A 57,671-nucleotide genomic window follows, 5' to 3' on the forward strand; every position below is an offset into this window, starting at 1 on the left:
CGTGATGTGCACGACCGGGTCCGACACGCCGTACTCGAAGGACCACATCTCATCGGTGTCCCAGCCGACCATCGGATCGGCCAACGTGACGTTGTCCACCCGGACCGTGCCCGACCCGTCACGCAGCGCGACCTTGATCGACAGGCCAGCCCACGGCGTCGCGTCGAACATGTTCAGGCGCCACTCGCTGCAGTACGCGCAGCGGTGAACATCGACCTGAGTCTCCGCCGTGTACCCGTCCGCAGACGAATACACGTACGCCTTCACCTCGTTCTTCCTGTTACCCGTGAACTCCACGTCGAACAACACCGACGCGCCACCCGACGGGACCGCGATCGCAGAAGACTGGATCTTCGCCTCTGACAAGCGCACCATCGAATCCGCGCCCCGCGCCTCCACAGCCGGCGTCCCCTCCAGAGTCGCCCAACTTGTCAGGTCATTCGTCGCGAAGTCACCGTTGGACAACAGCGTCGTTGCGTCCGGGGGAACCATCTCCGAGTTCGCGTTCAGCTGCCCCAACGACACCGGCGCATCCTCGAAACCCGGGTTCGTCAACGTCGACAATCCCGGCGACGACGCCGGGTCCAGGCCGCCGTTGAACGGGAACGTCACCGGAGCGCCTGACGGCGACGGAGCCGGATTCGTCCCCTGCGCCAACGCCGGTACGACGTTCGGCGAACCGGCCCAGCGAGACACCGAATCGAACACCGGCGCAGTCACCACCACCTGCGCCGCTAGACCCAACACCACAGCGATCGAGATCCGGAGGATCCACGGACCCCACCAACGACGCGACATACCCGCCATGACACCGCCTCCTGCGCCCGTACCCGCCCCTACAGCAGCATCAGACCCCCGCACGCTAACCCCAGCACTCATACCCGCGCAAGAGATTCTCAGAGATACCTATCTAGGTCATCGGACCTAGATACGCAGCGCTAGGCCGCAGGGCGGGCGAGGCGCCCGAACCGCAGCGCCTCGCCCGACCCCGGGCTAGGGATCCGCTCCTACAACCCACTATCCGCCTCGGGACCGATCCGCTTACCGGCGGCACCCCCGCGTGCCGAATGACGACACCGTGGGCCCAGCCCCGTTAGCGTCTCGGGGATGTCCGACGTCGTGCGCTACGAGACCGAGGGCCGCGTGGCGGTCATCACCCTGGACCGACCCGAGGCCCGCAACGCCATCGACGGGCGCGTCGCCAGCGGCCTGGAAGCGGCCGTCGACCGCCTCGAGGCCGACCCCGACGTCTGGGTCGGCATCCTCGCCGCCGAGGGGCCGGTGTTCTGTGCCGGTGCCGACCTGAAAGCCATCTCGCAGGGCCGGATCGCCGAGCTGTCCACTCCCGGAGGCGGCTTCGCCGGCTTCGCCCGCAAGCCGCGCACCAAGCCCATCATCGCCGCGGTGCACGCCCTGGCCGTGGCCGGCGGGTTCGAACTCGTGCTGAGCTGCGACCTCGTGGTCGCCTCGCGATCCGCCGGATTCGCTCTGCCCGAGGTGAAGCGGGCGCTGATCGCCGGCGCCGGCGGACTCGTCCGACTCCCCCGCCGCCTCCCCCGCAACGTCGCCACCGAAATCGCCCTGACCGGTGACCCGATCACCGCCGAGCGTGCCCACGCGCTCGGTCTCGTCAACCGCCTGTGCGACGAGGGCGGCACCCTCGCGGCCGCGCACGAACTCGCCGCGGCGATCGTCGTCAACGCCCCCGTAGCGGTACGACTCTCGAAGCGGGTCATCGACTCAGCCGACGAACGCGCCGACGACGAGGGCTTCGCCACCTCCGGGCGGCTCCACGGCGAGCTCGAAGCGAGTGAGGATTTCAAAGAGGGCCCCCTGGCCTTCATCGAGAAGCGCCCACCGCGCTGGACCGGCCGCTGACGCCGGAATCCCTGCACCGTTGCGCCAGGGTGAGTAACGTTGCGCGGAATGCCTGCGGGCTGAACGAGGGAGCTCAACGATGAAGACTGCACGATTTGTGGCACTGACGGTGATGGCGGGGCTGTTTGCACTGCTGTGGGTCGCCCCTGCCGGCGCCCAGGACGAGTCGCCATTCTCACTGACCACCGACCCGGCGACGGTCCCCGAGGCGGGGACCTACGACGTCACCCTGACCGGCGAGGGTTTCACCGCCGATCAGATCTCCGCCTCGTTCTGTCCGGGGGCCGAAGGCGACATCGAGGCCATCACGCCCGAGAACTTCCTCAACCTGTGTGACCTCCCCTCGATCCAGGCCGACGACAACACCGACGGACTCGTCACGCTGACCTTCACCGGCGTCGAGATCCCCGAGGAGGGCCTCGTGTGGCTCGCCGGTGACATCGTCGGCCAGCAGGAGTTCGCCTCGGCGGTCATCACCGTCGGCGCGGATGACGGCGCTGCGGATGATGGAGCAGCCGACGACGGCGCTGCCGACGACGGTGCGGCGGATGACGGCGCCGCTGACGATGGGGCCGCCGACGACGGCGAAGATCTCCCCGAGACCGGGTCCGAGAGCAGCCTCATCGCCATCGTGGGCGTTGCGATCCTCGCAGCCGGCGTGATGATGGTCGGCTTCGGGCGGCGCCTCGGTCGCCTCTGACCCCACTCCCTGATCTGAACGACGGCCGGGTCTTCGGACCCGGCCGTTGCGCGTCCGCCTAGCCGCGCGGGATCTCGCTCCACGGGATGTCCCGGTCGACGCCCGGCTCCTTCGGCAGACCCAGTACCCGCTCGCCGAGGATGTTGCGCATGATCTCCGACGTGCCGCCCTCGATCGAGTTGGCCCGGGACCGCAGGAAACCGTGCGTGCCGAGATCGGAGCCGCCTGTCAGGTTCTCGGGTCTCGCCATCGGATAGCCCGGCTCGTGTACCGCGGCGTCGGCTCCGACCACGTCGAGGATGCAGTCGTAGATCTCCTGGTTCAGCTCGGCCGAGATCAACTTGCCGACCGAGCCCTCCGGCCCCGGAGTACCCGAACTCGCCGTTTCCGCCGCCCGATGATGCGTCAGGCGCAGAGCCTCCGCCCGAGCCCACAGGGACACCACACGGTCCCGCAGGACCGCACGGCGCTGCGGCGTCAGTGAGTCCCGTCGCTGCCGCCATGTGTCGACCAGCACGCCGATGGGGCCGGTGCCCCGTCGGCTCACGCCACCGCCGAGGGCGACCCGTTCGTTCATCAGCGTGGTCACGGCGACGGACCATCCCTGGCCACGATCGCCGAGACGGCTCGCGTCGGGGATCCTCACATCGGTGAGGAACACCTCGTTGAACTCGGCCTCACCGGTGATCTGGAACAGCGGCCGGACGTCGACGCCCGGCGCCGCCATGTCCAACAGGAAATAGGTGAGGCCCTTGTGCTTGGGCTGGTCGGGATCGCTGCGGGCGACCAACATCCCCCACCGTGCGACATGGGCGAGCGTGGTCCACACCTTCTGGCCGTTGACGACCCACTCGTCACCGTCGAGCACCGCCCGCGCCCCGAGCCCGGCCACATCGGAACCCGCCGACGGCTCCGAGAACAGCTGACACCAGATCTCCTCGCCCGTGAAGCACGGTCGGAACAGCGTCCGCTTCATCTCGTCGCTGCCGTAGGCGAGAACGGTGGGCATCCCCATCCCGATCCCGATCGCGTTCACCGAGATGTTCGAGTACGTCTTGGGCGCCTTCGCCAACTCGGCGTCAACCACCGTCTGGGCGCGGGGCTCGAGACCGAGACCACCGAGACCCTCGGGGAAGCTCACCACCGCGAGGCCCCTGTCGTACTGCTCGCCGCGGAAGGTCACCTGATCCACCTGGTCGGGTGGCACCTCCGCCAGCAGGTCCGCGACCATCCCGCGCAGTTGTTCGTCGTCGACGTCCCCCATGGCCCGCAAACCTACCGTCGTGCGACCACCCGAACCCGGTCGACGAACTGCCCAGCCGATCACCTAGCCTCGTCACGATGTCGAGGACCCCGCACACCTCCCGGTCACGTCTGGTCCTGCTCGCCGCGATCGTCACGATCGCTCTCGTGGCCGCTGCCTGCGGTGGCGGCGACGACGGGTCGCTGCCCGACGACTTCGACCTCGCAGCCGAAGGGCTCCCCGAGGCGTCCTCGGTGCCGGACCGGACGATCGACACGACCCCACTCGGCCCCTTCGACATCGGAGGGAACGTCAACGACGGCTTCGACCGCTGTGGTCTCTACAACCCGACCGAGCTGACTGAGCTCTTCGCAGGCGCATGGGAGCTGAGTGTCGTCCGTGGAGACGGGGCGGCCTGCGTCTGGAGGAACGTCGAAGGCGCCGACGTGCTCGAGTACCTGCGGGTCGCCGTGGTCGAGGCCCGGCCGAGCGAGATCGGCGGGTTCGACCCGACTCTCGGCGACGACGCATCGGACCTGAACACCGCCGTCGAGAGCGCCCTGGAGATCGGCGACGAGACGTTCGAGGTCCCCACCGGCACCTACGGCTCCGGCATCGCCTTCCGCAAGGGCGATGTGGCCGTGCAGGTCCACGCCATCTGGGGGGTCGACGACTTCGACGCGCAGGCCCGGATCGAGCGCCAGATCGAGTTCCGTGTGGCCGAGAACATCGCGTCGCGGCTCCCCTGACCGCGATGGACGAACAGTTCGCGATCTCGCCCAGGGATGTGTCCCGGGCCGCGGGCACGATCGCCGACGACGTCGTGGCGACGCCCACCCTGCCCTCCCGGACGCTCTCAGCGCTGACGGGCGCGGAGATCTTCGTGAAGTTCGAGAACCTCCAGTTCACGGCGTCGTTCAAGGACCGCGGCTCGGCGAACCGGCTCCACCACCTCGACCCCGATGAACGCCGGCGGGGCGTCATCGCCGTGTCCGCCGGGAACCACGCACAGGGCGTCGCCTACCACGCCGGACGGATGGGGGTTCCCGCGACGATCGTGATGCCCGAGTCGGCCCCGTACTCCAAGGTGGTCCAGACCCGACGCCTCGGCGCCGAGGTCCTCCAGCACGGCGCCACCTTCGCCGACGCCGCCGCCCACGCCCATTCGCTCATCGCCGAGCGGGGACTGGTCGAGATCCCCCCCTACGACGACCCCCTCGTCATGGCCGGCCAGGGAACCGTCGCGCTCGAGATGCTCGATGCCGTGCCCGACCTCGACGTGATCCTCGTGCCCGTCGGTGGCGGTGGACTCATCGCGGGGATGGCCACGGCTGTGGCCGGCTCCGGCTCCACGACCGAGGTCGTCGGCGTCCAGAGCGAGACCTACCCGTCGATGATCCGCGCCCTCGCCGGCGAGGAGTTCACCTCGTCATCGACCGGGACCATCGCCGACGGAATTGCCGTGAAGACCCCCGGCGCGCTGACGCTGCCCATCGTGGCGCGCCACGTCCACGACATGATCGCCGTGTCAGAAGAGGCCATCGAGGACGCGGTACGCCTGCTCATCGAGATCGAGAAGACCGTCGCCGAGGGTGCGGGCGCCATCGCGCTCGGCGCCGTCCTCGAGGACCGCTCGCGATTCGAAGGCCGTCGGGTCGGTCTCGTCCTGTCCGGCGGCAACATCGACACGCGCCTGCTCACGTCCGTGCTGATGCGGGGCCTCGGCCGGACGGGGCGGCTCACCCCGCTGCAGATCGACCTGGACGATCTCCCGGGGCGTCTCGCTGCGGTGGCCACCGTGATCGGTGACGCCGGAGCGAACATCGTGGAGGTGGAACACCGGCGGATGTTCGGGCCGCTGTCGGCACGGTCCACGACCCTCGACGTCGTCGTCGAGACTCGCGACGGGCACCACGCCGACGAGGTGGTCGAGAAACTCCGCGCCGCCGGGCTACCGGCCCGCCGACTCAGTCCTTGAGAGTCGGTCAGTCCTCGAGCGCCGTCTCAGTCCTCGAGACCCGACTCAGTCCTTGAGCGCCACCGCGTTCGGCGTGACGTTCATCTTCGGCTCGTAGGCCTCCGCCACGACCTCGGTCGCCTCGCCCGCCATCGACGCCCGCAGTTCCTCACGACATCCCGTGCAGGGACCCCAGTACTCCCCGGAAACGGTCGCCCCGCAGCGGGGGCACTCGAACGCGGCCAGGTCGATGGTGTCGCTCACCCTGTGGACACTACCGATCGACGGGTGCTCAGTCGGCGACGGGTGCCTTGTCCGCCAGTGCCCGCCTGAGATCCTCCGCGCTGTGGCGGCGGCGCGTGGACCCCGCCAGCGTGTAGTCGTCGGCGAAGTCTGCGCGGACCTCACCGTCGTCACCGGTGAGCCACGACATCGCGAGGCGGCGCGGGACCTTGACCGGACCGTCGCCCTCGGTCGTGCGCCCGACCATGTCCCAGACCGGACTCGTCACACCGAAGTTCCTCCGGGGCGTCGAGAAGTGGTGGCGGAAGTGGTTGCGCCACAGGACCCGGGTGACCGGGCCCGACGGTGGCCGGTGGTGCATGCGGTCGTGCAGCCACGTGTACCCGCAGTACCCGGCGGTGTAGCCGGTTGCGATCTTCGAGGCTCGACGGGTACCGGCGAAGGGGGCGGTGAGCGCCGCCACGAGAGCGAAGCCGGCACCCTTCCATCCGAGGGTCTCGGCATCGAGCGCGAGCGGATTCGTACGGTCGGGGTTCGCGTGGTGGTCGAGATGCTCCTCGGACAGCGGGTTCTTCCCGCCCTGGCCGTGCATGACCCAGCGGTGCACCGAGTACTCGGTCGCCGTCCACAGGACCCCGCCGGCGACGAGGCAGGCGAGGGTGCCCGTCCCCGCCGAGGGTGCCACGGTGCTTCGACCCATGCTTCGAGGTTACGCCCGCGGCTAGGTTCGCGCCGTGGCAGCGGACGCCGAGATCCTCGAGATCGCCGGACACGACGTCCGCATCTCCAATCCCGACAAGGTCTTCTTCAGCCGACGCGGGGAGACGAAACTCGACCTCGTCCGCTTCTACCTCGACCTCGGCGATGCGCTGATGTCCGCCGTGGGTGGCCGCCCCACGATGCTGCAGCGGTTCCCCGACGGAGCGGGCGGCAAGTCCTTCTACCAGAAGCGCGTCCCCGCGAACCCTCCCGAGTGGATGCAGACGACGACGGTCGCGACGGTGAACGGGACGACGTCGAACGCGCTGGTCCTCGCCGATCTCGCCCATGTGGCGTGGGCCGTGAACCTGGGGTGTCTCGGCTTCCACACCTGGCCCTACACAGTTGTCGACCCGGGCCACGCCGACGAACTGCGGATCGATCTCGACCCCCACGGCGGTGTCGCTTTCGGTGCGGTGCGGGACGCGGCGATGGAGGTCCGTGCGCTCCTCGACGAGGTCGGTGTCGTCGGGTGGCCGAAGACGACGGGGTCCAAGGGGATCCACGTGGTGATCCGGTTGCGGCCCCGCTGGACCTCCTACGAGGTCCGCTCGGCCGCTGTTGCCGTCGCCCGTGAACTCGAACGCCGACGCCCCGACCTGATCACCGCGGCGTGGTGGAAGGAGGAGCGCGGGAAGCGCGTGTTCGTCGACTTCAACCAGAACGCGCCGCACAAGACGGTCTTCGCGCCGTGGTCCGTGCGTGCGCGCGTCGGGGCACAGGTGTCGACGCCGCTGCGCTGGGACGAGGTCCCCGACGTGGACGCGGAGGAGTTGACGCTGCCCGTGGTGGCGGCGCTGTACGCCGAGCGGGGCGATCCGTGGGCGGGGATCGGCGATGGCCCGCAGTCGCTCGAGCCGCTGCTGGAGATGCACGAACGGGACCGGGCCGACGGGTTGATGGACGCCCCGTGGCCTCCCCAGTACCCCAAGATGCCCGACGAGCCGCCCCGGGTTGCGCCGTCTCGGGCGAAGACAGAGGAGTAGGGCGGCCGGTCCCTGTGACCGGTCCTGGAGGGCCCACAATCGCGCCCTGCCCGGCTCCGGCCTCCCCGATGCAGGGCCGACACCGACCCGGCTCGAGATAGTTCCGACTTCGGGTTGCGCAGTCGAACACCTGTTCGCTATAGTGATGCGACGTCGCCAACCCGGATACTTGGGTTGGCGGTCATCTTCCCCTTTCGACCCCTCAGGGTCCTCGAACCGGCCGGTCGCGAGTCGAAAGGAGCAGAGCCGTGTGCGTCGAAACCCCCGGTGACGTCTCGGACCTGTCCGATGGGGCGCTCGCCGACGTCGTCGACAGCTTCGAAACCGCCCGCCGCCGTGCTCTTGCAGTCGAAATGGACGTTCTGGCGGTCCGCCTGGGACGAATGGGTTCGGCCGTGCGTGCCGGCGACCTCGCCTCAGAACTCGTCGAACGCCAAGCCGTGTCACAACGCGACGCCCGGCGCCGCGAGAACGTCGCCACCCACTGGCACCAGATGGCCGCCACCGCAGCTGCGTTGCGTCACGGCGAGATCTCCTTCGACCACACCGTCGCCATGGCCCGCGCCGCCCAAGAACACCCCGAGCGCTTTCGCGTCGACGAGACCGAGTTGTTGAACGAGGCGACCCGACGCACCGCCGGAGGGTTCACGATCATCGTCGACCGGTGGGTCAAGGCCAACGACGCCGACGGCGGAGACGATCGTGCAGCCAGAGCCCGCCGGCGCGCCCGCGTGGACCGCTTCGACGCCGGACCGGACATGTTCGGCATGCGTATCGAGATGGCCGCCCTGGACGGTGCCCAGGTCTGGACCGCGATCCAGACCGAGGCCCGGCGCCTGTGGGCTGGCGACCACCCCCTCTTCGAAGAGACCGGCTTCGACCCGGGCGCCGACACGCCGTCCGCCGCCCGCTACCGCGCCGCCGCCACGTTCAACCTCATCTGCGGTAACCCCGCCACACGCACCGGCACCGGCACACAGCTCATCGTCACCGCCACAATCGACGACATCACCAACCGCGCCGGCGGTGAACTCCTCGACGGGACACAGATCAGCGGAGGACAACTCGAGATGCTGGCGTGCACCTCGCCGATCGCCGGTCTCGTCTTCGACGTACGCGGCGAAGTCCTCTGGCACGGCACCACCGTCAGACTCGCCACCCCCGCGCAACGTCGCGCCATCGCAGCCCGCGACAGACACTGCACCGTTGGCGCCTGCACCACGCCCGCCGACCAGTGCGAGATCCACCACCTCACCCCCTACGCCGCAGGCGGACCCACCGACATCGACAACATGGCCCTCACCTGCCGTCCCTGCCACCACGACAAGATCCACACCCGAGGCTGGACCCACACCGGCACGCCCGGCCACGACCTCACCTGGCACCCACCCGCCAACCACCCCAACCGGGCCCCACCCCACGCCGCCTGACACCCCCACCAGAGCCGATGCACCCCCCGGCGGTGCCACTCGGCCCGCAACCAACCCGGGTGGGTTCCACACCCCGTACCCACCCGCGCACCTTGACAACCGAATAGCCCACCCCGGCCGCACCCGTGCGACCGCGATCCCGGCGAGCCGAGCGGCTGACCTAGCGGAAGCTCGTGGCGAGGATCGAGAGCACCGCGATCCCGGCGAGCACCCGGTAGACGACGAACGGCGTGAACGACGACGTGCGCACGAGCTTCAGGGTCCCCCACACCGCGACCCACCCGGCGACGGCCGAGGTCACCATCCCCCAGATGAACCCGGCGCGGAGATCGGCCGGGATGCCGCCCGGACCACCGATGTCGATGAACTGGTAGAGCCCCGCGCCTGCGATGACGGGGAGGCTCATGAGGAAGGCGATCCGTGTCGCCGCCTCACGTTCGAAGCCGATGGCCCGGGCGACGGTGATCGTCACACCCGAGCGTGACACCCCCGGCTGCAGGGCGACGGCCTGACCGACGCCCATGGCGAGGGCGTCCCGCACCGAGAACTGTTCGATCGTGCGACGACCGAGGACCCGGTCGGCCGCGAACAGGACCAGTCCGAAGACGATCAGCATGACCGCGGTCAGCCAGATGCGGTCGTCGTTGGACTCGATCTGGGACTGGAGGCCGACACCGACGATCGCGGCAGGGACAGCGGACAGGACCAGCAGCCAGGCCTGGCGCCCCTGCTCGGTCCGGCGGCCGCGGAGCCAGTCGATTCCGCCGACGGTGAGGCCGGCCACATCGCGCCGGAAGTAGGCGAGCGCGCCCACGAGCGTGCCCATGTGCAGAGCCACGTCGAATGCGGTCTCGAGGCTCTTGTCGCCGCCGAAGTCGTCCCAGCCGAACAGCCACGGGACGAGTTGGAGGTGGCCGCTCGACGAGATCGGCAGGAACTCGGTGAGCCCCTGGACGATGCCGAGGACGATTGCGTGAAGAACCGGCACGAGGACTCAGTCTCCCCCGAGCGACACCCCGTCGATGACGATGGTGCAGGCACCGGTCCCGCTCGGCAACCAGGTGAGATCGGCACCCACCGCACGGATGTCGGTGAGCATCCGCTGGAGGCTCGAGGCGATCGTGGCCTCACGGACGGGCTCCGCCAGTTGGCCGTTCGTGATGCGCATGCCGTCCATGCCGACGGAGAAGTCGCCGCTCACGGGATTCACCCCGGAGTGGAGCCCCGCGAGCGTCTGCACGAAGATGCCGTCGTCCACAGCGGCGACCGGGTCTTCGTCATCGCCGGGGACCATCGCCAGACAGCGCGCCCCCACGCCGGGCGTGCCCTTCAGGCCCCGCACGGCCGACGCGGTCGGAACAGCGGCGAGGCGACGGGCGGTGTAGGCGTTGTGGAGGAAACCCTCGAGGACGCCGGCGGTCAGCAGCGGCGTGCGCCGGCAGGCGAGGCCCTCGCTGTCGACGTTCGAGGCACCGAGCGAGCGGACCTCGGTCGGATCCTCCACGAGGGTCAGTAGCGGTGACGCCACGAGATCACTGACTCTGTCGGCGAAGGGGGTCCGCCCCTTGAGGACACGCTCGCCCGAGAGCATGCCGCCCACGATCCCGAGGAACGTCGCCGCCAGGCGGGGTTCGAGCACGATCGTCGTGCGCTGCGATGCGGGCTTGCGGCCGTGGAGGATCCGGGTGGCCCGGTCGACCGCGACCGCGGCGGTGCCTGCGGGGTCGAGCCCGCCGGGGCCCCGGGCGGCCGAGGAGTGGTAGCCAACCGCGGTGTCATCGTCATCGTGCGCGATCGCCACTGCGCTGAGATACGCGGCAGTCGCGCTGTCAGCGACCCTCACCCCCGCAGTGGAGACGAGCGCAGCGGCCGACTGGGTGTCGGCGTACGCGACGGTTCGCGTGCGGCTGACCCGGGGGTCGGTGCCCACCACGAGCCGCTCGAGTTCGAAGGCGAGTTCCGCCTTCTGAGCGGGAGTCGTGGTGCGGACATCGTCGGAGACGAGGTCGTGGCCGGGGGCGACGACGCCGTCGGGCTCGGCCAGACCGGCATCGGGATCGGGCTCCGCGAACCGGCAGTTCTCGCGGGCGTCGGCCAGCACGGTCATCGCCTCGTCGACGTCGAGGGTCGAGGAATGGGAGAAGCCGGTCCGACCGTCGCGGATCACCCGGATGCCCACCCCCTGCGTGTCGGCATCGGTGAGCGACTCGATCTGCGCGCCGTGCACCTTGATCTCGGTGCCGCGCGAGCGGACCGCGTAGACCTCTACGGACTCACCGGGAAGCGCGGCCGAGATGGCGGCGTCCGCAATGGCCAGGAGCTCTTCGGTTCCGACCCGACCGCCTCCGGTCATGCCCCCGAGACCGTTACGCCGTCGACGACGAGGGAGACGCCGGCCGCGGACATCGGCAGCCAGTCGACATCGCCGCCCACCTCGATCACGTCGAGGAGCATGCGCTGCAGCGTGGACGCGATCGTGAACTCCCTCAGTGGTTCACCCAGCGAGCCGGACGAGATCCGCAGACCCTCGGCTCCGGTCGAGAAGTCTCCGCTGACCGGATTGACGCCGGAATGAAGACCGGAGACACCCTGCACGAGCACGCCGTCACTCACGTCGCTCACGAGTTCGGCCTGTTTGCGCATGCCCGGCACGAGCGACAACGCCATGCACCCGACGGCCGGGGTGCTCGAGAAGCCCCGGACGGCGTTGCCGGTGGAGGCCGTTCCGGTGCGGCGGGCCGTGTAGGAGTTGTGCACGAACCGCTGGAGGACACCGCCGTCGAACAGCACGTTGCGACGGGTTGCGAGCCCCTCCCCGTCGGCCCGGGTGGCAGTGAAGGCGTCGGGGTTCGTCGGGTCGTCGACGAGGGTGACACACGCGGCGGCCACCTCGTCTCCGAGCCGGTCGGCGAACAGTGAGCGTCCCTTGAGAACGGACTCGCCGGACAACGTGGAACCGACGATGGCCAGGAACTGGGCGGTGACGAACGGGTCGAAGACGATCGTCGTGCGGCCACTCGTCGGCTTCGTCGCGCCGAGCAGGCGGGTTGCCCGGTCGGCCGCGTCGGTGGCCGCCTTCGCGATGTCGAGGGCGGCGGGATCTCGTCCCACCGCGAAGCCGAAGCCGGTCTGCATCTCTTCGCCGTCTGCGGCGAGCGACGACGCGACGACGTAGCTGGAGGACTCGTGCGACGCCGTGCGGATACCCGACGTGGTCGCGATGGCAGCGACGGACTCGCCGTCGGCGTACTCCGCTGACTCGACGCCCACGATGCGGGTGTCGGCCGCCTTGACCGCCCGCTCCAATTCGAGGGCGAGTTCGATCTTGCGCTCGTTGGGGAAGGCGCTGACCGACGGGTCCCACGACTCGATCTCGGCGAAGGGGTGACCATCGGGCTCGGCCAGGGCAACGTGCTCGTCGACGGTGGCGAACCTGGCGTTGTCGCGGGCCTCGGCGAGCGCCTCGGCCACGGCGTCGGCGTCGAGGCTCCCGGCGTAGGCGAAACCCTGCCGATGGTCGACGATGACGCGCACACCGACTCCGGCGGAGGCCGATGACGTGTAGGACTCGACGTCGCCGTCGTAGGCGACCACCTCGGTGGCGGTCTCGTCGACAGCGACCGCCTCGACCTGCTCGCCGGGCAGAGCCCGGTCCACGATGCCGTCGACGACGGCGAGAAGCTCTTCGGCGTCCACGGTCAGCCGGCCGTGCCGCCGACGGTGAGCTCGGTCACCCTCAGCGTCGGGGTCCCGTCGCCGACGGGCACGCCCTGACCGTCCTTGCCACACGTTCCGGGGGAACCCATCTCGAAGTCGTTGCCGAGGGCGTCGATGTTCGTCAGGACCTTCGGGCCGTTGCCGATGAGATTGCCGTCCCGGATGGGGTCTGTGACCACACCGTCCTCGATCAGATACGCCTCCGTCATGCCGAAGACGAAGTCCCCGGTGGCCGTGTTGACCTGACCGCCGCCGAGCTGGGCCACGTAGACGCCCCGCTCGGTGTCGGCGATGATGGCATCCGGGTCGTCCTCACCGTTGGCGATGTAGGTGTTGGTCATCCGGACCATTGGCAGGTGCTGGTAGGACTCGCGGCGCCCGTTGCCTGAGCTGGCACGACCCGCCTTGCGGGAGCGCAGCCCGTCCCACATGTAGTCCACGAGACGACCCTCGGAGATGAGCACGTTGCGCTGCGCGGGTCGACCTTCGTCGTCGATCGCGAACGCGCCCCACTCGTGGGCCATGGAACCGTCGTCGATCAGCGTGATCATCGGAGAGGCGACGAGTTCGCCCACCCTGTCGCGGAACACCGAGGCGCCCTTGTTGACCAGGTCGGCCTCGAGACCGTGACCACAGGCCTCGTGGAACAGGACGCCTCCGCCGCCGCGGCCGATCACGACGGGCATCGTGCCGCTGGGCGCGGGCCGGGCGGCCAACTTGGTCAGCGCGCGATCGGCCGCCCGCCGGGCGACCTCGTCCACGTCGTGCTCGTCGAACAGTTCGAAGCCGACAGTGGCACCGAGCGTCTCGCGCCCGGTCTGCATGCCGGTGTCACCAACGGCCACGCACGAGACCGACATGAGGGTGCGCACCTGGTCATCCGATGCGAACACGCCGTCGCTGTTCGCCACGAGGATCCGGCGGCGGCTGTCCGCGTAGCGGGCGGCAACCTGGCTGATGGCCGAGCCGGCGGAGCGGGCGGCCTCGTCCGCACGGCGCAGTAGTTCGACCTTGCGTGACTTGTCGACGGACTCGGGCGCTATCCGCACGGGCTGGGGGGTCGTGTCGACCCGGCTGAGATCCGCGACCTTCGTTCCGGCACCGGCGGATCGGGCTGCCGCTGCGGCGGCCTTCGCCGCGCGTTCGAGACCCTCGGGAGTCAGGTCCGCGGTGTGGGCGAACCCCGTCGAGTCGCCGACGACCACACGGATTCCCGCGCCCCGGTCCCGGCCCGAGGACAGCTCCTCGACCTTTCCGTCGTCGAAAAGCGCGGAGGCGGCGCGCTTGTCCTCCGCGAAGACCTCGGCGAAGTCACCGCCGGAGCCGAGCGCGGTCGAAAGGGTCGCGGCGATGACGGACTCGTCGATCACGTGGTCGTCTCCTGGGGGTCGGGAACTGCCCTGGTGACCGTCGGGTCAACCGAGGACCAGCGTACCGATGAGCCCCGGCGCTACACGGGCCGACCCCGAAGGTCCGCTCCCACCTATCATCGCCGCGATGGGGGAACCTGCCGGCGGGCCACTTCTCGAGGTCCGCAACCTGACGGTGCGCTACGGCAAGGCCATTCGCGCACTCGACGACGTCGACCTGACCGTCGCCGAGGGCACCGCCACCACCGTGCTCGGTGCCAACGGCGCCGGCAAGACGACGCTTCTGAGAGCCATCACCGGCCTGCTGGGTTTCCACGACGGTGCCGTGGCCGGCGGATCGATCGCGCTGCGGGGTGAGCGCATCGACGGGGCGGATCCGGCACGGATCGTCCGCTCCGGAATCGCCCAGGTGATGGAGGGGCGCCGGGTCCTGGGGGACCTCACGATCGAGGAGAACCTGCTCGTCGGAGCGACCACCGCTCCCCGACGCGCGGACCTGCGTGCCCGGATCGCCGCCAGCTACGAGATGTTCCCGGTCCTGGGCGACCGGCGTGGCGATCAGGCCGGGCTGCTCTCGGGCGGCCAACAGCAGATGCTCGCCATGGCGCGGGCGCTCATGACAGAGCCGACCCTGTTGATCCTCGACGAACCCTCCCTCGGCCTCGCCCCCCTCATCGCCGAACAGATCCGTGACTCGATCATCGCCCTGCGCGACGCGGGCACGACCGTCCTGCTCGTCGAGCAGAACGCCGCGATGGCGCTCTCCATCGCCGACGAGGCGGTTGTCCTCCGCAACGGGCGGGTCGCGCTGGCGGGCCCCGCCGCCGAACTGGCGGGCAACTCGTCGGTCCACGACATGTACCTGGGGACCTCATGACGGGTCAGGCCCGCCCCTGTGCCTCCCTGACCCGCGGGCCGGACGCCGCGCAATGAGCTCCACCCCGGCCGAGGTGGAGCTCATCGACATCGATCTCGCCTTCGGCGGGCTCGCTGTGCTCACCGACGTCAGCTTCACCGTCGAGGCCGGCGCCATCGCCGCGGTCATCGGACCGAACGGTGCCGGGAAGACCTCGATCTTCAACTGCCTCAGTGGCATCTACCGGCCCGACGGCGGCCAGATCTTCGTCGACGGTGAGAAGCTCACCGGCCGCCGCCCGCCGGCGATCGCCGACCTCGGCGTCGCCCGGACGTTCCAGAATCTGGCCCTGTTCGACAACCTCGACGTGGTCGACAACCTCATGCTCGGTCGTCACCGCCACATCCGCACGGGGCTGCTGGCCGGTGCCGTCTGGATCGGGCGGGCGAAGTCCGAGGAACACCGACACCGTGCGTACTGCGACGAGATCGTCGAACTGCTCGAGCTCGGCGCAGTGGCCCGCGAGCCCGTGGGGGCGCTCCCCTACGGCACCCGCAAGCGCATCGAGATCGGACGCGCCCTCGCGATGGAACCGAGGGTCCTGCTGCTCGACGAGCCCGTTGCGGGAATGAACACCGACGAGACGGCCGAACTCCGCAACATCATCTCGGCCGTGCACCGTGAGCGACCCGTGACGATCATGGTCGTCGAACACGACATGGCGTTCGTGGGGGAACTCGCCGAGGAGATCATCGTTCTGGATCACGGCGAGGTCATCGCCAGCGGGGACCCGACCACGGTCCGTGCCGACCCCGAGGTCATCCGTGCCTATCTGGGAGGCGCCTGATGGACAAGTTCCTCCAACTGCTGGTCGGCGGCATCGCGCTCGGATCGATCTACGCGCTGGTGGCACTGGGATTCGTGGTCGTCTACACGGCGACGCGTACGTTCAACTTCTCCCAGGGCGGGATGGTGCTCATGGGCGCCTACCTGACCTATCAGTACGGCGACGACTGGGGCGCTCCGTTCGTCGTCGCCGTCCTCGCCGCCATGGCCACGATGGCCTTCGGCGCGGTCCTGATCGAACGGGTCGCGATCCGTCCGCTGGTCGGGCGGCCGCCGTTCGTCATCGTCCTCGTGACACTCGGTGTGCTGGTCGTCATCGAACAGGTCGTGCGATCGACCTGGACCCAACCGGCGCTCGTCATGACCACCCCGTGGGGGAACGACGCGTCGCGCTTCGGCGACGTGACCATCCGCCATGTCGACTTCTACACGGTCGGGGTCACGATCCTGCTGGTCGTCGGATTCGTGTGGTTCTACCGCCGCTCGCGCACCGGCCTCGCCATGCGGGCGGCCGCACTGGACCAGGAGGTCGCGGCGGCCAACGGCGTGAACCTCGGACGGGTGACCGGCCTCGCCTGGGCGATCGCAGCGATCCTCGGTGTCGTCGCCGGCGTCATGCTCACGAGCCGCGGCGGATCGGCCCTGTCCCCCGGTCTCGGCTTCATCGCACTGAGAGCGTTCCCCGCGATGATCCTTGGCGGCTTCGACTCCACCAGCGGCGCCGTCGCCGGCGGCCTCGTCATCGGCGTCGCCGAGGTCATGGCTCAGGGCTATCTCACCCAGGACTTCCTCGGCTCCGGTGTCGAGGAGGTCGTTCCCTACGTGCTGATGGTGATCGTGTTGCTGTGGCGGCCCACCGGGTTCTTCGGATCCCGGACGGTGACGCGGGTATGACAGACCCGGCCAGCACGCAGGCAGCCACGCGGGAGGCCCCCCGGCGCCTCGTCCCCTCCGGACGCGCCGTTGCCGTTTCGGTGGCTGTGGCCGTCGCGGCGCTCGTACCCGTGCTCGTCGAGAGCGACTTCTGGATGCTCGTGCTGGGAACCGCCGGCATCTTCGCCATCGGTGCGATCGGGCTGCACCTGCTGACGGGCATCACCGGTCAGGTCTCGCTCGGCCACGCGGCATTCGTGACGATCGGGGCCTACACGACCGCCTACCTGGGGGCCGAACGTGGTTGGCCGCTGCTCGCCTTCCTGGCCGCAGCGACCGTGTTCGGCGGCCTCGTCGGTCTGGTGGTCGGCCCGTTCGCGCTGAGATTCCGCGGCGACTACCTCGTCGTGGTCACCCTCGCCCTGATCTTCGTGACGACCTACGTGGTCGAGAACTGGGAGTCGGTGACGGGCGGGTTCAACGGGATCTCGGCGAACGACGCGTCCACCTCGATCGGACCGGTCGACTTCGCCGAACTCGAGGTGTTCGGAACGACCTTCACCCGGGCGGAGGGGCTGTACTACCTCGCGTGGCTCCTTGTCGGTCTCGTCGCCGTCATCGCCTACAACCTCGTGCGCACGAAACCGGGACGTGCGATGCAGGCCATCCGTGACCAGGAGATCGCCGCCTCCGTCACCGGTGTGAGCGTGGCGCGCTACAAGGTGGCGGCCTTCGCCATCTCGAGCGCGATGGCCGCGCTGGCGGGATCGGTGCAGGCCCTGTCGGCACGGTTTCTCAGCCCCAACGACGAGATCGGGGAACTCTTCCTGTCCATCCGTTTCGTCGCGATGATCGTCGTCGGCGGGATCGGCAGTCTCGGCGGTGCGATCGTGGGGGCGCTCCTCATCGGTCCCCTCCCCGAACTCGTCCGGGAGCTGGTCGGGGTCCTCGACTTCTCGGTACCCATCATCGACCGACCGCTCGTCACCGACACCCAGGCCGACGGCGGGATCTTCAGCTCCTCGTCGTTCGCGCAGCTTCTGTTCGGCGCGCTCCTCATCGTGACCCTCATCCGCTACCCGACCGGGATCGCCGGAGCGTTCAATGCGGCGCGACGCCGCATCGCCGTCAGTTCACGCGAACGGCGCGATGGGGGCCGCCCCGACACCGGAGATGGGCCACCCCCCGGCTAGCCTCTGCACCATCGGGCGCCGCCGAGGGACCGGGCGACGCGACGATGAGTTCCGATCCGGAGGGGGACCGTGACCATGACGTGGGCGACGACGAAGTTCCTGGCGATTCTCATGGCGGTGGCGATGGTCGCTGCAGCCTGCGGCGGGGGCGACTCCAGCGAAGGCGACGGATCCGCGTCGGGTGACGACGCAACGACCGACGGCGATTCCTCCAGCGACGGCGGCGACGACGGATCATCGGGCGACGGTTCGTCCGACTCCTCCGACGACGGAGGCGGCGAGCCCGCCGGACCCCCGGCCGAGACCAACGGCTTCGACGGCGAGACGATCAAGCTCGGCTACCTGATCGACCAGACAGCGAGCTTGTCCACGATCGGCGCAGGTCTGCTCGCCGGCGCCCAGGCCTACTGGGACTCCGTGAACGCAGCGGGCGGAGTCGCCGGCCAGTACCGCGTGGAACTGGTGCCGGGCGACACCCAGGACCAGGAGGGCGCCACGGTCCAGGAGTACCAGCGCATCAAGAACGACGTGGTCATGATCGCCGAGGTCCTGTCGACACCGCCCACGCAGGCGCTGCTCGAGTTCCTCGAGGAGGACAACATCCTCGCGACGCCCGGGTCGCTGAGCTACTCATGGACCGCCGAACCCCAGCTCGTACCCAACGGCACGCCCTACGAGTTCGAGATGATCAACCTCGCCGACTGGTACGTGAACGAGTCGGGACTCGCGCAGGCCGACGACGTGTACTGCGTCGTCCACTTCGACGACAAGTACGGTCAGGACACGGTCCGCGGCGTCGAGCACGCCGCCACCGAACTCGGTATCGACCTGGCCGTCACGACCACCATCAGCCGGGGCGCCACGAGCTTCACCGCGGCGATCTCCGAGCTCGAGGACTGCACGGTTGTCTTCGCGATCACCGTCGTGTTCGAACAACTCGGCCTGATGACCGAAGCCGATGCGCTCGGCTTCGATCCCGTGTGGCTCGGGGCGCTGCCGAGCTACCTGAACCTCTTCGCCATCTCGAACCCGGGCTTCTTCGAGAATTTCTACGTCGCGCTGGACACCCCCGGTTTCGACCGCACCGACGTCCCCGGCATGGCCGAGTTCCTCGACGTCTGGGCCGAGTACGGCAGCGGCAACCCGGACACGTTCCGCCTGTCGGGGTACTTCCAGACGATCTCGGTCCACGCCCTGCTGGAGAAGGCCGTCGAACTCGGCGATCTCTCCCGCGAGGGTATGGCCGAGGCGCTCGCCCAACTCGGCGAGGTCGATGTCATGGGTCTGGCCGACAACTACGTCTACGGCACGCCCGAGAACCGGGTGCCGGCTTCCGCGAGCCGGATCTCGGTGTTCGACCAGGCATCACCACCGAACTTCCTGCGGGAACTGGCCATCGTGGACTCGCCGCTCACGGAGACGTTCTCACCCTCGTGATCCCGGCGGCGGGGCGAGGGCAACCCCTCGCCGTGGCTGTCCGGCGACCGGCGATGAGGACGACCGGCGCCAAGGCCGTGACGACCGGCGACAGAGCCGTGACGACCGGCGACAAGGAGGACCGGCGATAAGGTAGGGCCCTGCCGCGAACGGGTTCCATGACCCGCGCGACCCGTCAGGCCCCCATCCGTCCCGGCGAGGCGTTTGTGAACACCAAGCGATTCCTCGGTCTCGTCCTGCGTATCGGCAGCAGCGTGGCTCTGCTCATCTTTCTGTTCGCGCGCCTCGACAACGTCAGCCTGTCGGAGATCCTGCCCGACTGGGACGCCGGCACGCCGTTCTGGCTACTCGGGGCGCTGTCACTGACCATGGCGTCGTTCGTCCTCGCGTCGATGCGATGGATGCGGGTCCTCAGGGCGCTGGGACTGCGCGAGACGACGCCCCGGCTCTTCTCGCACTACATGGCGGGCCAGTTCGTCTCCAACTTCGTCCCGACGACCGTGGGCGGAGACGTTCTTCGGATCAGCCGGCTCACCCGGGACACGGGCAACGGTCCGGCCAGTTTCACCTCGGTCGTGTTCGAACGGCTCTCCGGCTGGTTGGTCCTGCCGGTCTTCACGTTCGCAGGGCTGCTGGTCAACTCCGGTCTGCGTGACCTGGGCGCGGCCACCCGGGTGGCCGCGATCCTTGCGGCCCTGACCATCAGCGCCCTGACGATCATCATTCTCGCCGTCGGCAATCCGATCACCGGGCGCTTCCTCACGCGGTTCTCGGGGTGGGCCCGCTTCGCCCAGGCGCTGCACATCGGCCTCGACGCGTTCCGCCGCAATCCGGGCGAGGCCTACCGCCTCGTCGGGGTGTCCTTCGCGTACCAGGGCGTCCTGCTGCTCGCCGCGTTCCTGGCGGCGCGCGCGATCGGCATCGACGAGGTGGGCATCACCGCACTCATGGCCTTCTACCCGGCGGTGCTGATCATCCAGGTGCTCCCCCTCGGCCTGGGCGGCCTCGGGATCCGTGAGACGGCGATGGTCTTCTTCCTGAGCCGACTCGACGTGCCTGACGAACGGGCGATCGGCTTCGGACTGCTGCTCGGGGTGCTGATCTTCGTGTGCAGCATCGTCGGCTTCCCCGCGCTGATCCTCGGCGGCCGACCGAGGGATCGACGCCTGACCGACCTCATCGACGACGGCCCACTCGCCCACCTCGCCGGAGCCAACGGCCGCGGCAACGGTGGGCCGACCGCACCCGGGAAAGCCGACGACGACCAGAGCCCCTCCGAGGACGGCGACGCCGACAGCACGGGCGGCCGCTGATGGCGCGCCAGGTGGGCACGGTCGCCGGTGCCGTCGCCCTGGCACGCGAACACCAGCCACTGCGGGACCGACTCCGCCTGCGGTGGTGGCGCGAACTGCTCATCATCGGCACCTTCTACGCCGTCTACTCGTTCATCCGCAACCAGTTCGGCTCAGCGGCGGTCGACTGGACCGTCGCCTACGAGAACGCCCGGGCGATCATCGACGTGGAGCGGGCCATCGGCCTGTACCACGAGGCCCGCATCCAGAGTTGGTTCCTAGGCTGGGACGGATTCCTACGGTTCTGGAACGTCTTCTACGGACTGTTCCACTTCGCCGTGACCGCGCTCGTGTTGATCTTCCTGTACACCCGCGATCCGGTCGCCTACCCGAGGTGGCGCACGATCGGACTCGTGACCACGGCCATGGCGCTCATCGGTTTCGCACTGTTCCCCCTCATGCCGCCGCGCCTGCTGCCCGACTGCGGTCTCTACGGCGCCTGCCTCCAAGGCACGGGTTTCGTGGACACCGTCACCGACATCGGTGGGATCTGGTCATTCGACAGCGGTGCGGGCGAGAAGCTCTCCAACCAGTACGCCGCCATGCCGAGCATGCACTTCGGATGGGCCGCGTGGTCGTTCCTTGCGCTGTACCCGAGGCTCGAGCGACCGGTGGCCAAGGCGGCGATCGCGATCTACCCGTGGCTGACCATGTTCGCGATCATCGTGACCGCCAACCACTACTGGATCGACGCCCTCGGCGGAGCGATCGCGCTGGGGATCGGCTGGGTTGTCGGCTCGGCGATCCACCGGGACCGGGCGGTACTTCGCCGCTAGGTCCCGTTGCTCCGACCCGCCTCCTCGCGGCGATCGACCTCCTCGATCGATGCAGCGAGCCGCTTCAGCAGGGAGGCGAGATCACTGCGCTCGGTGACGTCGAAGGGATCGAGGATCTCCTCGATCCAGCTCCGCCATGCCGTCGTCATCCGACCGAGCACCACCCGGCCAGCGTCGGTCAGCTCGTGCAGGAGGGCTCGGCCGTCAGCGGGGTCGGGCGAGCGCCGGACCATTCCCCCCGCGATCAGCGGTGACACCTGCCGGCTCGCGGTCGACGTGTCGATCCCGATCACGTCGGCCACGACCGAGAGCCGGACCGGCTCGTGCTCGGAGATCCTCAGCAACAAGGTCCAGCTGCTGCGATCGAACTCGACGCCCGCGCGCTCGTTGAGCCTGCGGACCACCCGAGGGTCACTCGCCCGGCGGGCGATGCGCACGAGGAAGGCCTCGATCGTCTCCTCGGGAATGGTCGTCTCCGAATCCGCCACGTTGCCGTGCCCCTCCTCGCGCTACACTCAGGCCAGATGATTGTAGCCTACAACTATTTGAGGTTCCCGAACGCGGATTCCCAGCAGCTCACGGTGGCGCCGTGAGACGCTCCGTGCCCTATCGGTGGGTCGCCATGAGCGTGGTGCTCATCGGCTCGTTCATGGTCATCCTCGACATCACGATCGTGAACCTCGCTCTTCCAGCGGTGAGGGACGACCTCGGTGGCTCGCTGAACGTGGAGTGGATCGTCACCTCCTATGCGGTGGCCGTCGGGGTGACACAGACCACGAGCGGCTGGGTGGGCGATCGCTACGGGCGGCGCTCGGCGTTCATCGCGGCGCTCGGGGCGTTCACGATCGGTTCGGCGCTGTGTGCGGTGGCCCCGTCCATCGAGATGCTCATCGCCGCACGAGTCGTGCAGGGTGTCGGCGGTGGACTTCTCATGCCGATCGCCATGGCGATGGTCTACGAACTGTTCGAACCCGAGGAGCGCGGTACTGCGATGGGCATCCTCGGCATCGCCGTCATGGCCGCGCCTGCGATCGGACCTGTCCTGGGCGGCGCGGTGGTCTCGTCGGTCGGATGGCGATGGGTGTTCCTCATCAACGTCCCGGTCGGGCTGATCGGTGTCCCACTCGCGATCCGGTTGCTCCGTGAGACGGGCTTCCGCGAACACCGACCCTTCGACGCGCGCGGGCTCGGTTTCGTGACGATCGGCCTGGCCGCCCTGCTCATCGGATTCCAGGAAGGGGGCCAGTGGGGTTGGGGCTCGACCACGACGATGGCGGTCCTCGCAATTGCCACCGGCGCTCTGGTCATCTTCGTGCTGCACTCGATGCACAGCCCCGCGCCACTGGTCGAGATCCGCCTCTTCGCGAACCCGATCTTCGCCATCGCGATGGGAGTGACCGCTCTCGCCGTCGTCGGGCAATTCGGGCGACTCGTCTACATTCCTCTCCAGCTCGGCACCACCCGCGACATCGACGCGCTGCACATCGGCCTCGTGATGATGCCCTCGGCACTCGGGATGGCGATGATGTTGCCCGTGGGCGGGCGCCTCGCCGACCGCATCGGGAGTCGGGTCCCGTTCACGGTGGGGATCGCCATCCTCGCCGCGTCGTTCTGGCCCCTCAGCCCTCTCTCCGTCGACACGCCGCTGGTCACCATCGCCGGTCTTCTCTTCGTGGGAGGGTTGGGCGCTGGGCTCGCCCTGATGACGCCCGTCGTCATTGCGATGAACTCCGTGCGCGCGTCCCAGGTCGCCCAGGCCTCGGGGCTGTCGTCGGCCGCCCGGCAGGTCAGCGCGGGACTCGGCACGGCCATCCTCGCCGCGGTCTTCGCTGCGAGTGTCCCCGATGGCGAGGACCTGAGCGACCCGCTCGTCGTCGATGACGCCATCGCCGCATACAACGGCGTGTTCCGTGTCGCCATGGTGATCCTCGCCGTCGGCTTCGTGGCCGGGTTCGCTCTGCCGGGGCGGCGACGAACACATGAGCTACAGGCCGAGCGCCGCGCCGAGTCCACCCACGAGCATCACGCTCTGCTGGCAGACTGATCCGGACCAGACCATGCCGGTCGTGCCCGCCACGGGTTCGGACCGCGGGCCCGGAGCGGATACCGTCGGGTACAGACCCACGCGGAGAATGACGTGCTTCTCGATCGCATCACGGGTCCCGCCGACCTCCGGGACCTCGACATCGCCGAACTCGACGCCCTTGCGGCAGAGATACGCGCCCACATCGTGGATGCGGTCGAGACCCATGGCGGACACCTCGGCTCCAATCTGGGCATCGTCGAGCTGACACTCGCCCTGCACCGCGTCTTCGACTCGCCGCGCGACGTGATCCTCTGGGACACCGGCCATCAGGCGTACGTGCACAAGATCGTGACCGGCCGCGCGCGGGGATTCGAATCGCTCCGCAGCGCCGACGGCATATCGGGCTACCCCTCGCGCGAGGAATCCGCCCACGACTGGATCGAGAACAGCCACGCCTCCACCGTCCTGTCCTACGCCCACGGTCTCGCCACCGCGTTCGCCGCCGACCCCGGCCAGCAGGACCGGCGCGTCGTCGCGGTGATCGGTGACGGGGCGATGACCGGTGGCATGGCCTTCGAGGGGATCAACAACCTCGGCCACTCCGGGCGGGACGTGACGATCGTCCTCAACGACAACGGACGCTCCTACGCACCCACGGTCTCGCGGCTGGGCGAGAGCCTCGCCCGCCTGCGGGTCAACCCTCGCTACGTGCGCCAGTCGGACCGCATCGAGAAGATCATCGGCGAGTTGCCCGTCGTGGGGGACCAGGTGGAACGCGCCATCGAGGCCACCAAGGCCGCCGTGCGCGAGATGTGGGAGCCCACATCGTTCTTCGAGAACCTCGGTGTGCGCTACACGGGCCCCTTCGACGGTCATGACATCGCCGGGATCGAAAAGGCCGTGCGCAACGCGGCCGACATCGACGGTCCCGTCGTCGTGCACGTGTTGACGGAGAAGGGCCGCGGCTACGGCCCCGCCGAGAACGACCCGATCAAGCGGATGCACGACACCAGCACCGCCAAGCCCGGCAGCTACACCGAGGCCTTCACCGAGGCCATGGTGAAGCTCGGCGAGGCCCATCCCGAGCTCGTCGCGATCACCGCCGCAATGCCGGACTCGACGGGCCTGTTGCCCTTCGCCGCCCGTTTCGGCGACCGCTGCATCGACGTCGGCATCGCCGAGCAACACGCCGTGACCGCCGCGGCCGGTATGGCGATGGGCGGCCTACGGCCGGTGGTCGCCGTCTACTCGACCTTCCTCACCCGGGCGTTCGACCAGGTCAACCTCGACGTCGGGCTGCACCGCCAGCCGGTCATCTTCTGCCTCGACCGTGCCGGCGTGACCGGCGACGACGGCCCGTCGCACCACGGGGTGCTCGACATGGTGCTGTGCACGAAGGTCCCGGGGATGACCGTCATGGCGCCGTCGTCGTACCAGGAACTCCAGGTGATGCTCGCCGACGCGCTGGAGATCACGAGCGGCCCGGTGGTGATCCGCTGGCCCAAGACGACCGCACGCCACGTCGACGACAGCCAGGTCGGCACAGGCCTGAAAGCCCGCCGTGTGCTCACCGGCGACGACGTGTGCATCCTCGCCGTGGGCAAGATGCTCGAGGCGGCCGAGGAGGCAGCTGAGAGACTCACCGCGCGAGGCCGGTCGGTGACGGTCTGGGACGCACGCATCGCCAAGCCTCTGGACCCCGAGATGATCGCCGACGCGGCCCGCCACCGACTCGTCGTCACCATCGAGGACGGTCTACGCGACGGAGGCGTCGGCTCGGCGATGGCCGACGCCGTCGCCGCACAGGACGAACCGGGAAAGCCGACGTGCGTGCGGGTACTCGGCGTCCCCGCCACCTACATCCCCCACGACAAGCCCGATGTCATCCTCGCCAGGCTCGGACTGGATGCGGACGGCATCGTCGAGACCGTGGACGAGTGGCTCGTCGAGCCGTGATCCCCGTGGCGCCGCCCCTCGGTAGCGCCACCTCAGCAGCCGCGGGGCTTCAGGAGTAGTAGGGCGTCTCGCCGGCGTTGTGGTCGGTGACATCGATCACATCGGTCACCTCGGGTAGCGCCTGGGCGATCATCACCGAGATGCCCTCGCGCAGGGTGGCCGCGCTCATGGCGCAACCCTGGCAACCTCCGCCCATCATGAGATGGACATCGGTGCCGTCGACCTTGACCAGTTCCGCGAACCCGCCGTGTGCCGCCAACGAAGGGTTGATGTGGCGGTGCAGGAGCTGGTTGACCTTCTCCTCGAGCGACCCGGTCAGCTCGAGGTCTGCGCCCTCCAACATGTCGGGGCGGTTCGGGTTGCGGATCACGAGGCCGCCCTGCACCGGGTTCGATGGCAGGTCCAGCGTGGCTCCGAGGAGCTTCTCGACGCTGTTGGCGGGGACGATGAAGGTGAGTCCACCCGATTCGTAGACGACGTCGTCGTCATCGGCGCCGGCGACCGGCTCGAAGGCGAGGTCGTAGGTGAAGTCCACGCCGTTCATGCCGGTGACCTCGACTCGCAGGGCGAGACCGTCTGCGTCGTCCTCGGCCTCGCGGATCTCGAGGACCTTCTCGGCAGCCTCGGCGGAGATGGCCAGTGGCGCCTTCTCGTCGGTGGTGGGGGTCTGCGTGTCGGCCATGTCGAACAGGCTACCGGCGGTCCTCGAGGTCCCCCGACACCGACAGCCACTCCTCCTCGGCTTCGGCGATCGCCGTGGTCACCTCACCGAGCGCCGCCCCGGCGCTCGCCAGGGCCTCGTGGTCGGTTCCCGCCGCCTCGAGTGCACCCGTCAGCTCACCGCGACGCTTCTCCAGCTTGACGATCTCCTTCTCGAGCGCCTTGAGGCGGTGGCGCAGGGTCGACGCGGAGACACGTGGTGCTGTGTCCTCGCCGCCTCCGGCGGACCGTCCCACCTCGGACCCGGACCGTCCCGAGCCGGTGGTGCCGCCTCCGGCTGCGTTATCGCCGCCTCCGGCGGGCCGTCCCACCTCGGACCCGGACCGTCCCGAGCCGGTGGTGCCGCCACGGGTGGAGCGCGACCCGACCTTGCCTCGGGCACGGCGCGAGAGTCGCTCCTGCACCCATGCCTCGTATCCGCCCGGGAACCGACCGGCTCCCCCGGCACCGTCGAGCACGATCACGTCGTCCACGGTGCGCGACAGGAACGCCCTGTCGTGACTGACGACGACCAGCGCCCCCGGCCACACGTCGAGGTAGTCCTCGAGCGAACGCAGGGTGTCCAGGTCGAGATCGTTCGTCGGCTCGTCGAGCAGCAGGACGTTGGGCTGTTGCGCCAGTGCCACCAACAGCTGCAGCCGACGCCGCTCGCCGCCCGAGAGGTAGCGCACCTGTGCGAACTGGGCGTCGTCGTCGAACCAGAACGCCTCCATGAGCTTCGTGTCACGCCACGTCGGATCACGGTCGGGACCGACGACGATCTCGCGCACCCGAAGGTCGGGGTCCAGCTCGGCGCCCGTCTGGTCGAAGTAGGCGAGCTTCACGGTCGTGCCGTGGACGATCGACCCCGAAGTGGGCTCCCGGAGCCGGGCCATCAGCTCGAGCAGCGTCGTCTTCCCCGCCCCGTTCGGACCGACGATGCCGAGGCGCTCACGGGGGCCGATGAGCAGCTCCAGCCCGCTGAACAGCTCCGCGCCGTCCCCGAACCCGAAGCCGACATCGTGGAGTTCCACCACCTTGTCACCGAGGCGCGGCGTGCCCAGGTCCCAGTCGATGTCGCTCTCGCGGGGGCCGGACCCGGGCTCGGCGGCCATCAGCTCGTTGGCAGCGTCGATGCGCGCCTTGGACTTGGACGTCCGCGCCTTGGCGCCACGCCGCAACCAGGCGAGCTCACGGCGCACGAGGTTGCGGCGCACGGACTCGGACCGGGCCGCCTGGCTCTCCCTCTCGGAACGGTTGAGGAGATACGTCGCGTAGCCGCCGTCGTGGAGGTGCGCCTGACCCCTGTCGAGCTCGAGAACCTGGTTCGTCACGGCGTCGAGGAGGTGACGGTCGTGGGTGACGAGGATGAGACCGCCCTGGTAGGTGGCCAGGCGCTCACCGAGCCAGGCCACCGTCTCCAGGTCGAGGTGGTTCGTCGGCTCGTCGAGGAGGAGGAGATCCGACTCCGCGACGAGACAATGCGCGAGAGCGACACGCTTGGCCTCGCCCCCGGACAGGTCGGACGTCGGCTGGTCGAGCCGGTCGGCGAGATCGAGCCGGTCGAGGACCGCCTCGAGTTCCCACGAGTCCCCGACCACGGTCCGCACCGAGCCCTGCGACAGACGCGGATCCTGGTCGAGGCTCGAGATGCGCACCCCGCGACCGCGCCGGACCGTGCCGCCGTCGGGCTCGACGGTTCCGGCGATGACACCGACGAGCGAGGACTTCCCACCCCCGTTGAGCCCGACGATGCCGATGCGTTGACCACTCGACACGGTCAACGACAGATCCTCGAACAGCGGGCGGCCGGGGCGGGCGAGGCAGACGCCATCCAGATCGACGAGAATCACACCGAAACCCTAGGGGCACCGACACAACGACCGGCCGGGCCGACTTTCGGATGGATTTCGGCTCCGCGTGTGTTGATAACGGGTGCCACACTCGTGGTGGGACCCCGGTCCATCCACCCGGGACCCCCAACCCCCCCGATACCCCCGAGAGGAACCGACATCAACGAGAGCATCCGCCTCGGTCGCATAGCCGGCATCCCGGTGGGGCTCAACTGGAGCCTCGTCCTCATCGCGGGCCTGATCAGCTGGAATCTCGCGACCGTGCTCCTTCCCGACGCCGTCGACGGCTACTCCGACGGTGCCTACTGGCTCGTGTCGCTCGTCGCCGCCGTGGCGTTCTTCGCCTCGATCCTCGCCCATGAGCTCTCCCATGCCATCGTCGCACAGCGTCGCGGCATCGAAGTGGGCGGCATCACCCTGTGGCTACTCGGGGGGGTCGCGAAACTCGGCTCGGCTCCGAAGAAGGCGGGCGACGAGTTCCGCATCGCCGCCGCCGGACCCGCCATGAGTCTGGTCGTCGGTGCCGTCTCCTTCGGCCTCGCGTTCGGCCTCGACGCACTCGGCGCCAGTCCACTACTCGTCGCCGCCCTCGGCTGGCTGGCGCTCATCAACGGTGTTCTCGCAGTGTTCAACCTCATCCCTGCGGCACCCCTCGACGGCGGTCGGATCCTGTCGGCGGCGTTGTGGCACCGCCACGGTGACCGCTCCAGGGCGCTGCGGTCCGCAGCGTCGGCCGGCCGCTTCTTCGGGAGCCTGCTGATGGTCGGCGGGGTGGCTCAGATCCTCTTCGACGCCGGGTTCGGCTGGTGGACGATCGCCATCGGCTGGTTCCTGCGTAGCGCGGCGACAGCCGAGGCGAGGGGCGCCGACATGGCCGGCCTGGTCGAGTCGGTCTCCGTCGGGGACACGATGAGCCCGTTCGCCGATTCCGTCGAGGACTGGATGACGGTGGACGAGGCTCTCGCCGCCCATCCCGGCGAAGGCTCGCAGTCCCTGGCGGTCTACGACTTCAACCGCCACTTCCTCGGTTTCGTCACGACACGTGAGATGCGGCGCATCCCGCCGCCGGAGCGACCCGACACCCGGGTCCGTGACCTCGCACGTCCCCTCGACAGCCTGCTGCAGGTGACTTCGCGCCGTCCTCTGGTGACCGTGATCTCGGAACTGCGAGAGCGCGACGAGCGCCACGCCCTCGTGGTCGACGCCGGGACCATCTCCGGCCTGCTCACCTGGTCCGACATCGACGCCGCCCTGCGCGGCGAGACCGCGAGAGTGCGGCCCTGACCACCCTGGGTGAGCGAACTCGTGCCCGGGATGGGTCGCCCGACCCGAACGGGCGACGATCATCTTCCCCTTCCGCCGGCCACTCCGATACCGTGATCGCTCGTGGCTGATGCGACCCCCGTCGCGGTCGAGATGACCGGTGACGTCGCCGTGATCCGGATCGACGACGGGAAGGCGAACGCACTCTCACCGGCCCTGATCGACGAGTTCGTCACCGCCCTCGCTTCGACGGCGGCAGGGCCCGGTGCCGTGGTCATCGCAGGGAGACCGGGGCGTTTCTCGGCCGGCTTCGACCTCTCCGTCATGACGTCGGGAGCCGACGCGGCGCGGTCCCTGCTGCGCGACGGCACCGGGCTGCTCCTCGCCATGTACTCCCACCCCCGGCCCGTCGTGGTCGCCGCAACGGGCCACGCCCTGGCCGCGGGTGCGCTGATGTTGTTGGCGGCCGACCTGCGGATCGGCGCCGAGGGCGACTTCAAGATCGGCCTGAACGAACACGCCATCGGCATGCCGCTTCCGGCGTTCGCCCTGGAACTCGCCGCCGACCGACTCTCGCGCCGCCACCTCACCCGTGCCACGGCGCTCGCGGAGATCTACGACCCGGCTGGTGCGGTCGATGCCGGCTACCTCGACGAGACCGCGGCCGACCCCGTGGCCGAGGCGATCACCCGTGCCACGACCATCTCCGAGACCATCGACATGACCGCGTTCGCCGGAACCCGTGCACGGATGCGCAGCGCGCTCGTGGACCGGGTCCGGGCCGGACTCGAAGAAGACCTCGCGAAGTTCAGCCTGAGCGGCTGACCGACGACGTTCACCGCACCAGGAGATTCGCGTTGAGAGACCAGATCGAAGCCGTCGAGTTCTACTGGCGACGGGGGTGCGGGTTCTGCTTCGCGCTCGACCGCTCGCTGTCGAAGCGCGGCATCCCGATGGACAAGCACAACATCTGGGAGGAGCCACTGGCGGCGGAGTTCGTGCGCTCGGCGACCAACGGGGCCGAGACCGTACCGACGATCCGTGTCGGCTCCGTGACGCTCGTCAACCCGAGTCCCAAGAGCGTGCTGGCCGCCATCGAGAGCGAGGCGCCCCACCTCCTGCCCGCCGAAGAGGTCGCCGAGAGCGAATCCCCCGGGCTGCTCGCCCGTCTGCTCGGTCGCAACTGACTGCCGGCGACGCCCGCGTCACGGCATCCGGCTGTGCCGTGACAGGATCCCGGCATGGGTGAACAGCAGATGATGCGCTGGAACGGTGAGGACGGTCGGCGCTGGGCCTCGGCCGCGGACCGACGTGACGAGATGCTCGGTCCCTTTCTACCTCCGCTGCTGGAGGCGGCGGCGGCCGTTCCCGGCGAGTCCGTCCTCGACATCGGCTGCGGGTGTGGTGTGACCTCGTTCGCGGCGGCCGCAGCCGTCGGAGCCACAGGTCGGGTCGTCGGCGCCGACCTCTCCGAACCGATGCTCGCGGTCGCCGCGGAGCGCGCAACCGGCTCCGATCTCCCGCTCGAGTTCGTCCGGACCGACGTGGCAACCCACACCTTCGACGAGGCTGCCTTCGACGTCGCCATCAGCCGCTTCGGCGTCATGTTCTTCGACGAGCCCACTGCGGCGTTCGCGAACATCGCCCGCGCGGTGAAGCCCGGCGGCCGTCTCGCGATGGCGGTGTGGCAACCGATCGCCGACAACGAGTGGCTCACGGTCGTCCGTGACGCCGTGCTCGGTTCAGTCGAGGCCGTCCCCGACCAGCCCGAGGGGAACGATCCGTTCGTCTTCGGCGACACGGAGTGGCTCGCTTCGATGCTCACCGACAGCGGCTGGTGCGACGTCGCGTGCACCGGTGTCACGTCGTCGCTGCACTACGGCGGACCCGGAACCGTGGCCGATGCGGTCGACATGGCGGTGACGAGCGGAGTCGGCAAGGTGGTGCTCGGCGATGCCGACGACGCGACGACGGCGCGGGCCCGGGAAGCGCTCGCCGCCGCCTTCGCGCCACGCCACGACGGAACCGGGGTCGCACTCGACGCGGCGGTCTGGATCGTCACGGCCCGGCGGGCGCCGGCCCGGACCTGAGAAGCCGACCGGGGACCCGGGAGGGACCTTCAGTCGATGGCGAGTTCGGCGAGGCGGTTCTCGAGGCGCACCCCGGCGGCACGCACGTAGACGATCTGGTCGACGGCGCCGAGATCGTCGTTGTCCCAGATCGTGCGGTCCACGAAGTAGTGCCACCAGTCCGCCGCGCCGCCGGTGTCGTAGTCGGGGAACCACCACCACCGGAGCTGGATGGGCTCGCCGACGTGACCCGACAGGTCAGCCGCGGCGGTGAGCTCGTTCGCCTTCGAAACGATGATCATGTCGGCTTCGGGGGCCGGCCCCGCTGCTCCGTCGAAGAGCCGGTACGGGACGTCGCGGAAATAGAACGCCCACGGCCAGGTGTCCGAGGAGTCCACGGCGAGGGTTGCCGGCTGCCCGAACTCGGCCCGCATCGCCCGGTCGAGTGCGTGGAAACGGGCAACGGTGGCAGTCACGTCCGGCGTCGCCTGGCCGGCCTGGGAGAGGAGCTCACGGGGGTCGTCGGCCCGGGTGAACGACGCGTGATAGCTGATGACGGCGGTGCCGATGAGCCCCGCAACGGCGAGGGCTCCGAGTGCAGCGAACCCGACGCGCCGGCGGTTCTCGACGATCTCGGCGACTCCCAGACCCGCCAGCAGGAGCATCGGGAGGACCGGGTGCAGGATCAGCCACGGCATCCGCTCACCCGCCCACGAGTGCAGGACGAAGCTGAAGATGGCGGCGAAGGCGAGGAAGCCTCCGACGAAGCTCCGCGTCCGCCAGGCGCGCCGGCCGCCGATGAGCGCGAGGCCGATGAAGAACCACTCGTAGATCGGTACGGCCCGGATGTAATAGGTCCACGGCTCGCTACCGCGGTTGTTGTCACGTTCGTCGATCCAGTACTCGACGCCGTCGGTGAAACCACCGACGAAATCACCCGGCCGCGTACCGAACACGGTGAAGATCACGCCGAAGGCGACGAGGAACACACCCAGGCCCAGCAGCCACGGCAACGGGCCGTTGCGCGTGACCGCACCCAGCACGGCGGTGTGGCGCGGATCGAAGCCCCGGTCGATCGACCTCCGAACTGCGTACGCGGCGAGGGCGGCGAGACCGGCCCCGTAGATCCCGAGGATGGCGAAGACCGACTGGTGGAGGTGTTCGATGATGAGGAGGGACACGAGGAGCCCCACGACGGCGATCGCCGGCACGGTCGCCTCTGCCGGCAGTGGACGCTCGTCGGGACGGTCGGCCCCGGAGAGGACCTCGGCGGCGACGGCGACCAGGACGAAGGCGCCGACGATGAAGATGATGAAGAAGACCGACTCCTTGACGCCCCACATGGCCGCGAGCCACAGGGCCCCGACCGAGGGGTGCCACCAGCGGGGCCGCCGGATGAATCCGAGCAGCGTGACGAAGAAGCCGAGCGTGAGGAAGGCGAAGAAGGCGTCCTCGCGGGCGAAGCGCGAGTAGTAGAGGAACGACGGACTCACGGCGAGGGCCACCGATGCCGCACCCGCGGCGACGTGGCCGATCTGGTGGCGCAGGAACCACGGCAGGAGGATGATGAGGGTCCCGGTGAGCGCGGAGATCAACCGGGCGGACGTCACCGAGTCGCCGAAGATCCAGTAGAAGCCACCGGTGATGTAGAACCGCAGCGGGCCGTGGTAGACGGGGTCGTAGCCGTCGAAGGTGCCGTTCAGCCACCGCCACGAGAACCACGCGTCGAGGCTCTCGTCATGGTGCAGCGGCCGCTCGCCGAGATCGACGAGGCGCATGACGAGGCCCGCCACCGTGACGACCGCCGTGAACCATGCGAGCCGTGCGTCGGCGACGAGGCCACCGTGCCCCTCGCCGGACCCGGGAGGCTGATCGATCCCGTCCCCGGCGCCGCTGTCGGCCATGTCGATGCCGTCCGCCCCGTCGAGGTCCTCGTCAGGCGGCGGTGCGTCGTCGTCTTCGGTGGTGAGGCTCACGACCCGTCCTCCGCGGCGCTGACCGTCGCTACGGCCGAATCGGACGCAGCGTAGATGCGGTACCCCCCGAAGTCGTACGCGACCGGCGCGACGGCATCCCAGGCGCCCTGATCGGCACCGAAGTCCCCGCGCTCGCGGGGCCCGATGACGACGTAGTCCACCCCGTACTCCTCGATGAGGCCGTCGGCGCCCTCGCCCCGGGAGAGGATCGTGCCTGCGTCGCCGAAACGTTCTGCCCAGTCCTCGATTCCCAGGTCGAAAACCCATCCCGAGAAGCTCATCTGTACGGTCCTGCCCGACAGCGCGGGGATGGAATGGGTGTTGGAGGGCGCGACGACGAGCACCGCCTCGGGGTCGGTGTTCTCACGGACCCACTCGGCCACGAGCACGTCCGAACCCGACATCAGCGGAAAGCGCCCGGTGGTGCGGTCGGCTGCGGCGAAGATGTCGAGCGCGCCGGCCGCGGTCATGGTCACGACCACCACGGCGACGACCGCCGTCGACGACGGGAAGAGGTCGGTGAGTCGGACCAGCGCCGCAGCCACGGGAAACGCCCCCAGAACGAGGAAGAACACGAAGTAATGGGTGTTGTTCCCCTCCCACGGGTGCGGCTTCACGAAGTTCGGCACGACGAACCACAACCAGACCGGCACGAACGCGATCGCCTGGGTCTTCGTCAACGTGCCTCGCCACAACTGGCCGACGAGCACCAGTGGGAGGAACAGTCCGAGGTTCTTCAGCCAGAACCAGACCCAGTTGTCGTCGGAGACGTGCCCGACCCAGTCGTAGAACCAGTCAGCCGAACTCGACGGCGGGAGCAGAAAGGCCACCGCCGGTATCGACAGGACCACCGCGGGCACGACGAACCACAGCCAGACCCGCCGACGGTCCATCAGCGCCCACAGGATCCCGAGACCCAGAGCCGTGCCGTAGCCGAACAGATGGAACAGGGGCGCCGCGCCGACGATCACGCCCGCCGTCAGGAACGGGCCGCGCCCGCCGTGGCGGTATCCGGTCCACAAGATGGCGATGGCGATGAGGGCGATCGACAGCCCGAACAGTGTCGGGCGCTGGGGATACAGCACGCCGACGACGGGGTTCTCGATCCACCACCCCTCACCGGGGTCCCGCGTGTAGGTCCGGGGGAGGTCCCAGATGACCGACCATCCCCGGGCGCCCACGTCGTCGAGGAAGCGCGACCAGCCCCACCCACCGAAGAGCAGGAAGATCACCGTCGCCCAGAACGCGATGGCCCGCCGCTCGAAGATCCGCACGCCGACGAGGTACATGACCGCGGGGAAGGCGAACGCCAGGTAGCCACTGGAGATCTGCAGGCCCGCCGTCAGCGTCGAACCCGCCGAGACGATCATCGCGGCCAGGAAGTTGATGCCGAAGTGGTAGGCGAGGTCGTTGCCCGAGGCGATGGGCAACTCGAGGTCGAGCGACCCTCCATAGGCGAAGGACCCCGCGTAGGCGAGGTGCGCCTGCCAGTCCGAGAACGTTGCGAGGTGACCCGCGTCGATGCCGCCGTCGGCCGCCGTGGGGTAGGCGCCGTCGAGGATCCTCACCGTGACGATCCAGGCCGGCACCGCCAGCAAGAACAGGGGGGCGGGGCTGTCCGGGTGCATCGGCGAAAGCCGTGAACGCGCGACGAGGTCGGCGATGTCGGCACGCAGGACCCGTCGGGACCGCACGACGCCGACGAGGCCGACCGCGAGGGCCACGAGCACGGCGATGGTGACCGTCGCCCCGGAGAAATCGAAGAGTCGTGTCACGACGATCCCGCTGAGGACCACCGCCATGGCACCCACCACGGCGCCGTACGCAACCCGCTCCTCGAAGCTCAGTCGCAGCGGCGTCAGAGCGCTGAGGCCGACACCTGTGACGACGCACGCGCACAACAGGGCCGCCACACCGGGTGTCACGGTCTACTCAGGGGAGGTAGGCGCCGCAGATCGGCCAGGGTTGATTGCCACGCCGAGCGTAGAGCAGTCGTGCCCGGGCGTCCTGCTCCTCGGGAGGCGCGTTCGCGGGGTTGCCGAATCCGCCGACCGTCTGCCAGGTGGTCAGATCGAACTGGTACGCGCCGTAGTAGCCGTTGCCGGTGTCGACGGAGTAGGTGAGCGTCGATTCGCAGAACCGTAGAGCGCTCCACTCCTCTTCGGTGGGTTCGGGCCGACCGGTCCGGGCGAACGCGGCGTCGGCCAGGGCATGGACGGACGCGATCGTGACGACCCATTCCGCGCCGGGAACGGCCGCTTCCACGTCGGCACGTTCCGCCTTCAATTCGATGACCCGCAGTTCGGCGTCGGCCAGGTCGGTGACGGCGCGTGCCAGGGACGAGTCGACCTGGCCGCGCAGAGCGACGAAGTCGGTGGTCGCGCTACGGAGGATCTCGGCGTGTTCACGCAACAGGTGGTTGAAGTAGCTGGCATCCGCGGCGTCCCGAGCCCCGAGAAGGTAGAAACGCGCGCCCGGAAGGCCACCGGAGATGTAGGCCTCGATGGCCAGTTCACGCGCACGCGTCTCCGCCTCGGTGAGGGCGAGGGCGAGGCCGCTCGCGTCGCCGGCGAGCGTGTCACGGCGGGTGGAGAGTCGTCCGATGTCGGCCTCGAGGGCGGTGATCTCGGCGTCGATCTGCGCGATCCGTTCGATGAGGGCGTCCCGGTCCGCTTCGGCGCGCGCGAGGTCGCGCCAGGGAGGATCATCGTTCCCGGTCGAGCCCTGACCACTCGCGACGGTCAGGCTCGCGAGCAGCGTGAGGACGACGACCGAGACGACGGTCAGTGAACGGTGGGTCGTCGTCATGGTCGATAGGGGGGTTACCGAACCTCTTGGCTAGCGTCTCAGCGACGTCTCGGCAACCTCGAACGTTGACAACGAGCGACACGAACCACATCAGCAACACCACCCCCACCTAGATGCCCGAAGGCCACACCATCCACCGTCTCGCACGGGACATCGGCCGCGACCTCGCCGGGTCCGCGGTGTCAGCGAGCTCGCCCCAGGGACGCTTCGCCGACGGCGCCGCCGAGCTCGACGGGTCGGTACTCGAACGCATGGAGGCGCACGGCAAGCACCTCTTCGGATGGTTCGACGATGCGGTCCTGCACGTCCACCTCGGGCTGATCGGGAAGTGGCGCCCCCGCGACGCCGTCGAGGATTTCGTCGGTGAGATCCGTCTGCGCATCGCGGGCGCCGAGAAGGCCTGGGATCTGAGCGGACCGATGACGTGTGCCGTCGTGACGCCCGAACGCCACGACGAGGTGACCGCCGAACTGGGACCGGACCCGCTTCGACGCGACGGCCGGGCCGATGCATTCGTCGAAGGACTGGCCCGTCGCCGCACCGCCCTGGGCACCGCGCTCTTGGACCAGTCGCTCGTGGCCGGGATCGGCAACGTCTACAGGGCCGAGCTCGCCTTCCTGTGCGGCATCCATCCGGCGACGCCCGCCAACCGCATCGACACCGATGAGGCCCGGGCTCTGTGGGACGAGATGTCACGGCTCCTGCGGATCGGCCTGAAGCTGAACCGGATCGTGACCGTCGACCCCGCCGAGGTCGGGGCACCGTCGCACGCGAAGGTGACGTCCGGGGACCGCCTCTACGTCTACAAGCGCGCCGGAGAGCCGTGCCGGCGCTGCGGCACCCCGATCGAACGCATCGAACTCGCCGGCCGCAAGACCTGGTTCTGCCCCACCGACCAACCCGAGCACCGATGATCGACACCGACGGCCCCGTCGAGGCGACGTCCTCCGCCGGCGGCTACGACGCCATCGTCGTCGTCTCCTTCGGCGGCCCCGAGGGCCCCGACGACGTCATGGGATTCCTCGAGAACGTCACCCGCGGGCGCAACGTCCCCCGGGAGAGACTCGAGGTCGTCGCCGAGCACTACCTCGCCCGGGGTGGGGTCAGCCCCATCAACGCCGCGAACCGTGAGCTGATCGCTGCGCTCGAGCCGGAACTGGCCGACGCGGGCATCGACCTCCCGGTGTACTTCGGGAACCGCAACTGGGACCCGTTCCTTCGTGACACCCTCACGACGATGACCGACGCGGGCGTGCGGCGCGCCCTCGCGTTCGTGACCTCGGCCTTCAGCACCTACTCCGGGTGCCGCCAGTACCGCGAGGACATCGGGGCCGCACGCGATGCCGTCGGCTCCGGCGCGCCCGTCATCGACAAGATCCGTGTGTTCGGCGACCACCCGCTGTTCGTCGAAGCCGTGAGCGACCGGATCCGCACAGCGGTCGACTGGGAGACCGTCGACCCGGCGGGCACCCGACTCGTGTTCACCGCCCACTCGATCCCGCAGTCCATGGCCGCCAACTGCGACTACGTCGCACAGCTCACCGAGACGGCGCGATTCGTCGCAGCGGGGCTGCCGGTGGACCTCGAACACGACCTCGTCTACCAGTCCCGGTCCGGGCCGCCCCAGATGCCCTGGCTCGAGCCCGACGTCAACGACCACCTCCGTGCCCTCGCCGCCGACGCAACCACCCATGTCATCGTCGTCCCGCTCGGCTTCGTCTCGGATCACATGGAGGTCATCCAGGACCTCGACACCGAGGCGGCGGCCACCGCCGACGAGGTGGGCCTCGAGATGACACGGGTGCCGACGGCGGGCACACACCCGGCGTTCGTCGAGATGATCGTGGAGCTGATCCGTGAGCGGATGGACCCGTCGCTGCCCCGGCGCGCGCTCGGATCCTTCGGCGCCCGCCCCGACGTCTGCCCCGCCGACTGCTGCCTGCTACCGGCCCGTCCCGGTCGCCCCGGCTGACCGGGCTCCGCTTCACCGTCACCGCCGTCGGGTACCGTCCGGAAAACCCGACGAGAGGACCCCATGGCAGGCCAGCAGAAGCTCGGATTCGATCCCGACTTCGCCGCGGAGATCGTCGACGTGCCCGTCGCCGAGGAGATGTCGGAGTCATTCCTCGCGTACTCGCTGTCGGTCATCACCGCCCGGGCCATCCCCGACGTACGCGACGGTCTCAAGCCGGTGCAGCGTCGGATCCTGTACGCGATGCAGAACATGGGCATCCGCCCCGACACCCCCCACCGCAAGTGCGCCCGGGTCGTCGGCGAGACGATGGGCCGCTACCACCCCCACGGTGACTCGGCCATCTACGACACCCTCGTGCGGATGGGCCAGAGCTTCTCGCGTGGGATCACCCTCATCGACCCCCAGGGCAACTTCGGCAGCCTCGACGACCCGCCCGCCGCCGCCCGCTACACCGAGTGCCGCCTGACCGACGCGGCGATGCAGATGCTCGCCGAGCTGGGTGAGGACACCGTCGAGTTCCGCACCACCTACGACGGCGAGGGCACCGAGCCCGTCTACCTTCCCGCCCGGCTCCCCAACCTGCTCGTCAACGGCGGTAGCGGCATCGCCGTGGGCATGGCGACCAACATGGCGCCCCACAACCTCGCCGAGGTCTACGCGGCGGTGGAGCTCGTCATGACGAAGCGGCGACCGAAGCCCACGATCGACGAACTGCTCGCCGTCATTCCCGGCCCGGACTTCCCCTCCGGTGGGATCATCGTGGACGAGGGGATCCGTGAGGCATACGAGTCCGGCCGCGGCTCGATGCGCGTGCGGGCCCGCGCGGAGATCGAACAGCTCACGTCGAAGCGCCAGGGCATCATCGTCACCGAACTCCCCTACATGGTCGGCCCCGAGAAGGTGGTCGCCAAGGTCAGCGAACTCATCGCCGAACAGCGCGTCCCGGGACTCGACGACGTCAAGAACCTCTCGGACCGTCACCAGGGGACGCGGATCCAGATCGAGTGCAAGCCCGGGGTCAACCCCCACGTGGTCCTCCAGGAGCTCTACAGACTCACACCACTGGAGGAGACGTTCGCCATCAACGCGGTGGCACTCGTCGACGGTGTCCCGACCACGCTCGGCATGTACGAGTTGTGCCACCACTACGTGGAGCACCGCCTCGACGTCATCGTGCGCCGGACACGGTGGCGCCTCGAGCGGGACCGGGCACGCCTTCACATCGTCGAGGGTCTGCTCATCGCACTGGACGCGATCGACCTCGTCGTGGCGATCATCCGCGGCTCCGACACCGTCTCGGAGGCCCGCGCCGAGCTGATGGAGCGCCTGACACTCACGCAGATCCAGACCGACGCCATCCTCGAGATGCAGCTGCGACGCCTCGTCGCGCTCGAACGCCAGAAGCTCGTGGAGGAACGGGACGAACTGCTCGAGCGGATCGCGGATTATGAGGCACTCCTGGCCTCCGAGACCCGTCAGCGCAAGCTCGTGCTCGCGGAGCTGGCCGAGCTCGTGGACCAGTTCGGCCACGAGCGGCGCAGCACGATCATCTCCCCCGACGACATCGAGGTCTACGAACCGTCGTCCATCATCGACACGTCCAGCGTCTCCGACGAACCGGCGGTCGTGACGCTCGCCACCTCGGGGGCCGTCGGACGGACCCCCACGGAGGGCGCCAAGCGCGCCACACCGGGCCGTCACGACGTGATCGTCTCCTCGGCGCTGACATCCACCGCCGACCGCGTGTACGCCGTGACGTCCGACGCACGGGTGCTGGGGGCCTTCGTTCACGAGATCGGTGAGGTCTCGGGCCGCAGTCGCGGTGGGCAGGCGTCCCAGCTGTTCGGCACGAGCCGGGGCGAGACGGTTCTGGCCGTGCTCGCCGCCAGTTCGGAGCCGGTCGTCCTCATCACGGCCAACGGCGTCGCCAAGCGCATCACACCCGCAGAGCTCGCCGGCACCCGCACCGGCGACACCGTCATGAACCTCAGGGAGGGCGACCGCCTCGTTGCCGCGTTCGGCTGTCCCGACGGAGCCGACGTCGTGATGGTCGCCTCCGATGCTCAGGTCCTACGCACCGCCTCGGCGGACATCTCCGTGCAGGGGCGGGGCGCAGCCGGGGTCGCAGGCATGAAGCTGCGCAGCGGCGCCCGGCTGGTGGGCGCCGCCTGCGTCCTCGGCGACGGGGCCGTCACGATCGCCACCGACCGCGGCGCGGCGAAGGCCACCCCGCTCGAGGAGTTGGAGACGAAGGGACGCAACGGCCAGGGCGTGCGGCTCACCAAACTCGACGACGAAGAGCAGGTGACCGTCGTACACGTGGGCCCCCTCGACGACCTCGTCGCGACGATGGGCACCGACGGGGACCCCACCAGACCCGACCCGACCCCCGTCCCGTTCCCGCTCGACGCGACGAAGCGTGACCTGGTGGCCACGACCACGGACCGCCCGATCCTCGAGCTCGGCCCGGCACGGTGGTGACCATGGGGCCGAACGGTTCGGGTAAGGGCTACGACGCAGACTCCATCCAGACCCTGGAGGGTCTCGACGCCGTCCGCAAGCGTCCGGGCATGTACATCGGCGGGACGGGCTCGAACGGGCTCATGCACCTCGTGTGGGAGCTGATCGACAACGCCGTCGACGAGGCGTCGTCGGGCCACGCCGACCGCTGTGATGTCACGTTCCACCGCGACGGCTCGATCGAGGTCGCCGACAACGGCCGCGGGATCCCCATCGACCGCCACACCAAGCGCAAGGTGTCGGCGCTCGAGGTGGTCTTCACCGACCTGCACGCGGGCGGCAAGTTCGGCGGCGGCGCCTACGGCGCATCGGGCGGGCTGCACGGCGTCGGCGCGTCGGTCGTCAACGCCCTCTCCGCCAAGCTCGTCGCCGAGGTCGACCGGGACGGCAACACCTGGCGCATCGAGTTCCACGAACGCATCGCCGGACGAGTGGAGGGCGGGCACTTCACCGCGGGACACGATCTCGAGAAGGTCAGGCGGATCGGCAAGACCAAGTCCGGGACACGGGTCCGCTTCTGGCCCGACACCGAGATCTTCGACCCCGACGCCACCATCGACTTCACCGAAGTGTGTGAACGGGTGGCCCGGGCGTGCTGCCTCGTCCCCGGCCTGAAGGTGACGGTCACCGACAAGCGGACCGGAACCGACAACGAGCCGTTCGAGTTCGTCTCACGCGGCGGACTCGCTGACCTCGTGGACGAGATGTCGGTCGGCGAGCAGGTGACGAAAGTGATCGCGATCAACGGGATCGACACCTTCACCGAGAAGGTGCCCGTCGAGGGGAAGATGACCGAGGTCACCCGCGAGTGCACCGTCGACATCGCCCTTCGCTGGGTGAAGGGCTACGAGACCTCCATCCAGTCCTTCGTCAACACGGTGCCCACCCCCGACGGGGGCACCCACCTGGCGGGGTTCGAGCGGGCCCTGACCCGCGCGGTCAACGACACGCTGCTGCCCGGCACCCGCAAGCTCGCCAAGCTCGCCAAGGCGGGCAACGACCGCGCCGGCAAGGACGACGTCCAGGAGGGCCTCGTCGCCGCCGTGAAGGTCACGTTCCCCGAACCGCAGTTCCGGGGCCAGACCAAGCGTGAGCTCGGGACGCCGGCGCTGCAGAGCATCGTCTACGAGATCGCCAAGTCCGGCCTCGTGGACTGGTTCGACCGGGACGGGCCCAAATCACACGTCAACTCGGTGCGCGACAAGATCGCAACCGCGATCGTCAACCGCATCGCCTCCAAGCAGATGCTCGAGACACGCCGTAAGGCGGCCAACCTCGGCTCGAGCGGCATGCCCGACAAGCTGGCGGACTGCCGGGTGCACGGCGCCGACGCGGAGCTGATCATCGTCGAGGGCGACTCCGCCGCGGGTCCGGCCAAGGCGGGCCGCAACTCCGAGAACGTCGCCATCCTCCCCCTGCGCGGCAAGGTCGTGAACGCCGCGAAGGCGTCACTCAAGCAGGTGATCGAGAACGCCGAAGCGAAGGCGCTGTTCACCGCCGTCGGTGCCGGATCAGGCAAGGACTTCGACATCGGCGCGGCCCGCTACGGGCGCATCGTGATCCTCTGCGACGCCGACGTGGACGGCAGCCACATCCGCTGCCTGCTGCTCACGCTGTTCTACACGCACATGAGGCCGATGCTCGAAGAAGGGCGCGTCTACGCGGCCCAGCCACCGCTGTACACGACCAAGGTCGCCGGGCAGACCCACCGGGCGATGAGCGACGCCGAGAAGGACCACATCACCGCGCAACTCACCAAGGGCCGCCGCAAGGCGGAGTCCATCCACTGGCAGCGCTTCAAGGGTCTCGGCGAGATGAACGTCGACGAACTCGCCCATTGCGCGCTGGACCCGGGAACCCGCGTCCTGCGCCGCCTGACGCTCGATGACGCCCGGGCGGCGAAGGACGCCGCCACGATGTTCGACGTCCTGATGGGCACCGACGTCGGCCGACGCCGGGACTTCCTCCTCGAGAACTCGGGCTTCATCGACCAGGACATGCTCGACGTCTGACACGCGACCCATGGTTGCGCCAATCGGCAATGCGGACGCGTTCGCTTGCCGCTGCTGACGTTGCCGCGAGCACCAAGGATCGGGCCCGCAATCCGCCTAGTCGACTGCGGAAACGTGCTCGTAGAAGAACGTGTCGACGGATCCGACGTACTGAACCAGGAACCGGGGCGTATCCCGGTAGTGGGTCCGACTCAGCTCGACGATTCCAGAGGTGGCATCGACATCACCAGAGTCGAAGTGCTCGCGAACGACCGACCCCCGCACGTGGTGATCGGTCACCGCTCGGGCGATCTCTGTCATGGGGGTCACTGCCCCCAACACGAAAACCGCGATCAGCAGAAGCCGTACGGGAGACCGACGCGGTGAACAGAACAGTGCGCGAACACCACAGACAGCAAGTACGAACAGTCCGGGCCCCGACGCCCTCATGGCGAGATCACTCCATTGGCCATATCGGAGCAACGGCAGCGCCGTGAGCATCAGTATCGAGGCGAGAAGAAGCCGACGCATGAGCGGTTCGGATCGCAAAGAGCCGCCCCTGAAGATGAGCGCGCCGAGAACACCGAACTCCAGAACGACGAAGAGCAGGTACGACGCCACTACCCGCGGCATCCCGAAGTCGAAGATGGGATTCGAGACGATGAACCCCATTTCGATGCCTCCACCAACGTCGAAGGGGAGATCGGCGGTCGCTGCGATGAAGAACGCCAGGACCGGCAGACACGCAAACCCCGCGAGGAGGGCCGGACCACTGAGCAACTGTTCGCGCCAGGACCCGCTGCGAGCCTTTCGCACCAGTGCCGCCCCGACAATGGGCAGCAGGCCGACGACCACAAAGGGCGAGAAGATGGCGACCATCGGCACGATCGCAACCACCCATCGGGTGTACCCCGATCGAGCGGCGTAGAGGACCAAGCCTGTGGCGACCCAGCCCGCCAGGGCATGCTGTGGCCCCCACATCACACTCGTCACGTTCGCCGGGTAGAGAGCCACACCGGCCCACCAGTCGAGCTGCCCCGATGGCAGCACGACGTCCGGCATCGACAGCAGCGGGCCGAGCAACGCTCGACCAACCGCGTCGAGCCCGGAGAACACCATGAAGAACATCGCGATGAACGCCGGTTTCGCAACCGGCCCGACGTGGGTCACGAACCAGCTGATCGCCAGCGCGATCCCGATCGTGGTCCAGGCCAGCATCGCTGCGTTCGCGGCCTCCCAGCCGAGCGCCTTTCCGATGGCAGCCGCCGGGAGGTAGTGGCCCACGTAGTAGACGAGCCCCACCTCGGAACCACCGACTTCGTAGGTCACGGGCCACGACTCCACCAGGAGGTCCCGTAGGACGGCGTTGTGCTTCAGCCAGTCCCAGGCCTGAGGAAGGTACCCCCCTGCACCCGTTATCAGAGCGAGGCCGATTGCGATGGGCAGTATCGATGCCATCGCCGGCCGGCTCGTGCCCGCGTCCAGGCGAGGGACACGGGCGATGGATCCGACGAGAGCAGTGAGGCAACCAACGGTGACAACGGCAACTAGAGGCCTCGACCAGCCGACAGCGAAGATGATGTTCGGCACGGCGAGGTAGACGAGCGACGAGACGACTAGCCACCGGGGAGCGGACGGCGGACTGGAGGTCGTCGCCGAAGGTTCCCCGGTTCTGATACTCGTCGCTTCAGGGCCGCCCGCGACGGCGGCTGGTGACCGGGTCACGCACTCAGATCGTGACCGACTGAGGCAGCCGGTCACGCAGGAGCGGCTTCCACCGCTCGACTGCTGCGGGATCGAACGAGTGGGTGCTCTTCGTGCCGAAGTCGTAGCGACGGAACGGCACCAGCCACCGCTCGAGGTACTCGAGGTCCCGCTCGTCCATGTAGGGCCGTGAGGGTCCGATCTCGATGGAGTGGTACCGCATCAGCCAGGCCACGTGATCGGGAACGAGATCACCCATGCGCTCCCAGATGAACTCGTCGTGGTTCCACTGGAACACGACGTTGTCCAGACCGATCCCGGGAGGGTGCTCCCCGATCGGACGGTTCGTACAGACCACGTTCACCGGATCCTCGTCCGTCAACAACAGAACCTTGCCGAGGTCGTGGGTCATCGCTGCGAGGTACATGTCCTCGTCGTCGACGCCGTCGGCCTCCATGCCCACGAGGATCTGCTGGAGGTGCACGTGCTGGCTCGAGTTCCCGAGCGCGTTGTCAGCGGGGTCGATGCACCGGGCCAACTCGTCGACGAGTTCGGTGGGATCCACGGTGCCGAACACCGGCGTCGCGTACTTCTCCCTCAGCGCGGCGACGTCGGCGGCGGTCTGTTCCCAGTGACGGGCGTAGATCGCACGGACCTCACCGTCGAACGCGACCCGGTGGTCGCGGACCCGTGTGGGAACGGCAACGGTCTCCAACCCGTCGGGAAGCGACGCCGCAGCGGCGCGGTCCGCGCCGAGCGCCACTCCGGCGGCGAGGCCGGCGGCACCGGTGGCGGCTCCGATGATCAGAGCCCGTCGATCCACCACCGGGGTCTGGCGACCATCGACGAACTCTGACATGACGAACTCATCGGCAGAGGTCGCCGTGATCTTGAACCAGCGCGAGCGGCGCGGCTCAGAGCCCCGGTCTGAACGCCATGAGGTAGAGCATCACGATGAGGCCGAGGTGGGTGACGCCCGACGCCATGCCGATGCGCGACGAGATCGCCGCGATCCGGCCCTCGATTGCGTCGCGGTCACCGGTGGCGAGTTCACGGGTGAGGCGGGCGACGGCGAGCTGGGCCGGAGCCACGACGAACCAGACGAGCGCGACCAGCACGATCCACAGGGGGCCGGCGATGGCGAGCCAGGTCTGGGAGAAGTCGTACAGGTCATCGGAGAAACCGACGAGTGCGCCACCGAAGACACCCGCCAGCAACAGCGCCGGGGCCACCACCGCCTTCATCGTCGCACCGACCATGGCGAGGATGTCGGCCCGGCTCTGATCCCGGGCCTTGCGCATCAAGACGACGACGACGGGGAGCGCGAACATCGCCCCGGCGCCGATGATCACGCTGAGGTGGTGGAGCACGAGCACGATCTTGTAGCCCGTGTCGGTTGTGGCGGCCAGGATCATCGGTACTCCTCGACTGGTCCGGTGGGCGCGGTCGCCCTCCGCTGACTGACCCCGATCGTACGATGGCCGCGCCGAGGACCCGACGCCGCCCGTCGCGAGACCGACCTGACCACCCGTCACCTCGTTTCCAGGGGGGCGACGACCTCGTCTCCGGCGGCGATGACCACCGGTGTCACAGCGCTGTGTTAAACCACATCCATGGAACTCGTCGCCGCCGGCCCCGGATCACAGGACCGAGCCGACTCCGCTCCGTCAGGCACGGGCGACGGGGCGAAGACAGCAGCGGAGCTCGCGCCACGGCACCTCTCACCGTCGGGTGCGTCCGTGTTCCGGCAGTGTCCCCGCCGCTGGCGTTTCCGCTACGTGGAGCGCCTTCCCGACCCTCCCGGCGAGGCCGCGCTGGCGGGGACCTTCGCCCACCGCGTCCTGGAACTCCTTTTGCAGATGCCCGCAGCGGAACGCACCGTGGACACGGCCCGCGCTCTCGCCCGCCGCGCCTGGCCCGAGATCGAGACCGACGAGGACTTCCGGGACCTCGGCCTCGACGAGGAAGCCGCCAAGGCCTTCCGTTGGCGCGGGTGGCTCGCCGTAGAGGGACTCTGGCGCCTCGAGGACCCGTGCACCGTGGAGGTGCACGCCACCGAGCACGACGTCGCCGTCGCCATCGACGGTGTGCCGTTCCGAGGGATCATCGACCGGGTCGACACCACCGAGGCCGGCCTCGTGGTCTCGGACTACAAGTCGGGCCAGGCGCCTGGGGACCGGTGGTCCGCCGAACGTCTGGACCAGGTCCTGCTCTACGCCGCTGCCCTCGCGGAGCTCACCGGTCAGCGCCCGGTGAAGGCGCGCCTGCTGTACCTCGGACAGAAGATCGTCGACGTCGACGTCGACGATGACAGCCTGGGCGGGGCCGTCTCCGCGCTGCGCGGCACGTGGGACGCCCTCACCGCTGCGGCTGCTGCCGACGAGTTCGAAGCGAAGCCGGGGCCCCTGTGCGGATGGTGCCCCTACGTGGGCCGATGCGCCGAAGGTGCCGCCGAGGTCCGCTTCCGTGACGACGCAGGCCGCATGCGTGCCGACGCCCCTGCGCTCGTGACCCTCGCCGAGGCCGGCTGAACGTCCCGGTCAGGACAAGAGCGCCGGGCGGTGACGGCGCAGGTACCACCACGCCGCGCCGACGACGACCCCCGCGGCGAAAGCCGCCGACCCGACCGTCGCCATCACGAACCAGTCCGCCGTGGGCTCCTTGTCGGGCGTGACACGCGGCGAAGCGGGCAGCGTGTAGGGCGTCTCGTCCTCACTACCGAGTGGTGGGGGCAGTTCGGCGTCTACAGCCATGTCGCCACGGTACCCGCGCGACGGGTCCACATTGCGACGGTCGGCTCGACGGTCGGCACTCAGCCGTCGTGGGTCCAGATCCGATCGAACGCGCGGGGCAGGGCCCAGACCCCCAAGGGCGTGCTGCGGCCGTCGACCACCAGGCCGGCCGCCTCCCAGAACGTCAGGGCGATCGAAAACCCGGACGCCACCCACGCCCTGTCCGCCTTCGCAATCGAGGTTGTGACCTCGGGACAGCGATTCACGGAATCGACGAGCCCCTCAGGCGTGACGGGCGCACCCGCACCTGCGCGCACGATGCCGATCACCGCCCCCAGCCAGTCGGCCCACTCGAGACCTGAGAGGCAGCGTCGTTCCTCCGCATCCAGGCCGCCGATCGGGCGGTACGGCGCAGCCACCACCCCGGCGGCGCCGAGCACCACGGCCGCGTGATCCTCTTCGGACGCAGCATCGGCTCCACCAGATCGGGCCGCCTCGACGAGGGCCACGCCCGGCCAGGTGCCGGCCCGGGCCGCGTCGCGCAGCCCCCCCGCCGCCGTCGCGAGCTCGGTCGGCACCCCCTCCTGTGCGAACTCGTGACGCAGTGCACTGCGGAGCACATCGCGCGCGGCGCGGTCGGCTTCGACGTCGGGAACGGCATCATCTGCGTCGTCGGGGCCGGCGGCCCCGACGGACTGCGCCGTGGCAGCCGGCCATGCCCCGGCGAGGGCCGCGGTGCCGACGATTCCAGCTCGGGCGAGATGGTCCGCCGCCGCCACGAGATTCGCGAGCGTCTCGTCGCCCACCGGACCACCCCGCTCGCGCGCGGCGCCCACCGCCGCCGCGATGCGGCCCGCCGCTGCCTCGACCGCGAGACGCTCCACGGCCAGCGACGGATCGACCGACTCGGCGAGGAGCCCCTCGGGCCCGTCGATGGGATCGGGACCGAACCGCACCGCAGACGCCTCCGACCCGTCGATATCGCACAACAGGGCGTAACGCTGCGCCTCGTCCTCGCCGAACGTGACGACGACCGTCTCGGAGTCGACGGCGCCGACCTCGCGCACCGCCCATCCGGCCTGCGGACCCGGCACACCCGCCACGGCCCATCGGGGCGGCGCGCTCCCGGCTGCAGTCATCGAGGCCGCAGCCGCCGCGGCGGGCACGGCGATCGCCAGGACCGACGGTTCGAAGAGCCCCAGCGCGTAGACCAGCGCCTCTTCACCCGCATCCGTCGCCGCGGCGAGTAGCCGTCGATCCAGCTCCCCGACGTCCACGTCAGGGTCATCACGCCACAGGCCGAGCGCACCGGACACCCACACGAGGGCCTGTCCGGCCGCGGTCAGCGCCGGCAACGTGACAGCGGCCTCGGCGAGGATCTCCGCTATCACCTCGTCGTCGAGGACAGAGCCGTCGACGGCAGAGCCGTCGGCGACAGCCGATGGGTCCTGAGGGTCGGTCACCGGCCGAACGCTACCGTGGCGCCGTGCCCGAGTTGCCCGAGGTGGAGACCATCCGGCGTGCTCTGGAGCCCGCCATCGCCGGGCGGACCGTGGTCACCTCCTGGAGCCACCCGTCCGCGAAGTTCACCCCGGCGACCACGCTCGACGGCGCACGCCTCGGCGACGTCGACCGTCGGGGCAAGTACCTGCTGGTGGCGGTCACCGGACCGGGTGGAGCGAGGCCGCGTGAGCTCGTCGTCCACCTCGGAATGACCGGCCTGCTACGTCTCGTCGATACCGCCGGGGCCCCGTCGGACCCCTACGTCCGCGCCACTCTGAACCTCGGCGAGGAGACACTCGAGTACCGCGACGTTCGCCGGTTCGGTCGCCTGCGGGTGGTGGCAGCCGGCGACCACGCCGGGATCCCCACCCTGGCCGCCCTGGGCCCGGAACCGCTGTCGGAGCAGTTCACACCACAGTCGCTCTACTCGGCGGTCGCCTCCAGTCGCCGGGCGCTCAAGACGCAACTGTTGTCCCAACGACCCGTCGCGGGGATCGGCAACATCTACGCCGACGAAGCCCTGTGGATGGCCGGCGTCGGTCCCGCCCGCCGCCGGATCACCAGGGCCGAGGCGACCCGCCTGCACGACGCGATTCGAACGGTGATCGCCGCGGCAATCGACCGGGGCGGAACGACGCTGCGCGACTACCGCACCTTCGACGGCGGTACCGGCACGAACCAGGACCACCTCGCCTGCTACGGCCGATCGGGGCTGCCGTGCCCGCGGTGCGGGACCGCGCTGCGCTCGCGGGTTCTCGATGCCCGCACGACGACATGGTGTCCCACCTGCCAGTCGACCCGGCGCTCACCCACGGTGGGCTAAAGGCCTCCGGGGCGGGAGTTCTCGAGGACGAGCGCCGCCATGCGTGAGCCGCCGATCTGGTGGGGATTGACCACCTGGTTCGCCCCGGCCCGGCGCAGCTTCGGCTCCACGCTCTGATTGGTCGCTCTCGCCACGATGAACAGATCAGACCGCTCGGCACGCGCGGACAGCGTCACGAAGAGGTTGTCGGCATCGCTGTTCATCGCGCAGATCAAGGTCGAGGCGTGCTCGAGACCAGCGATCCTGAGGACCGAATCGTCGGTTGCGTCGCCGTGGACCCAGTAGTGGTCCTCCACCTCCTCGATCGTCTCCTCCCGGTCGATGATCACCACGTTGTGCCCGGACCGTTCCAGCGAGTCCGTGATCGCCCGGCCGACCTGGCCGTAACCACACAGGATCACGTGGCCCCGAAGGTGCGCGATGTCCCTCTCCATCCTCTGCCTCCTGTAGTGGTCTGTGAGACGGCCCTCGATGAGGATCTCGAGAACGATGCTGAACGTGTAGAGCGTCGTGCTCGTGCCGACGAGAACGACGATGATCGTGAACACCTCGAACCGGCCGTCGACGTCGCCGATCTCGCGGAACCCGACGGTCGTGACCGTAATGACCGTCTGGTAGAGGGCGTCGAGCGGCGTCAGACCCAGGGCCCAGTAGCCGAGGGTCCCGCCCACGCCGATCGTAAGGAGGAGGCCGATCGCAAACCACAACTGGTGGCGGGGGTCGGTCGGTCGCCGCCGGCGTCGTCCCGGCGGTCGCTGATTCTCACTGGCCTGCATCGGCGCCGCCACGACTCCATGATGGCGCACCGGGCGCGCCCGCCAGGCGAGCCCGGCTCGGTACCGTGACACCGTGTCCCCAACGCGACCGCCGTCGAGGGTTCCTTCGAGGAGCGAAGCGGCACCGACCCGACACGACCGGAACCGCAGGCCCACCTCTCTGGTCGTGGCCGCGACGCTCATCCTCGCCCTGGTGGCCGCGGCGTGCACGGGTGGCTTCTCCGACGACCCGGTCATACAGGCGGACCCTGACCGCCCGGGATCGTTGACCCCGTCCCCCGACACGGACGGTGACGGCGGCGGCGACACGGAGGCGGGGGGCTCCGACGCCGGGTCCCCACAGCCTGACGATGCACCCGGAACCGACGACGACCCCCCCGATGACAGCGAACGCATCGCGGTTCAGGACACGGACGGCACACTCTTCACGATCCGCCCCGACGGCGGGGACCTCGTGGTCCTCGCCGACGACGGCCGCTTCCACTCCCAGCCGGTGTGGTCCCCCGACGCCGGCCGCCTCGCCTGGTCCACATTCGCACCGGACTCGACCACCACGACGGTGGCCTCCGCCCGGTTCGACGGAACGGCGTGGGCCGAGGTGGCGACACCGGCGGGCGCCTTCTACCTGTCGTGGGATCCGACCTCGGCCCGGGTGGCGACGTTGTCGGGCGGCGTTGCCGGCGTCGACGTCGGCGTCGTCGACATCTCAGCGGGCGACGGTTGGCGACGGATCGACCGGGGCGAGCCGTACTGGTTCGTCTGGGGCCCCGACGGCGAGGAACTCCTCGTCCACGCCGACGGCCTGAGGCTCGACCGGGTGGATCTCGACGGCACGACGGTGATCGTGGAGTCGGCCCCGGCGCCCTTCCTCACACCCGCGTGGACCTTCGAAGCACGCTCACTGATATACCCCACCACGATCGACGGGGCGGCCACGCTCGTGACGAGCGGCACCGAGGGGGAAGGGGCACTGCCGCTGTTCACCTACGACGGACTCCTGCGTTTCGCCGTCAGCCCGGCGATCAACCGGATGGCCGTGCTCACCGCCGAGGTCCCCGAACCCGACGACGGCATCGTCACCGCCTCGGCGCCGCTCCCCGCCCAGATCGATCCCGACAACCTCCCGCACCTGGAGGTCGACACGTTCGCCCTTCTCGCGACGTTCGGTTCCGACCCGACGGTGCTCTCCGAAGAGGACGTCGTCGCCTTCTGGTGGTCGCCGGGCGGCGAGGCACTCGGCTGGCTCGAGCCGGCAGCCGACGGCGAACCGGGACAACTGCAGTGGTGGTTCCTCAACACCGACGGTTTCGTGCCCGGCCCTGTGTTCACACCGAGCACCGTGTGGGCACGCGACTACCTCCCGTTCTTCGACCAGTACGGCCGGAGCCACTCGCTGTGGTCGCCGGACGGCACGGCCGTGACCTACGCGGGGACCTCACCCGACGGGCGCTCCGGCGTGTGGGTCCACGAGGTCGCGCTCGGTGCAGAGCCACGTTTCCTCGCGGACGGAGTCGTGTCGGTGTGGTCTCCGGCACCGGCCGGCAGCGGGGCGTCGAGCCCCCTGTAGGGGCTCCCCCGGGGCAGGTCCCAGGCGGGTAGGTTGAGCGACGTGCCAGATGACGTACGGCTGACCGGGTACAGCCACGGCGCAGGCTGAGCGTGCAAGCTCGGTCCGACCGAGCTGGCGCAGGTCCTGCGCACCCTCCCGAAAGTCGAACACGCCGACCTGGTGGTCGGCAACGAGACAGGTGACGACGCCGCGGTGTGGCGCCGTCCGGACGGTCGCGCCCTCGTTTCGACCGCCGACTTCTTCACCCCGATCGTCGACGACGCCCGCCTGTGGGGGCGTATCGCCGCGGTCAACGCCGCCAACGACGTGTACGCAATGGGCGGCACTCCACTGTTCGCGCTCGCGCTCGCCGCCTGGCCGGTGGACGTCCTACCCCTCGACCTTCTCGGGGAGGTTCTCGCCGGCGGCCTCGACGCCGCGGCCGAGGGCGGCTGGGTCGTGGCCGGGGGACACACCGTCGACGGTCCCGAACCCATGTACGGCCAGGCCGTGACCGGCGAGGTCGACGTCGACGAGATGTTCACCAACGCGGGCCTGGCTGCGGGCCAGACGCTCGTGTTGACCAAGCCCATCGGTACGGGCCTCATCACCACGGCACTCAAGCGCAGTCCCGCCGCCGATGCCCGTCCGGGAGGCCCCCTCGCCGCCGCGTACGAGGCCGCCGTCACCGAGATGACCCGCCTCGACGCCGAGGCCGCCGTCGTCGCGCGCGCCGCGCGGGCCACCGGCGCCACCGACGTGACCGGGTTCGGACTGGTGGGTCACCTCCACCGGATGGCGCGCGCGAGTGGCGTGGCGATCGAGATCGATCCGGGAACGGTGCCACTGCTGCCCGGCGCCGAAGACCTCGCCCGGGCCGGACAGGTACCGGGCGGAACAGGCCGGAACAGGGCGTTCCTCGGCGACGCGCTCGTCGACGTGAGAGGAACCGAGCGCGGCGCCGTGCCCGATGTTCTGGCCGACATCCTCGCCGACCCCCAGACTGCCGGTGGCCTCCTGTTCGGCTGTGACCCCGCGGCCGTCACGGAGGCGCTGGCCGCACTCACCGAGAAGGGACACACGGCGGCTGCTGTCGGGACGGTGATCGCTCCCGTCGACGGGGCCCCGACCGGCACCATCCTGATCGTGTAGCGGCCGACCGCGGTCACGTCGTTCCCCGACGACGCCGACGCAACCGCTACTCCTGAGCGTGAGGCGTCTGGTCGGGAAGCCCGGCGAGGTGCGCGGCGTCGTTGTACCGCACGAGACGCCACCGCCACGCCTCCAGGTCGCTGCGCAGCGTGAGTTCGGTGAGCGACGTGTTCAGCGTCCACAGGTCGAACCCGCCGTGGCGCGGCAGATCCAGCAGGTCCCGGAAGGCCACGTCGATCACGCCACCGTGGCACACGACGAGCACCGTCTTCCCGGGGTGCGTCGACGCCACGCGGGCGACCGCACCGCCGGCCCGGAGATGGAACTCGGCGGCGCTCTCACCACCCGGCGAGAGAGGCTCGTAGGGGTCCGTCAGGAAGTCGAGCCCGTAGCGCTCCCGGAACTCCGTGAAGGTGAGTCCGTCGGCCTCTCCCGGACGACGTTCGACCAGGTCCCGGTCGCGGTGGACCTCGTCGATGCCGATGTGTGCGGCGACGATGTCGGCCGTCTCGACCGCGCGCTCGAGCGTCGAGGACCATACGACGTCGATGGGGGGATCATCACCGGCGGCGAGACGCTCTCCCAGCGCGGTGGCCTGACGGCGACCCAGTTCCGACAGCCCGGTGCAACTGCGTTCACCACCGAGCACCCGGCGGACCGTGACTTCGGACTCGCCGTGGCGCACCAGGATCAGTCGAGTCGGCGGGGTCGATTCGTCGGTCGTGTCGTCGTCTTCGGCCGTGTCGGATTCGGTCATGGCGAGAGTGTGGCGCACGTGGCCTGAGCGCGCGAGGTCCGCGGTGGTGCACACTGGAGACGATGAAGGAGACAGTCGTCCTCCTGGTCTCGTTCTGTGTCGGCGCGGTGCCCTTCAGCTACCTCGTCGCACAGTCGGTGGCCGGAGCCGACCTGCGCACCGTCGGCAACGGCACGGTGTCGGGTACGGCGCTGTACCGCGTCGCGGGCTTTCTCCCCCTCGTCGTCGGTGGCGTGCTCGACGTCGTCAAGGGCCTCCCGGGGGTGATGCTCGCTGACGGGGCCCCGGTACTCGCCGCGTTCGCCGCGTTCGCCGCCGTGGCCGGACACAACTGGTCGCCGTTCATCGGTGGCGCCGGTGGTCGGGGTCTGTCGCCGGCGATGGGGGCGCTCCTCGTCGTCGCGTGGCCCGGGACCGTCCTTCTCCTCGGCGGCCTCGCGCTCGGTCGCCTCGCCAACCACACCGGGCTCTCCACCTTCCTGTCCCTGCTCGTACTGCCGTGGCTGTTGCTGTTGACCCATGGAAGCGCCGCGATGCTCGCCGGCTGGCTGATCATCATCCCGATACTCATGAAGCGGATGGTGGGCAACTCCCGCTTGCCCCGGACGCCGGACCGACCGAGGATGGTCACCCGACGCCTGTTGTTCGACAACGATGGGCTGACCGGAACCCCCTGACGTGACCCCGCCGGTCGTACCGGCCAACTGACGTGCAACTCCTCCGCCGACCCGACTTTCGACGCCTCCTGATCGGTCAGGGCATCTCCGGCCTGGGCGACTGGATGGGCACCTTCGCCTTCATGGCGCTCGCCCTGACCGAGACCGAGTCGTCGGCCGCCGTCGGCGGGATCCTCGCGCTGCGACTGCTCCCGGCGGGCCTGGGAGGTTCCGTCGCCGCCCGGATGGCCGCCCGCTGGGACCGGCGCCGGATCATGTTGACCACGGATCTGATGCGGGTCGGAGTCGTGGCCGTGGTCCCGCTCGTGCAGGGCCTGTGGTGGATCTACGTGTGGGCGTTCGTCCTCGAGGCGACGTCCATCGTCTTCGTCTCCGCCCGCGACGCCGCGGTACCCGACCTGGCCGACGAAGAGGACCTCCCGGTGGCCAACGGGTTGATGATGGCGTCGAGCTACGGCGGCATCCCGCTCGGGGCGCTGGCCTTCGGTGGTCTCGCCGCTCTACCCCTCAACGACAGCGGATGGTTCGCCGAGCATCCCCAGGCACTCGTGTTCTGGATAGACGCGCTCACCTTCCTGGCCAGCGCCGTCCTCATCGCCCGGCTTCCCAGACTCGGCGGAGGGACAGCCCCCGAGGAGGAATCGAGTGGCAGGCTCCGCGACGCCTGGCGGCTGCCGCTGGTGCGCAGCGTGATGCCCGCGACCGCGGCGGTGGCGCTCGGACTCGGCGCTCTGTTCTCGCTGGGGATCGCCCTCATACGCGACGAGTTGTCGGCGTCGAACACCGAGTTCGGGATCCTGATCGCCCTGTTCGGTGTGGGCGCGGGCATCGGGCTCGCCCTGACCCGAAGACTCGGGACCGATCTGTTGACCACGACACGGTTCGGGGTCACCACGATGGGACTCCTGGTCACCTCGATGAGCCTCAGCCCGGAGATCTGGCTCACCTACCTCGGCGCCATCGGCTTCGGTGCGGGGGCGACGATCGCCCTGACCTCGGGGATGAGCGCCCTGCAGAGCGGCGTCCGCGAATCCGAACGCGTCCTCGCCTTCGCCGCGTTCCACGTCGTGATCCGCATCGGACTCGGCGTGGCCGCCGTCGTGACCGGGGCGATCGCTGACGGACTGGACACGGTCCAACTCCCGGGCGACTCCTCGATCAGCGCCATCCGTCTCGTCCTGCTCGGGTGCGGTGTCGTGGTCGTCCTCGCGGCCCAGGCGGTCAGACCGGTCGCCACGCCGGCCTCCACCACCGAACCCACGGCGGCGCCATGACCGTCGCCGTGATCACCGACTCGACGGCCGCCCTTCCCCGAGAGCTCGCGGCCGAACTCGGCGTGACGGTGGTCCCGATCATCTTCACCGTCGACGGCGTCGAGACGCCCGAGGGGTCCATGGACACCGAGGCGCTCCTGCGCGCGCACGTCTCGACGGCGGCACCGCCGCCAGGAGCGTTCGCCGCGGCGGTGGCCGGAGCGGACAGCCCCGACGGGGTCGTCATCGTGACCGTCTCCGCCGAACTGAGCAGCACGCACCAGTCCGCCGTGCTGGCGTCCCGACTGGGCGGGGACGCCGTGGAGGTGATCGACTCCGGGTCCTCAGCCGGGGGCCAGGCTCTCGTCGTCGCGGCCGCTGCCCGGATGGCGGCCACCGGCGCCGACGTGACGACGGTGGCCGCCACCGCGCGGCGGGTTGCCGACCGGGTGCGGCTACTCGGAGTCCTCGGCGGACTCGCCCAGCTCGCGCGGACGGGACGGATCCCGAGCCTCGCCGGCTGGGCCGGCGACCGGCTGGGAATGAAGCCGATGTTCGAGATAGACCACGGCCGCATCACCCGACTGATGCCGGCCCGTGGCGTGGACGCAGCCCATGACCGGGTGATGTCGGCGTGGCGGGCGACCCGCCCCGATGCGGACACCCCGCTGCACGTGGCAGCCGTACATGCCGAAGCGCCCGAGGCCGCTCAGCGTCTACTCGACGCTGTGAGCGCCGAGCACGCCCCTACGACGGCCATGATCGGGGAGTTCGGACAGGCGATGATCGCGGCCTCCGGGGTCGGGGTGTCGGGCCTGGCGTGGTGGTGGGACGACTGAGACCCCGCCCGGTCAGGCGCGGGGCGCCAGATCGGTCAGGGTGAGCCCGTAGGTCTCCTGGAGTCGCACCGGCCCGACGAAGGAGCCGGCGGTCGTGTCCGTGGCCTCGTCCCATCGCAGGATCATCCGGTCCTCCGTCGCGATCCACAGATCGGTGGTCGTTCCGCCGGTCGGGTCGTCGGTGGGCGACTCGATGACCATGTCGAGGTGCACGTGCACGGCCTCGACGGCCTCTCCGCCCACGTCGACCGTTTCCAGTCCCCGCACGGACACCGTGAAGACCTCGTCGAAGGTGCCCTCGGCGCAGCGGCCGGACCACGTGTCGCCCACCGCCGGCTCGGCCGGCACGAGCAGCAGCGGCTCTTCACAAGTGAGGTCACGCCGGTCGTCCTGACCGAAGAACTTGTGGAAGGTCGTGTAGCCGGTGGCGACCAGAGCCCCCTCGTCGTCGCACAGCTGCCAATCTTCGTAGCGCTCCACGAGTGCGTCCCAGCGCACCCGCACCCCGCACCCCGCCGAGCTCACGGTGATGGTGGTCGTGGCCGGGTAGTCGTGGGTGGTGCCGCCGAGCGCGTCGACGGACTCGTCTCCGGTGGTCGCGTACACGTAGACACCCGGTGCCGGAAGGTGACCGGCCGAACGCTCGGCTTCAGCCTGGGCCTCGCGGAAGGACTCGACCACGTCGTCCACGGCGACCGGGGTGGTCGAATCGTCGTAGATGAGACCGAAGATGATGTAGATGGCGGCAGCGACCACGACGAGAACCGCAGCGGTCCATGCGACGACCTTGCGGACCCGGCGGGGCTTCTTCTCGCCGTCCTGTTCGCCCAGTTCCTCGTCCACGTCTCCCCCCGTGAGCCGAGACGGTCCGTTGCGGCACCGGCGCCGCCGACAGGTGGCCGTCAGGCTCCACTCACAACCGTACCCGCCACGGTCCTAGGGTGACCGACCATGGTTTCAGAGATCTTCGACGAGTCGGCGTGGACCGAGGTCCCCGGATTCGACTTCAACGACATCACCTACCACCGCTCGGTCGACTCCGGCACGGTGCGGGTCGCGTTCGACCGACCCGAGGTTCGCAACGCGTTCCGGCCCGCCACGGTGGACGAGCTGTACCGCGCGCTCGACCATGCCCGTCAGAGCTCGGACGTCGG

53 protein-coding genes (1 of these 53 running past the window's edge) are annotated in these 57,671 nt (G+C 69.4%); 31 read left to right on the forward strand and 22 right to left on the reverse strand.

The window, feature by feature from the left end:
* Positions 1–612: hypothetical protein (locus RIE08_06590; protein MEQ8717261.1), on the reverse strand; the 612-nt coding region annotated here is incomplete at its 3' end.
* A gap of 495 nt (positions 613–1,107) precedes the next feature.
* On the opposite strand from RIE08_06590, the gene RIE08_06595 reads away from it, so the two are divergent.
* Positions 1,108–1,878, forward strand: coding sequence for a crotonase/enoyl-CoA hydratase family protein (locus RIE08_06595; protein ID MEQ8717262.1), 771 nt, complete (start codon positions 1,108–1,110; stop codon positions 1,876–1,878).
* Positions 1,879–1,957: 79 nt separating this feature from the next.
* The gene (locus RIE08_06600) at positions 1,958–2,578 is read left to right on the forward strand and encodes an LPXTG cell wall anchor domain-containing protein (protein ID MEQ8717263.1); all 621 of its coding nucleotides are present in this window, start codon (positions 1,958–1,960) and stop codon (positions 2,576–2,578) included.
* 58 nt (positions 2,579–2,636) lie between these two features.
* On the opposite strand, the gene RIE08_06605 is transcribed toward RIE08_06600, so the two are convergent.
* Positions 2,637–3,842, reverse strand: coding sequence for an acyl-CoA dehydrogenase family protein (locus RIE08_06605; protein ID MEQ8717264.1), 1,206 nt, complete (start codon positions 3,840–3,842; stop codon positions 2,637–2,639).
* Positions 3,843–3,919: 77 nt separating this feature from the next.
* On the opposite strand from RIE08_06605, the gene RIE08_06610 reads away from it, so the two are divergent.
* The gene (locus tag RIE08_06610; GenBank protein MEQ8717265.1) at positions 3,920–4,570 is read left to right on the forward strand and encodes a hypothetical protein; all 651 of its coding nucleotides are present in this window, start codon (positions 3,920–3,922) and stop codon (positions 4,568–4,570) included.
* A gap of 5 nt (positions 4,571–4,575) precedes the next feature.
* Complete coding sequence (locus tag RIE08_06615) at positions 4,576–5,799, forward strand: threonine ammonia-lyase (protein ID MEQ8717266.1); 1,224 nt, start codon at positions 4,576–4,578, stop codon at positions 5,797–5,799.
* A 45-nt stretch (positions 5,800–5,844) separates the two neighbouring features.
* Here the strand turns inward: RIE08_06615 and RIE08_06620 are convergent, their stop codons facing one another.
* Both RIE08_06620 and RIE08_06625 read right to left on the reverse strand, forming a co-directional pair.
* Positions 5,845–6,042, reverse strand: a complete 198-nt coding sequence (locus RIE08_06620) for a hypothetical protein (GenBank protein MEQ8717267.1) — start codon at positions 6,040–6,042, stop codon at positions 5,845–5,847.
* 28 nt (positions 6,043–6,070) lie between these two features.
* Complete coding sequence (locus RIE08_06625) at positions 6,071–6,721, reverse strand: sterol desaturase family protein (protein MEQ8717268.1); 651 nt, start codon at positions 6,719–6,721, stop codon at positions 6,071–6,073.
* A gap of 34 nt (positions 6,722–6,755) precedes the next feature.
* On the opposite strand from RIE08_06625, the gene ligD reads away from it, so the two are divergent.
* On the forward strand, positions 6,756–7,766 hold the full coding sequence (gene ligD, locus RIE08_06630) for a non-homologous end-joining DNA ligase (protein ID MEQ8717269.1): 1,011 nt from the start codon (positions 6,756–6,758) through the stop codon (positions 7,764–7,766).
* Positions 7,767–8,014: 248 nt separating this feature from the next.
* Positions 8,015–9,196 carry a DUF222 domain-containing protein gene (locus RIE08_06635; GenBank protein ID MEQ8717270.1) on the forward strand — a complete coding sequence of 394 codons (1,182 nt, stop codon included), beginning with the start codon at positions 8,015–8,017 and terminating at the stop codon, positions 9,194–9,196.
* Between the two features lie 160 nt (positions 9,197–9,356).
* Here RIE08_06635 and RIE08_06640 read toward each other — a convergent pair whose 3' ends face one another.
* Genes RIE08_06640 through RIE08_06655 form a run of 4 tightly spaced genes read right to left on the reverse strand, consistent with a single transcriptional unit; the run spans position 9,357 to position 14,283 of the window.
* On the reverse strand, positions 9,357–10,184 hold the full coding sequence (locus tag RIE08_06640) for an undecaprenyl-diphosphate phosphatase (protein ID MEQ8717271.1): 828 nt from the start codon (positions 10,182–10,184) through the stop codon (positions 9,357–9,359).
* Between the two features lie 6 nt (positions 10,185–10,190).
* Complete coding sequence (locus RIE08_06645; GenBank protein MEQ8717272.1) at positions 10,191–11,549, reverse strand: TldD/PmbA family protein; 1,359 nt, start codon at positions 11,547–11,549, stop codon at positions 10,191–10,193.
* On the reverse strand, positions 11,546–12,892 hold the full coding sequence (locus RIE08_06650; GenBank protein MEQ8717273.1) for a TldD/PmbA family protein: 1,347 nt from the start codon (positions 12,890–12,892) through the stop codon (positions 11,546–11,548). The genes RIE08_06645 and RIE08_06650 overlap by 4 nt, the downstream gene beginning before the upstream one ends.
* 2 nt (positions 12,893–12,894) lie before the next feature.
* Positions 12,895–14,283: a TldD/PmbA family protein gene (locus tag RIE08_06655; GenBank protein ID MEQ8717274.1), complete on the reverse strand. Its 1,389-nt coding sequence runs from the start codon at positions 14,281–14,283 to the stop codon at positions 12,895–12,897.
* A 127-nt stretch (positions 14,284–14,410) separates the two neighbouring features.
* On the opposite strand from RIE08_06655, the gene RIE08_06660 reads away from it, so the two are divergent.
* The 7 genes from RIE08_06660 (at position 14,411) to RIE08_06690 (ending at position 21,616) form a co-directional block, all read left to right on the forward strand.
* A complete protein-coding gene (locus RIE08_06660) occupies positions 14,411–15,160 on the forward strand; it encodes an ABC transporter ATP-binding protein (GenBank protein MEQ8717275.1) in 750 nt (249 codons plus the stop codon).
* Between the two features lie 52 nt (positions 15,161–15,212).
* Complete coding sequence (locus RIE08_06665) at positions 15,213–15,986, forward strand: ABC transporter ATP-binding protein (protein ID MEQ8717276.1); 774 nt, start codon at positions 15,213–15,215, stop codon at positions 15,984–15,986.
* Positions 15,986–16,879 (forward strand): branched-chain amino acid ABC transporter permease, encoded by an 894-nt coding sequence (locus RIE08_06670; protein ID MEQ8717277.1) that lies wholly within the window; start codon positions 15,986–15,988, stop codon positions 16,877–16,879. The genes RIE08_06665 and RIE08_06670 overlap by 1 nt, the downstream gene beginning before the upstream one ends.
* Entirely contained in the window at positions 16,876–18,051 is a 1,176-nt protein-coding gene (locus RIE08_06675) for a branched-chain amino acid ABC transporter permease (GenBank protein ID MEQ8717278.1), read from the forward strand. The genes RIE08_06670 and RIE08_06675 overlap by 4 nt, the downstream gene beginning before the upstream one ends.
* A 75-nt stretch (positions 18,052–18,126) precedes the next feature.
* Entirely contained in the window at positions 18,127–19,488 is a 1,362-nt protein-coding gene (locus tag RIE08_06680; protein MEQ8717279.1) for an ABC transporter substrate-binding protein, read from the forward strand.
* A gap of 206 nt (positions 19,489–19,694) precedes the next feature.
* Positions 19,695–20,801 (forward strand): lysylphosphatidylglycerol synthase transmembrane domain-containing protein, encoded by a 1,107-nt coding sequence (locus RIE08_06685; GenBank protein MEQ8717280.1) that lies wholly within the window; start codon positions 19,695–19,697, stop codon positions 20,799–20,801.
* The gene (locus tag RIE08_06690; GenBank protein ID MEQ8717281.1) at positions 20,801–21,616 is read left to right on the forward strand and encodes a phosphatase PAP2 family protein; all 816 of its coding nucleotides are present in this window, start codon (positions 20,801–20,803) and stop codon (positions 21,614–21,616) included. The genes RIE08_06685 and RIE08_06690 overlap by 1 nt, the downstream gene beginning before the upstream one ends.
* Here RIE08_06690 and RIE08_06695 read toward each other — a convergent pair.
* Positions 21,613–22,104, reverse strand: coding sequence for a MarR family winged helix-turn-helix transcriptional regulator (locus RIE08_06695; protein ID MEQ8717282.1), 492 nt, complete (start codon positions 22,102–22,104; stop codon positions 21,613–21,615). The genes RIE08_06690 and RIE08_06695 overlap by 4 nt on opposite strands.
* A gap of 101 nt (positions 22,105–22,205) precedes the next feature.
* Between RIE08_06695 and RIE08_06700 the strand changes: the two genes are divergently transcribed.
* Positions 22,206–23,660 (forward strand): DHA2 family efflux MFS transporter permease subunit, encoded by a 1,455-nt coding sequence (locus RIE08_06700; protein MEQ8717283.1) that lies wholly within the window; start codon positions 22,206–22,208, stop codon positions 23,658–23,660.
* A 93-nt stretch (positions 23,661–23,753) separates the two neighbouring features.
* Positions 23,754–25,598 carry a 1-deoxy-D-xylulose-5-phosphate synthase gene (dxs, locus tag RIE08_06705; protein ID MEQ8717284.1) on the forward strand — a complete coding sequence of 615 codons (1,845 nt, stop codon included), beginning with the start codon at positions 23,754–23,756 and terminating at the stop codon, positions 25,596–25,598.
* A gap of 49 nt (positions 25,599–25,647) precedes the next feature.
* On the opposite strand, the gene RIE08_06710 is transcribed toward dxs, so the two are convergent.
* Both RIE08_06710 and RIE08_06715 read right to left on the reverse strand, forming a co-directional pair.
* Positions 25,648–26,280, reverse strand: coding sequence for a NifU family protein (locus RIE08_06710; GenBank protein MEQ8717285.1), 633 nt, complete (start codon positions 26,278–26,280; stop codon positions 25,648–25,650).
* A gap of 10 nt (positions 26,281–26,290) precedes the next feature.
* Entirely contained in the window at positions 26,291–28,150 is a 1,860-nt protein-coding gene (locus tag RIE08_06715; GenBank protein ID MEQ8717286.1) for an ABC-F family ATP-binding cassette domain-containing protein, read from the reverse strand.
* Between the two features lie 201 nt (positions 28,151–28,351).
* Here RIE08_06715 and RIE08_06720 point away from each other — a divergent pair, with 201 nt between their 5' ends.
* From RIE08_06720 to RIE08_06735, 4 genes are all read left to right on the forward strand, one after another.
* Positions 28,352–29,434 (forward strand): site-2 protease family protein, encoded by a 1,083-nt coding sequence (locus tag RIE08_06720; protein ID MEQ8717287.1) that lies wholly within the window; start codon positions 28,352–28,354, stop codon positions 29,432–29,434.
* 102 nt (positions 29,435–29,536) lie between these two features.
* The gene (locus RIE08_06725; protein MEQ8717288.1) at positions 29,537–30,238 is read left to right on the forward strand and encodes a crotonase/enoyl-CoA hydratase family protein; all 702 of its coding nucleotides are present in this window, start codon (positions 29,537–29,539) and stop codon (positions 30,236–30,238) included.
* Between the two features lie 32 nt (positions 30,239–30,270).
* A complete protein-coding gene (locus RIE08_06730; GenBank protein MEQ8717289.1) occupies positions 30,271–30,600 on the forward strand; it encodes a glutaredoxin domain-containing protein in 330 nt (109 codons plus the stop codon).
* Between the two features lie 54 nt (positions 30,601–30,654).
* Positions 30,655–31,503 carry a methyltransferase domain-containing protein gene (locus RIE08_06735; protein ID MEQ8717290.1) on the forward strand — a complete coding sequence of 283 codons (849 nt, stop codon included), beginning with the start codon at positions 30,655–30,657 and terminating at the stop codon, positions 31,501–31,503.
* 29 nt (positions 31,504–31,532) lie between these two features.
* Here RIE08_06735 and RIE08_06740 read toward each other — a convergent pair whose 3' ends face one another.
* The 3 genes from RIE08_06740 to RIE08_06750 are packed head-to-tail and all read right to left on the reverse strand — an operon-like array spanning position 31,533 to position 36,266.
* Positions 31,533–33,458 (reverse strand): TIGR03663 family protein, encoded by a 1,926-nt coding sequence (locus RIE08_06740; GenBank protein MEQ8717291.1) that lies wholly within the window; start codon positions 33,456–33,458, stop codon positions 31,533–31,535.
* The gene (locus RIE08_06745; GenBank protein ID MEQ8717292.1) at positions 33,455–35,383 is read right to left on the reverse strand and encodes a hypothetical protein; all 1,929 of its coding nucleotides are present in this window, start codon (positions 35,381–35,383) and stop codon (positions 33,455–33,457) included. The genes RIE08_06740 and RIE08_06745 overlap by 4 nt, the downstream gene beginning before the upstream one ends.
* 7 nt (positions 35,384–35,390) lie before the next feature.
* Positions 35,391–36,266: a transglycosylase family protein gene (locus tag RIE08_06750; protein MEQ8717293.1), complete on the reverse strand. Its 876-nt coding sequence runs from the start codon at positions 36,264–36,266 to the stop codon at positions 35,391–35,393.
* A 113-nt stretch (positions 36,267–36,379) separates the two neighbouring features.
* Here RIE08_06750 and RIE08_06755 point away from each other — a divergent pair, with 113 nt between their 5' ends.
* The 4 genes from RIE08_06755 (at position 36,380) to RIE08_06770 (ending at position 42,773) form a co-directional block, all read left to right on the forward strand.
* Positions 36,380–37,180, forward strand: coding sequence for a zinc finger domain-containing protein (locus tag RIE08_06755; protein MEQ8717294.1), 801 nt, complete (start codon positions 36,380–36,382; stop codon positions 37,178–37,180).
* Positions 37,177–38,238 carry a ferrochelatase gene (locus RIE08_06760; GenBank protein MEQ8717295.1) on the forward strand — a complete coding sequence of 354 codons (1,062 nt, stop codon included), beginning with the start codon at positions 37,177–37,179 and terminating at the stop codon, positions 38,236–38,238. Before RIE08_06755 ends, RIE08_06760 begins: the two co-directional genes overlap by 4 nt.
* Before the next feature lie 63 nt (positions 38,239–38,301).
* Positions 38,302–40,722, forward strand: coding sequence for a DNA topoisomerase (ATP-hydrolyzing) (locus RIE08_06765; GenBank protein MEQ8717296.1), 2,421 nt, complete (start codon positions 38,302–38,304; stop codon positions 40,720–40,722).
* 2 nt (positions 40,723–40,724) lie between these two features.
* Positions 40,725–42,773, forward strand: a complete 2,049-nt coding sequence (locus RIE08_06770; protein MEQ8717297.1) for an ATP-binding protein — start codon at positions 40,725–40,727, stop codon at positions 42,771–42,773.
* Positions 42,774–42,869: 96 nt separating this feature from the next.
* Here RIE08_06770 and RIE08_06775 read toward each other — a convergent pair whose 3' ends face one another.
* The 3 genes from RIE08_06775 to RIE08_06785 form a co-directional block, all read right to left on the reverse strand.
* Positions 42,870–44,210 (reverse strand): hypothetical protein, encoded by a 1,341-nt coding sequence (locus RIE08_06775; GenBank protein MEQ8717298.1) that lies wholly within the window; start codon positions 44,208–44,210, stop codon positions 42,870–42,872.
* Between the two features lie 271 nt (positions 44,211–44,481).
* Complete coding sequence (locus RIE08_06780; protein MEQ8717299.1) at positions 44,482–45,315, reverse strand: inositol oxygenase family protein; 834 nt, start codon at positions 45,313–45,315, stop codon at positions 44,482–44,484.
* A 55-nt stretch (positions 45,316–45,370) separates the two neighbouring features.
* The gene (locus tag RIE08_06785) at positions 45,371–45,871 is read right to left on the reverse strand and encodes a DUF2269 family protein (protein ID MEQ8717300.1); all 501 of its coding nucleotides are present in this window, start codon (positions 45,869–45,871) and stop codon (positions 45,371–45,373) included.
* A 198-nt stretch (positions 45,872–46,069) separates the two neighbouring features.
* Between RIE08_06785 and RIE08_06790 the strand changes: the two genes are divergently transcribed.
* Complete coding sequence (locus tag RIE08_06790) at positions 46,070–46,987, forward strand: PD-(D/E)XK nuclease family protein (GenBank protein ID MEQ8717301.1); 918 nt, start codon at positions 46,070–46,072, stop codon at positions 46,985–46,987.
* 9 nt (positions 46,988–46,996) lie between these two features.
* Here RIE08_06790 and RIE08_06795 read toward each other — a convergent pair whose 3' ends face one another.
* Both RIE08_06795 and RIE08_06800 read right to left on the reverse strand, forming a co-directional pair.
* Positions 46,997–47,209: a hypothetical protein gene (locus RIE08_06795; protein ID MEQ8717302.1), complete on the reverse strand. Its 213-nt coding sequence runs from the start codon at positions 47,207–47,209 to the stop codon at positions 46,997–46,999.
* Between the two features lie 59 nt (positions 47,210–47,268).
* The gene (locus RIE08_06800) at positions 47,269–48,651 is read right to left on the reverse strand and encodes a hypothetical protein (GenBank protein ID MEQ8717303.1); all 1,383 of its coding nucleotides are present in this window, start codon (positions 48,649–48,651) and stop codon (positions 47,269–47,271) included.
* A gap of 23 nt (positions 48,652–48,674) precedes the next feature.
* On the opposite strand from RIE08_06800, the gene mutM reads away from it, so the two are divergent.
* Complete coding sequence (gene mutM, locus RIE08_06805; GenBank protein MEQ8717304.1) at positions 48,675–49,514, forward strand: bifunctional DNA-formamidopyrimidine glycosylase/DNA-(apurinic or apyrimidinic site) lyase; 840 nt, start codon at positions 48,675–48,677, stop codon at positions 49,512–49,514.
* Here mutM and RIE08_06810 read toward each other — a convergent pair.
* Positions 49,511–50,185, reverse strand: a complete 675-nt coding sequence (locus RIE08_06810; GenBank protein ID MEQ8717305.1) for a potassium channel family protein — start codon at positions 50,183–50,185, stop codon at positions 49,511–49,513. The genes mutM and RIE08_06810 overlap by 4 nt on opposite strands.
* A gap of 271 nt (positions 50,186–50,456) precedes the next feature.
* On the opposite strand from RIE08_06810, the gene RIE08_06815 reads away from it, so the two are divergent.
* On the forward strand, positions 50,457–51,857 hold the full coding sequence (locus RIE08_06815) for a hypothetical protein (GenBank protein ID MEQ8717306.1): 1,401 nt from the start codon (positions 50,457–50,459) through the stop codon (positions 51,855–51,857).
* A gap of 42 nt (positions 51,858–51,899) precedes the next feature.
* Entirely contained in the window at positions 51,900–52,991 is a 1,092-nt protein-coding gene (gene selD / locus RIE08_06820) for a selenide, water dikinase SelD (protein ID MEQ8717307.1), read from the forward strand.
* A 46-nt stretch (positions 52,992–53,037) separates the two neighbouring features.
* Here the strand turns inward: selD and RIE08_06825 are convergent, their stop codons facing one another.
* Complete coding sequence (locus RIE08_06825; GenBank protein ID MEQ8717308.1) at positions 53,038–53,748, reverse strand: histidine phosphatase family protein; 711 nt, start codon at positions 53,746–53,748, stop codon at positions 53,038–53,040.
* Positions 53,749–53,810: 62 nt separating this feature from the next.
* Here RIE08_06825 and RIE08_06830 point away from each other — a divergent pair, with 62 nt between their 5' ends.
* From RIE08_06830 to RIE08_06840, 3 genes are read left to right on the forward strand one after another with little or no spacing between them, the layout of a single operon-like run.
* Positions 53,811–54,425 carry a glycerol-3-phosphate acyltransferase gene (locus RIE08_06830; GenBank protein MEQ8717309.1) on the forward strand — a complete coding sequence of 205 codons (615 nt, stop codon included), beginning with the start codon at positions 53,811–53,813 and terminating at the stop codon, positions 54,423–54,425.
* 32 nt (positions 54,426–54,457) lie between these two features.
* On the forward strand, positions 54,458–55,699 hold the full coding sequence (locus RIE08_06835; GenBank protein MEQ8717310.1) for an MFS transporter: 1,242 nt from the start codon (positions 54,458–54,460) through the stop codon (positions 55,697–55,699).
* Positions 55,696–56,517 carry a DegV family protein gene (locus tag RIE08_06840; protein ID MEQ8717311.1) on the forward strand — a complete coding sequence of 274 codons (822 nt, stop codon included), beginning with the start codon at positions 55,696–55,698 and terminating at the stop codon, positions 56,515–56,517. The genes RIE08_06835 and RIE08_06840 overlap by 4 nt, the downstream gene beginning before the upstream one ends.
* 12 nt (positions 56,518–56,529) lie before the next feature.
* Here RIE08_06840 and RIE08_06845 read toward each other — a convergent pair whose 3' ends face one another.
* Positions 56,530–57,360: a hypothetical protein gene (locus RIE08_06845; protein ID MEQ8717312.1), complete on the reverse strand. Its 831-nt coding sequence runs from the start codon at positions 57,358–57,360 to the stop codon at positions 56,530–56,532.
* A 108-nt stretch (positions 57,361–57,468) separates the two neighbouring features.
* On the opposite strand from RIE08_06845, the gene RIE08_06850 reads away from it, so the two are divergent.
* Positions 57,469–57,671, forward strand: partial view of a 1,4-dihydroxy-2-naphthoyl-CoA synthase gene (locus RIE08_06850; protein ID MEQ8717313.1) — the 5' end (the start) only. 697 nt of this gene lie beyond the right edge of the window; only the first 203 of its 900 coding nucleotides appear in the window; its start codon is at positions 57,469–57,471; the stop codon falls past the right edge of the window.

It is taken from the genome of Acidimicrobiales bacterium (genome assembly GCA_040219085.1).
GTDB lineage: Bacteria > Actinomycetota > Acidimicrobiia > Acidimicrobiales > JAVJTC01 > JAVJTC01.

Coding starts and splice junctions, on each gene's coding strand:
- RIE08_06595 (MEQ8717262.1), top strand. CDS start 1,108: ATGTCCGACGTCGTGCGCTACGAGACCGAGGGCCGCGTGGCGGTCATC.
- RIE08_06600 (MEQ8717263.1), top strand. CDS start 1,958: ATGAAGACTGCACGATTTGTGGCACTGACGGTGATGGCGGGGCTGTTT.
- RIE08_06605 (MEQ8717264.1), bottom strand. CDS start 3,842: ATGGGGGACGTCGACGACGAACAACTGCGCGGGATGGTCGCGGACCTG.
- RIE08_06610 (MEQ8717265.1), top strand. CDS start 3,920: ATGTCGAGGACCCCGCACACCTCCCGGTCACGTCTGGTCCTGCTCGCC.
- RIE08_06615 (MEQ8717266.1), top strand. CDS start 4,576: ATGGACGAACAGTTCGCGATCTCGCCCAGGGATGTGTCCCGGGCCGCG.
- RIE08_06625 (MEQ8717268.1), bottom strand. CDS start 6,721: ATGGGTCGAAGCACCGTGGCACCCTCGGCGGGGACGGGCACCCTCGCC.
- RIE08_06645 (MEQ8717272.1), bottom strand. CDS start 11,549: ATGACCGGAGGCGGTCGGGTCGGAACCGAAGAGCTCCTGGCCATTGCG.
- RIE08_06660 (MEQ8717275.1), top strand. CDS start 14,411: ATGGGGGAACCTGCCGGCGGGCCACTTCTCGAGGTCCGCAACCTGACG.
- RIE08_06665 (MEQ8717276.1), top strand. CDS start 15,213: ATGAGCTCCACCCCGGCCGAGGTGGAGCTCATCGACATCGATCTCGCC.
- RIE08_06670 (MEQ8717277.1), top strand. CDS start 15,986: ATGGACAAGTTCCTCCAACTGCTGGTCGGCGGCATCGCGCTCGGATCG.
- RIE08_06675 (MEQ8717278.1), top strand. CDS start 16,876: ATGACAGACCCGGCCAGCACGCAGGCAGCCACGCGGGAGGCCCCCCGG.
- RIE08_06680 (MEQ8717279.1), top strand. CDS start 18,127: ATGACGTGGGCGACGACGAAGTTCCTGGCGATTCTCATGGCGGTGGCG.
- RIE08_06690 (MEQ8717281.1), top strand. CDS start 20,801: ATGGCGCGCCAGGTGGGCACGGTCGCCGGTGCCGTCGCCCTGGCACGC.
- RIE08_06710 (MEQ8717285.1), bottom strand. CDS start 26,280: ATGGCCGACACGCAGACCCCCACCACCGACGAGAAGGCGCCACTGGCC.
- RIE08_06735 (MEQ8717290.1), top strand. CDS start 30,655: ATGGGTGAACAGCAGATGATGCGCTGGAACGGTGAGGACGGTCGGCGC.
- RIE08_06750 (MEQ8717293.1), bottom strand. CDS start 36,266: ATGACGACGACCCACCGTTCACTGACCGTCGTCTCGGTCGTCGTCCTC.
- RIE08_06755 (MEQ8717294.1), top strand. CDS start 36,380: ATGCCCGAAGGCCACACCATCCACCGTCTCGCACGGGACATCGGCCGC.
- RIE08_06760 (MEQ8717295.1), top strand. CDS start 37,177: ATGATCGACACCGACGGCCCCGTCGAGGCGACGTCCTCCGCCGGCGGC.
- RIE08_06765 (MEQ8717296.1), top strand. CDS start 38,302: ATGGCAGGCCAGCAGAAGCTCGGATTCGATCCCGACTTCGCCGCGGAG.
- RIE08_06770 (MEQ8717297.1), top strand. CDS start 40,725: ATGGGGCCGAACGGTTCGGGTAAGGGCTACGACGCAGACTCCATCCAG.
- RIE08_06775 (MEQ8717298.1), bottom strand. CDS start 44,210: ATGGCATCGATACTGCCCATCGCAATCGGCCTCGCTCTGATAACGGGT.
- RIE08_06780 (MEQ8717299.1), bottom strand. CDS start 45,315: ATGTCAGAGTTCGTCGATGGTCGCCAGACCCCGGTGGTGGATCGACGG.
- RIE08_06785 (MEQ8717300.1), bottom strand. CDS start 45,871: ATGATCCTGGCCGCCACAACCGACACGGGCTACAAGATCGTGCTCGTG.
- RIE08_06790 (MEQ8717301.1), top strand. CDS start 46,070: ATGGAACTCGTCGCCGCCGGCCCCGGATCACAGGACCGAGCCGACTCC.
- RIE08_06795 (MEQ8717302.1), bottom strand. CDS start 47,209: ATGGCTGTAGACGCCGAACTGCCCCCACCACTCGGTAGTGAGGACGAG.
- RIE08_06825 (MEQ8717308.1), bottom strand. CDS start 53,748: ATGACCGAATCCGACACGGCCGAAGACGACGACACGACCGACGAATCG.
- RIE08_06830 (MEQ8717309.1), top strand. CDS start 53,811: ATGAAGGAGACAGTCGTCCTCCTGGTCTCGTTCTGTGTCGGCGCGGTG.
- RIE08_06840 (MEQ8717311.1), top strand. CDS start 55,696: ATGACCGTCGCCGTGATCACCGACTCGACGGCCGCCCTTCCCCGAGAG.